Genomic DNA, 43,086 nt, shown 5'->3' with positions numbered 1-43,086 from the left:
TCCGATATCCGATACTGGTTTGGAACAAGCAGTTGCGGCACCTAAAGTTGTCGCTAAATCTTCAAGAATGTGCCAATTTTCGGGGCCTTTCAATCCGCGACCCCCTGAAATCACAATATCAGCATCAGCTATAGATACTTGACCACTGGCCTTTTCAACGGCGGCCACTTTGGTAGCAAAATCGCCATCGTTTAACTGCGGCGTAAAGGCTTCGGCGGAAACATTCGTTGCATTTTCAGATATTCCAAATGAGTTTTTGGAGATGCTCAACACCTTCACAGATGTATTGATTGTTGTATAATTAAAGGCTTTTTGGGAAAAAGCACTGCGTTTCACTTGGAAAGGAGCGGTACTTAAAGGAGCTGATACTACATTGGACGCCATTCCCGCTTCTAAAGCTACAGCCACCAATGGTGCCACATACAAGCTATCGGTTGAAGAAGAGAACACCACTACTTGCGCGCCTTCTTGTCGAGCGGCTTGTTGTATCACATCGGCGTAGGCTTTGGCATTGAATGCTTTTAGCGCGTCGTTCTGTACTTGAAGGACTTTAGTTACCCCATATTTCCCCAATTCGCTAGCGTCACTAGCGTTAATCGTTACCGCGGTAACCTGTGTACCTAGTGCGTCGGCTACTGCTTTGGCGTAGGAAGCCAATTCCAACGCTACTTTTTTGAATTTGCCGTCAGATGATTCGGCATAGAGTACTACTGACATAGTGATATTTTTTAGGAAGCTTAAATTACTTTCGCTTCGTTGTGTAATAAGTTAATGAGTTCGTCAAGATTGTCGGGAGAAACCATTTTTACCGCTGATTTAGGGGCTGGTTTTTCAAATTTAATGGCCTTCGTTTTATCCTCACCGCCTACAGGTTCAACAACAGAAAGCGGTTTTGTTCGCGCCGTCATGATCCCACGCATGTTAGGAATACGCAAGTCTTTTTCTTCTACAATTCCTTTTTGGCCACCTACAACTAGAGGTAAAGCAGTAGTAATTACTTCTTTTCCTCCGTCGATTTCGCGGGCTGCTTTCGCTTGAGTACCTTCCACGGTAAGTTCGGTACATGCATTGACAAAGTTATAGCCTAATAAACCAGCCATCATTCCAGGAACCATACCTCCATTGTAGTCCAAAGACTCTTTTCCACAAATGATCAAATCATAGCCGCCATTTTTAGCGACTTCCACCAATTGTTGCGCTACAAAAAATCCATCCATCGGTACGGCATTGACCCGAATTGCGTCATCAGCACCAATAGCAAGCGCTTTTCGTAAGGTTGCCTCTGTATCAGGGCCTCCCACATTTACAACCGTCACTTTAGCACCTTGTTGTTCTTGGAACCAAATGGCACGGGTTAATCCAAATTCGTCATTAGGGTTGATCACATATTGAACACCATTGGTGTCAAACTCCGTGTCCCCGTTGACGAAGTTAATTTTTGAAGTAGTATCAGGCACATGGCTGATGCAAACTAATATTTTCATACCGTATAGAGGGGTTTAAATTTTTCCGATGTAAAAGTAAAAAATATATTTCTAATTTTTGTATGCACGCATAATATTTTTTCATATTTCAATCGATTTCGCCAAAGATTCTTGAAGATGTTGGGGGAAAAGTTGGTTTTTATAAAAAATTTAACGCATATTTTCTTTTGGAGTGAAACATTATTCAAAAAAGACACCCTATTCTTTCGTTGTTTTAGGCTTTTTTTTTTCACATATAACGATTTCGTAAAAAAAGCTCACACAAAATAGGAAAGGGCAATATTTAAATCCTACAGATTTGTTATTTTTGCCTTTCCAAAAATGGATTAACGATTTATTCGATATGAGAACGATACAATTTAGAGAAGCGATTGCCGAAGCGATGAGTGAAGAAATGCGTCGCGACGAGTCAGTATATTTGATGGGTGAAGAGGTGGCCGAATACAACGGTGCTTACAAAGCCTCCAAAGGAATGCTCGATGAATTTGGTCCTAAGCGTGTTATCGATACCCCTATTGCCGAATTAGGATTTGCGGGTATTGCGGTGGGTTCTGCGATGAACGGATGCCGTCCGATTGTTGAATTCATGACCTTCAATTTCTCCTTGGTTGGGATTGATCAAATCATTAACAATGCTGCCAAAATGCGTCAAATGTCAGCGGGACAATTCCCAATGCCCATGGTGTTCCGTGGACCGACCGCTTCTGCAGGTCAGTTGGCGGCTACGCACTCGCAAGCTTTTGAGAATTGGTTTGCCAATTGCCCAGGATTAAAAGTAATTGTTCCTTCTAATCCTTACGATGCTAAAGGGCTTTTGAAAGCTGCCATTCGCGATAACGATCCTGTGATTTTCATGGAATCCGAACAAATGTATGGCGACAAAGGAGAAGTGCCGGAGGGCGAATACATCATTCCTATTGGAGTAGCCGACATCAAGCGAGAAGGTTCTGATCTGACGATTGTTTCCTTTGGAAAAATTATCAAGGAAGCGATCATTGCTGCCGACGAGTTAGCCAAAGAAGGTATTTCTTGTGAAATTATTGACTTGCGTACCGTTCGTCCCATGGATTATGATGCGATCATTAATTCAGTGAAAAAAACCAACCGATTAGTGGTTTTGGAAGAAGCTTGGCCTTTTGCAAGTGTTGCCTCTGAAATTACCTATATGGTGCAAGAGCGTGCTTTCGATTATTTGGATGCGCCTGTACAACGAATCACCACCGCTGATGCTCCAGCACCCTATTCACCCACCTTATTAAAAGAGTGGTTACCCAATGCCGGTGATGTAGTAAAAGCTGTAAAAAAAGTAATGTATCGATAAGGATATTCTCTTATATTTGAAGCCATTTCGGGAAGTCTCGAGATGGCTTTTTTTTTTAATTTTTTATTCATGTTTAAAAAAATTCTTTTCTTGTTGTTATGCGCCGTTTCCAGTCTGTCGTTGGCACAGACTAAAGTGAGTGGTACGGTAATCGACAAAAAGAACCAACCCATTCCTTTTGCCAATGTGGTCTTTAAAGGTTCCAACGAAGGAGTCGTTAGTGATGAAAACGGAAAGTTTTACATCGAATCATCTAAAACCTACAGTGTATTGGTCGTGGCTTTCATGGGGTATACAACGCGTGATGTCGAGTTGGAAAAGCCCGTGAATTACAACATGAAAATTGTACTCACCGAAGAGCAAGTCTTGGATGAAGTTGTCATTTTTACGGGAAAAACCTCTAAGAAAAACAATCCCGCCTTACGTATCCTCCGAAAGATTTGGGAGCGCAAACGAAAGAACGGACTGCGGATGTTTGAGCAATACGCTTATGACAAATATGAAAAAGTAGAATTTGACCTGAATACCATTGACAGTAATTTTATGAAGAGTAAAATCTTCAAAGGACTCGAATTTGTTTTCAAAAAAGTAGATACTTCCAAAATAACAGGAAAAACATACTTGCCTATTTTTATTAACGAGTCGGTGTATCAAGTGTATGGCGATAACAAAATGGGTAAGGAGAAACAAATTCTTTCCGGAAATAAAAATTCAGGATTAAGCAATGGTGATGGGGTCAATACCTTTATCAAAGATTTGTACAATGACTACAACATCTACAACAACCACTTGACCTTTTTCGACAAGAGTTTTACAAGTCCGATTTCTACCACAGGAATCGATGTCTACAATTATGTGTTGCGTGATAGTGCCTACATTGATAATAAATGGTGTTATAACATTGTGTTTTATCCCCGTCGTAAAAACGAACTCACTTTTAAAGGTGATTTTTGGGTCAATGATTCCACCTTTGCCATCAAAACCATTAACATGGCGGTGTCTAAAAGTGCCAACATCAACTGGGTGAAGGATATTTATATTGAACAAGAGTTTGATGTTGTGAACGATTCGATTTTTCTGCTTACCCGAGATTATATGATGTCCGATTTCTCGTTGTCCAAAAAAGATGAAGCAAAAGGGGTCTATGGAAAACGAACGTCATTGTACCGTAATCATAAGTTCAACCAACCCAAACCAGAGAAGTTTTATAAGGAGGAAGTTAATTTCATTGACAATACCGTATACACCCGACCCGAATCGTTTTGGGAGCAAAATCGGTTTGAAAAACTCAATAAAGATGAAATTGGGGTGTATAAAATGTTGGACACCCTCAAAACAGTCAAGAAGTTTAAACAAATGTACAATCTGGTCACCATTTTGGCGAGCGGTTATATTCAAAAAGGAAATTTTGATTACGGTCCCATTTTCTCCACCTTCGGATACAATGTGGTGGAAGGGATTCGTCTCCGAGCGGGGGGGCGAACCTATTTTGGACCCAACGACAAATGGCGTTTGCAAGGGTATACGGCCTATGGATTTGACGACAATAAATTCAAATACGGCATCTCGGCCAAATGGATGCTCAATACCAAAAATCGCTTGATTATCTCTGCTGGAAACCGACGGGATATCGAGCAAATTGGAGCGAGTTTGACTACGACCAATGATGTCTTGGGACGCAGTTTCGCATCCTCTGGGGTCTTCATGTCGGGCACCAATGGTAAACTGTCCAATATCAATCTTACCACCACGGCACTTGAAATCGAACCCATTAAAAATTTAGTGTTTGAAACAGGGCTTTCGTATCGCACCTTAGCATCAGCTTCTCGTGAGTTTTTCACCATGGATTATTTTACCGACGATGCTCGAACGCAAACAAGAGGCGACTTGCGTCAAGCAGAAGCCCATTTTCAAGTGGAATACACCCCAGGACGAAAAACAGTTGGGTATGGAGTTGAGCGCCTTTCCGTCGACAACCCCTACAGTCGCGTTTTTGCCAAGTTTAGTCAAGGGATTAAAGGATTATTAAACAGTGATTTTGATTATACCAAAGTCCAGCTGTATTACAAACAACCGATTATCATTGGCCCCTTAGGGCGCACTAATTTAACCCTTGAAATGGGGAAAACGTTTGGGAAAGTGCCGTTGGGATTGATGAGTATCATACCTGGGAACCAAACCTATTTTATCATCGGAAATACGTTTAGTAACCTTAATTTTTACGAATTTGTTTCCGACCGTTACCTTACTTTACAATGGGATCATAATTTTCAAGGGCGCTTGTTCTCACGTATTCCTATGTTGCGCAAGTTGAATTGGCGGGAAATTATCGGAATTCGAGGGGCTTATGGCGATTTTTCGGAAGAAAATAGACTCTTAAATGCCTCGGGATTGGTATATAAAGCACCCACCACTCCGTATTGGGAATACAGTGTGGGTATTGGGAATATCTTTAAAGTGTTTCGTATTGATGCCTGTTGGCGAGGCAATTACCGCGATGTGCCTGGAACAAGCAATTTTACCATCAAAGGAGAATTTGGATTTTATTTTTAAAGATGCATAATTTTCAATGAAAAAACCGAGATCATTTGTCCTGATTTCAGTTTTTTTTATTGCCATTCATGCTGTTAATTTGGTAATAAATACGCTGGAAAAAAACACATCATTTATTTTTTAGGTTAAATAAATTTCGGATTCATAAATACATACGTAGCCCTTTATTTTTGGGAAAAAGTGTTTGTTGAAAACGTGTTTGTAACTGTAAATTTACCCCTTCTAAATAGCTAAAGAAATGACTGCAGATCATAAAAATACCTTTGATGTATTGATTGAAATTCCCAAAGGAAGTCGCAACAAATACGAGTATGATTTTGAGTTAAAGAAAATTCGTTACGACCGTATGTTGTTCTCCTCCATGATGTATCCTGCCGATTACGGATTTATTCCAGAAACCTTGGCCATGGATGGCGATCCGTTGGATGTGTTGGTGTTGGTTACCGAGCCTACATTCCCCATGTGTGTAATGGAAGTAAAACCCATCGGTGTTTTCCACATGGCCGACGATAAAGGGCCCGATGAAAAGGTAATCTGTGTGCCAGTTTCCGATCCTGTTTGGAATAAGTTGAATGACTTAAGCGATGTTAATCCTCACATGCTTAATGAAATTGAACATTTTTTTGAAGTCTATAAAGATTTGGAAAACAAAAAAGTGGATGTACATGGATGGGGGAATGTAACCGAAGCCAGAGAAATTATCCAACAATGTGTCGATCGGTTTGCAACCATTGAAAATCGTCCCGAAGGATTGTTTACTATCAAATAAAAATAGAATTAAGAAAGAGTTGTCATGAAGGCAACTCTTTTTTTGACATTAAAAAAGCATAAAATTGATGAGGAATTAATGATTTGATTATTTGTCTCCCGAAAAATTGAGACTCCTAAAAAAGAATATGTCGCTTTTCTTGAAATTAAATAACAAAAAGGCAAAATTCATAATCTCAGAATTTATTTTTCTTTATTTTTGCTCGATTTCAATTTTAAAATTAACTAACTAACCAATTTTATGGAGAAAATGTATATCTATCTGCCTATTGCAATGGCAGTGTTAGGATTGCTGTTCATGGGGATCAAAGCCGCATGGATTAATAAGCAGGATGCGGGTGACGAACGAATGCAAGGAATTGCCAAAAGTATTCAAGAAGGTGCAATGGCCTTCCTAAAAGCGGAATACCGAATTTTGGCCATTTTTGTGGTTATCGCTTCGGGAGCTTTGTTTGCTGTATCTCAAATTTCAGGAGTTTCGCATTGGATGATTGTGGTAGCGTTCATTTTTGGAGCTATCTTTTCGGCACTAGCTGGAAACATAGGGATGCGAATCGCTACAAAATCCAACGTACGCACAACACAAGCCGCCAAAACAAGTTTGCCTCAAGCGTTGAAGGTTTCTTTTTCAGGAGGAACTGTAATGGGATTGGGAGTTGCTGGTTTAGCGGTTCTTGGATTGAGCATTTTCTTTTTACTTTTCTTAAACCAATTCATGGGTACCGAAGGGAAATCGTTCTACGAAAACATGTCTATGGTGTTAGAAACGCTTGCTGGTTTCTCTCTAGGGGCTGAGTCTATTGCACTTTTTGCCCGTGTGGGTGGAGGAATTTATACCAAAGCGGCCGACGTGGGAGCGGACTTAGTAGGAAAAGTTGAAGCTGGAATTCCAGAAGACGATCCGCGTAACCCAGCCACTATCGCGGATAACGTAGGAGATAACGTAGGAGACGTAGCGGGTATGGGAGCCGATTTATTTGGTTCGTATGTAGCTACCGTTTTGGCTTCAATGGTGTTAGGAAACTATATCATTAAAGATATGACAGAGGCCAACGGGACTCAATTTACCGATGCTTTCGGGAATATGGGGCCTATCTTGTTGCCTTTAGCGATTGCAGGTATTGGTATTTTAGCCTCTATCATCGGAACCTTCTTTGTGAAAATTAAAAATAACGAAGCTAAAGAAGCTGAAGTTCAAGGCGCTTTGAACTTAGGAAACTACATTTCTCTTGCTTTAACCGTTGTGGCTTGTTGGTTTTTAATCGGTGAAATGTTGCCCGAAAAAATTAGCATGAATTTCTTCGGTGAAGGAACCAAGGAAGTTGCTCGTATCAATGTCTTTTATGCGACATTAGTAGGTTTAGCAGTGGGATTGTTAATCTCCGCAATTACCGAATATTTCACTGCCTTAGGTAAAAAACCCGTTCTAAATATTGTACAAAACTCGTCAACGGGTGCGGCGACCAACATTATTGCGGGTCTAGCCACAGGAATGAAATCAACATTCGGCTCTGTAATTTTATTTGCCGCAGCGATTTGGGGAGCGTATTTCTTAGCTGGTTTCTATGGTGTTGCAATTGCGGCTTCTGCCATGATGGCCACTACAGCCATGCAGTTGGCCATTGATGCTTTCGGACCCATTGCAGACAATGCAGGAGGGGTGGCTGAGATGAGTGAATTACCCAAAGAAGTGCGTCAACGTACCGACGTTTTAGACTCAGTAGGAAATACGACGGCAGCGGTAGGAAAAGGTTTTGCGATTGCTTCTGCGGCATTAACCGCACTAGCGTTGTTTGCAGCATATGTAACCTTTACAGGTATCAACGGGATTAACATTTTCAAAGCGGATGTTTTAGCAGCCTTATTTATTGGAGGAATGATTCCTGTAGTTTTCTCGGCATTAGCGATGCAATCGGTAGGGAAAGCGGCTATGGATATGGTACAAGAAGTTCGTCGTCAATTCCGTGAAATTCCAGGCATTATGGAAGGAACTGGAAAGCCAGAGTACGGCAAATGTGTGGATATTTCTACGAAAGCAGCCTTACGCGAAATGATGTTGCCCGGAGCAATCACCATCATTACTCCCATTGTTTTGGGATTATTGATGGGGCCTGAAGCTTTAGGAGGGTATATGGCTGGTGTTTGTGTTTCTGGGGTGCTTTGGGCTATTTTCCAAAACAATGCCGGTGGTGCGTGGGACAATGCTAAAAAGTCTTTTGAAGCGGGAGTGGTTATCAATGGAGAAATGACTTACAAAGGTTCAGATGCGCACAAAGCTGCGGTAACTGGAGATACTGTGGGTGATCCATTCAAAGATACTTCGGGTCCATCGATGAACATTTTGATCAAATTAACGTGTTTAGTTGGTTTGGTTATCGCGCCAATTTTAAGTGATGGTCATGCCACAACCGACAAAAAAGCGTGTGCTACCAAAGAAATGTGTGCCGACAAGTCATCATGTGCCACCGCTTGCAAAGAGCAAAATGCGGCTATGGATGGAAAATGCGATATGAGCAAATGTGCCACCATGACTAAAGACGAGTGCGCCAAAATGTGTGATTCTTTAGGGTGCTCTCCCGAAGAAAAAGAAAAATGTTTATCGCATTACGATAAAGACGGAAAATTTATAGCTTCCAAAGACGCGGCTGGATGTTGCGCAGAGGGAGATAAAAAATAATCCGCACTACAAATCATAAGCCTCACTTCGGTGGGGCTTTTTTTTTATATTTACCTCAAACAAGTAAAGGAATGTATCGTAAGCTCTCTCTTTTTTTTCTAATTTGCTCTACATGGATGTGGGCGCAACAAGAGTATCCTCTGATTCCCCAACCGCAATTTGCCACTTTTCAAGAGGGGTTTTTTACCATTGAAGAAACAATCATTCTCACTGCTCCATTGGAAATGGATACCGAAGCTGAAGTTTTTATCAACGAAGTTCGCGCTCGAAAAAAAGCCCTTTATATTTCCAACAAAGGGGGTATCATTGAAAATGCAATTGTGGTTCAAATAGAGGCAAATCTCGACCCTGAAGCCTATGTGTTGGAAATTAATCCAAAAGTAGTTTTCTTAAAGGCAGGCGATTATACAGGAGTACAATACGGCTTTCAAACGTTAACGCAATTACTCCTAGGTGTTCCCAAAGATCAATTGAAACTTCCTTGTGGTATAATCAAAGATGCTCCTCAATTCAAATGGCGTGGCATGCACCTCGATGTAAGTCGGCACTTTTTCCCAAAAGAAGCTATTTTTAAATACATCGATTACCTCGCGGCATACAAATACAACACGTTTCATTGGCACCTTACCGACGATCAAGGATGGCGCATTGAAATCAAAAAATATCCCAAACTCACCGAAGTCGGAGCTTGGCGTAACGGATCTATGGTGGGACATTATAATGAACAAAAATTTGATTCCGAGCGATACGGCGGTTTTTACACCCAAGACGAAATTCGTGACGTGGTCAACTATGCCCGTATGCGTCATATTACCGTTGTTCCCGAAATCGAAATGCCGGGACACGCAAGGGCTGCATTAGCCGCTTATCCCCAATATTCGTGTACGGGAGGGCCGTTTGAAGTGGCTAAAGAATGGGGCGTTTTGGAAGATGTGTTTTGTCCCAAAGAGGAAACCTTCACTTTTTTACAAGAGGTGCTTACCGAAGTTATGGCTTTATTTCCGGGGCAATACATCCACATTGGGGGCGATGAATGTCCCAAAACCCGTTGGAAAGCGTGTCCCCATTGTCAAAAACGCATGAAGGAAAACAACTTGAAAGACGAACATGAATTACAAAGCTATTTTATCCAACGTATAGAAAAATTTGTCAATAGTAAAGGCAAAAAAATCATCGGTTGGGATGAAATTCTCGAAGGAGGATTGGCGCCCAATGCAGCGGTTATGAGCTGGCGCGGTACGGAAGGCGGAATCGCAGCGGCCCAACAAAAACATCAAGTGGTGATGACGCCCGGCTCACATTGTTATTTTGATCATTATCAAGGCGAACCCAAAAACGAACCCCTAGCGATTGGCGGGTATACGCCTTTAGAAAAAGTATATAGCTACCAACCCATTCCTAGCGAACTCACAGCAGAAGAAGCCACTTATATTCTCGGCGCACAAGCCAATGTTTGGACCGAATATATTCCAACCTTTGAACAGGTCGAATACATGATTTTTCCACGAATGACAGCACTTTCCGAAGTGTTATGGGGTACTGCCAATCCAAAAGAATACTCCAATTATTTTAATCGACTCACGCCACATTTTAAAGAATGGGAAGCCAAAAAAATCAATTTTAGTAAAGCCGTGTTTGAAATTACGGCCGAAGTCATGCCCAATCCGGGGGGTGAGAATGGCGTGTTGTACGTGTTGAAATCCAATCAAAATCCAGCTAACATCCATTATACTTTAGATGGAAGTTTGCCCACAATACAATCACCCACATTTTTCTCTGCTTTAACAATTCAACAGTCGCAAACGGTAAAAGCAGCTTATTTTGAAAATGAAACTCAAAAAAGTGCGCTCTCAGAGCAGGCGTTCACTATTCATAAAGCCACCAGTTGTTTAGTTAACCTTCAAGACCAACCCGATAAACGCTATAATGCTGGCGGTGCATTTGCTTTAGTCAATGGGGTAAAAGGGGATACTCAAAAATTCGGTCGTGATTGGTTGGGATTCTGGGGTAACGATTTGGTTGCTATCATCGATTTGGGGAAAAAGCAATCCATTTCGCATCTCAATTTGGGGACACTCGAAAGTCCGTCTAGTTGGATTTATTTCCCGAAAGAAGTCCTATTTGAAGTCTCAACCGATGGAATACGTTTCGAAAAAGTAGCCTCTTTCACCCCATCCGAAATCCAAAATACTAGAGGGAATGTCGATTGGAAAGGTAAAAAAGTAAAAGCCCAATTTATCAAGGTAACCGCTGTCAATAATGGTAAAATTCAAGAAGGTATGCCCGGCGCAGGAAACGAATCGTGGCTTTTTGTCGATGAACTAATCGTAAAATAATATGGAAAATACACGTCGAAAATTTTTAAAATCAGCGGCCATCGGAACCGTAGGGCTGTCTCTCACTTCTTGGACCTCAAAAGCCGTCGAATTGGGAGATGTTTCTTCACGCGTAGGGACAAAACCAATCGTCTTGTCTACCTGGAATTTCGGGCTGCAAGCCAATGAAGCGGCTTGGTCAATTTTATCCAAAAAGGGCCGTGCTCTCGATGCGGTCGAAGCTGGCGTGCGTATTCCCGAAGGCGATCCCAACGAGCGCAGTGTGGGCTACGGTGGACGGCCTGATCGCGATGGCAAAGTCACCCTCGACGCTTGTATCATGGATGAATTATCCAATATTGGTTCGGTCGCGTGTCTTGAACATATCAAACACCCCATTTCCGTGGCACGTGCGGTCATGGAAATAACACCTCACGTGATGTTGGTTGGGCAAGGGGCCTTGGATTTTGCACTGTCCCAAGGATTTAAAAAGGAAAATTTATTGGTCGAAGCTTCCGAAAAAGAATGGAAAGAATGGCTGAAAACCAGTCAGTACCAACCCAAAGTCAATATCGAAAATCACGATACCATTGGGATGATTGCTCTGGATGCAGCTGGTAATCTTTCGGGAGCGTGTACCACCAGTGGTATGGCGTATAAAATGCACGGAAGAGTAGGCGATTCACCCATTATTGGAGCCGGACTCTATGTCGATAATGAAGTGGGAGCGGCTACGGCCACCGGTCATGGGGAAGAAGTGATTCGTATTGCCGGGTGTCATTTGGTGGTCGAACTCATGCGTCAAGGGAAGTCGCCGCAACTAGCCTGTGAAGAAGCTGTGATGCGCATCGTGAAACTGACCCAAAACCGTAAAAAGAATTTGAAGGATATTCAAGTAGGATTCATTGCTTTGGATAAGCAGGGAAATTATGGTTCCTATTGTGTGCAAGGGGGTTTTAATTATGCTGTTCATGATACTACTGGAAACCGTTTAATTGATGCACCGTTTTATTTAAAATGAGGGTCCAACTCGAAATCGCTTGTTTTAATCCCGAGTCGGCTAATATCGCCGCCCAAGCCGGAGCCGATCGTATTGAATTGTGTGACGGAATTGAGGTAGGAGGAACCACTCCGGATTTGGATACCACACAAAAAGTCTTAACCCAAGTACCCATTCCTGTCTTTGTAATGGTGCGTCCACGGGGAGGTGATTTTGTCTATACGGATGAAGAATTTCTAACCATGAAAGCTACAGTGGCCGAATTCAAAAAACTGCAAGTTCACGGTATGGTTTTCGGAATTTTAAAAGAAGACGACACGCTGGATGAAGAGCGTAACCGACTATTAGTTGCACTAGCTCATCCCATACCTTGTACGTTTCACCGGGCTTTTGATCGTGTTAAGCATTGGGAAATCGCCTTGGAACACATCATCGATTGTGGGTTTTCGACAATTTTAACTTCAGGAACAAAGGCCAATGTTGTGGAAGGTATAAACATACTGCAAGCGATACAACAACAAGCAGGTGACCGAATTACGATTATGCCAGGCGGCGGATTACGTGCTTCCAATGTTCGTCAAATTGTAGACACTACGGGGGTGCATTTTGTGCATTCCTCTGCAATTACTGAGGGAGGAACTTTAGCCAATCCTGAAGAAATTAAAGCCTTAAAAAGGGAATCAAATGCATAAAAGACTTTTGTTTTTTCTTCTTTGTTCGTTCGGACTCACAGCTCAAGTGCTTGAAAAAGATTTGAGTGATTTGTCATGGACCGTACATCAGATGGGGAAAAATGATAAAATGAAAGCCACAGTTCCTGGTACGATTCACACCGACTTGCTGGCCAACCGCCGTATTCCGGATCCCTTTTTACAATCCAATGAAAATGAGGTGCAGTGGATTGAAAACGAAGATTGGGTCTATGAATCGACCTTTTCGCTGACCCCAAGAGCACTTCAAAATGCGCATATCGAACTTGTATTTGAGGGCTTAGATACGTTTGCGAGTGTGTTTTTAAATGGGCAGTTAATACTCCAAGCCGATAATATGTTTCGTACATGGCGTCTCGATATCAAACCTTTCGCGAAAGCGCAAAATCAATTGAAAATTCAGTTTAAGTCCGCAATAGCGCAAACTAATAGGTTAGCCCAAAAGTTACCGTACCCATTGCCCGATGACAACCGGGTTTTTGTCCGCAAAGCACCGTATCAATTTGGTTGGGACTGGGGACCGCGTTTAGTAACTTGTGGCATTTGGAAACCCGTAAAACTTCTGTTTTGGAATGATGTACGTATCCAGCATGTGTTTCATGAACAAAAATTAGTTTCAACGGAAAACGCTGAAATCGTTGTGAAAGTGGCTTTAGAGAGTGCTGCTGCGATGACGCTCGATCTTTTAATCAATAATCAAAAGCGCAGTGTCGCGGTGAAAAAAGGAACTTCAATAATCGATTTTCCTTTGACGATTGCACAACCCAAATTATGGTGGTGTAACGGGTTGGGGGCGCCGCATTTGTATACTTTTCCAGTGATACTTCAACAGAATGGAAAGGTAATAGAGCAGCGGGAACTAAAATTGGGCATTCGAACGCTTGAACTGGTGCAAGAAGTAGATGCCCAAGGGAAAAGTTTTTACTTCAAACTAAATGGAAAACCAGTATTTATGAAGGGGTCTAACATCATTCCACCCGATAGTTTTGTGCCTCGGGTAACGAAAGCCCAATGGATTAATTTGGTTGAAAATGCGCGTCTTTCCCATCAAAATATGCTGCGGGTTTGGGGCGGAGGTGTGTATGCCGATGACGCTTTTTATAACGCTTGTGATGAAAAAGGAATACTTGTGTGGCAGGATTTTATGTTTGCTTGCGCGATGTACCCTGGCGACGAAACCTTTTTAAAATCGGTAGAACATGAAGTTGAAGATCAGGTCAAACGCCTGCAAAATCATCCGTCGATAGCAATCTGGTGTGGTAATAACGAAAGCGATGAAGGTTGGCACAATTGGGGTTGGCAAAAAAAATACAAGTATACGACTCAAGATTCAACCCGCATTTGGAACGACTATAAGGAGTTGTTTCATCAACGAATTCCCCAAACGTTAAAAAAACTGTTACCTCAAAATGAAAACCGCTATTGGCCGTCTTCTCCCTCTATCGGTTGGGGACGAAAAGAAAGTCTAAGTCAAGGCGATTCCCATTATTGGGGCGTGTGGTGGGGCAGAGAACCTTTTGAAAAATATTCGGAAAAAGTGGGTCGATTCATGAGCGAATACGGGTTTCAAGCCCTGCCATCGATACACACATTGCGCTATTTATCCGATGGCGAATCTTTATCATTAACGTCAAAAGCCCTACGACATCATCAAAAACACCCTACGGGTTTTGCGACCATCGATGAATACATGCAACGCGACTTTTGGGTACCCGCCGATATTGAAAAGTATCAGTATGTTTCTCAACTATTGCAAGCCCGAGGAATGAAAATCGCTATCGAAGCCCATCGCTTGGCCAAACCCTATTGTATGGGAACCCTATATTGGCAATTAAACGATTGTTGGCCAGTAACTTCTTGGAGTTCGTTGGATTATCTTGGCCATTGGAAAGCATCCCAGTATCAAATAAAAGAAAGTTTTGCCCCTGTATTTTTGGCGGTAACACAAAATGAAACGGGTATTTCAATTCAAGGAAGTACGGACACTTTGGAGGAAAAAGTAGGTAAACTAACAGTACGATTGATGGATTTTTCGGGGGTAGAACTTTGGAGTGCCTCTAAAGATTGTGTGTTGGAGGTTGAAAAAAGCACTGCGTTAATGCCGATTCCGTTTATGGCTTTCCCTGAATTTGTAAAAGAAAAATCGGTTTTATACATAGAGTTTACCAGCAATCATAAAAAAACTGTGGCCTACCATTATTTTGTAAAACCAAAAGAATTGCAACTTGAAAAACCGACAATCAATGTAAAAATTATTGGGGAAACCTTGCTAGAAATCAGCTCAAATACCCTCGCCAAAAATGTATTTCTACAAGCAGAGGGCCATTTTTTTAACGACAATTTTTTTGATGTAATCCCCGGAATTCCGAGAATTATCAAAACCGATCGACCAACCGATGCTATAAAAATAATGTCTTTATTTGATGCTATGCACTAAAGAGCTACCTGAGGTATAGCTTAAAATAATCCGTTGATTTCAGCATCAATACGGTTGATAATTGTTCCTAAATCTTCTGGATTATTCACAAAGTCAATATGGTCTACATCAATCACGAGTAATTTGCCTTTATCATAGGTATGAATCCACGCTTCATAACGCTCGTTGAGACGACTCAAATAATCAATGGAAATGGTGTTTTCATAATCCCGACCCCGCATATGAATTTGCTTCACCAAATTGGGTATAGAACTACGTAGGTAAATCAATAAATCAGGTGCTTTAACTAAAGCTTCCATCAGTTCAAATAAGGAACTGTAGTTTTCAAAATCACGGTTCGTCATCAATCCCATCGCATGAAGGTTGGGGGCGAAAATGTGGGCATCCTCGTAAATCGTACGATCCTGAATAATCTTTTTCCCGCTTTCGCGAATCTGTAAAATTTGACGAAAACGACTATTTAAAAAGTAAATCTGAAGATTAAACGACCAGCGTTCCATTTGATGGTAAAAATCATCCAAATAGGGATTGTCAACAACGTCTTCATAATGGGGTTCCCACTTATAATGTTTTGCCAAAAACCGAGTTAAAGTGGTTTTACCGGCGCCAATATTTCCTGCGACTGCGATGTGCATTAGGGTACGGTGATTTTATAATTTGTAATTCCTTCTGCGGTAAAAATAGATAAAATTTGGTCGTTACACGAAAAATTTTTGACCGATTTCTCAACAATTTCAAAGCTGGATTTTTTCCCTGAAAGGCGATTCAATAGCGTCCATGTCGCGTTGTTGTAAATTAACACGACGGCCTCATTGACAAAATAATACATGCCTTCAGGGAGTTGGCCGTAATCGCTTATGTGGCCATAAATGGTTATTGATTTCCAATGGTTTTGTGCGTCAACCCAAGTCAAGCTATTGAAGGCACATTGGTAATATTTCCAACTGCCTTGTACAGGGTTTCCAATCGGACTAAAAGACCCTGTGGTCAGGTGATACATCCCAATTTGTTGCATTACAGCATCGTACCCCCATAACCGATTTTGGTTGGCCATCCCCACGGCAGTAATCATGATGGGTGTTGGAATATTTGAAAATTCGACGACTTGAATTTCATTTAAAAAATTGTCTAAAACCACTACAGCATTGAAGTTTTCGTAAAATAAAATGGGGCGAAGCGGTTGTGTGATATCCACATTTTTTAATTTGCCAAAAGGAAGATTTTGGTATTGCAAAATTCCCGATTCATGGTATTTAAACAAGACATTGTTTTTACTGTAAAAATAGTTGCCCAAACCATCAAATCCCCAAAAAGCATCGGCCTGAATAGAAAAATGTGAGCGCCTTTCGGGCTGTTGCGTTTCTTGTTGTGCATCGCACCAAAAGGGGAGTCCAAGACAGAGTAAGAGGAGCCAGCGTAACTTCATAAAGCTAAGATACTTTAAACCTTTGGATTATTTGAAATGTCTAAAATGGAATTTAACATAATATTGGTAACTTTTTGACCCAAGCGTCGTCATATTTGTTGACCAAAAAACAATTTTATCGAATATGAAAACAACAATCTTCCTAAGATTAGCTTTGTGCTTCTCTACTTTGGCATTTGCCCAAAAGGATTTTCAAGGCATGGCTGTGTACGAATCCAAAACGAGTACCGCCGATTTTAAGTCCCGTTTTGAAGGCAACAAAGACATGACGCCTGAAATGCAAAAAATGATTGAAGACCGCATGAAAAAAATGTTTGAGAAAACGTTTGTACTTCAATTTGATAAACAAACCTCCATTTACAAAGAAGAAGAAAAATTAGACGCTCCTGGACAGAATGGTGGCGGTTTTCGGGTTATGAGTTCGTTTATGGGCGGCGGCGGAACCTATTACAAAAATGTGAAAGACCAAATGTATGTTGTCGATAAAGAGTTTATGGGCAAGGAGTTTTTGGTAAAAGATACGTTGACGCATTACAAATGGCAAATGACAGGTGAGACCAAGCAAATTGGGGGCTACAACTGTTTTAAAGCGACTTGTGTCATTCCTGCAAGTAAAACCGATTTCCGTAATTTCCGTCCCAAAAAGAAAGAAGAAATGGCTGCTGAACCTAAAAAAGAGGAAGGAACGAAGGAAGTAAAAGCGGAAGCTACTGAGGAGAAAAAACAAACCCGTACCAATTTTATGGAGGATTTTGATCTTCCCAAAGACATTACAATTACCGCCTGGTATACGCCCGAAATTCCGATTAATCAAGGACCCGAGGGATATTGGGGACTTCCCGGGTTGATTTTGGAAGTCAACGATGGAAAGACGATTATTTTATGTTCCAAAATTGTATTGAATCCGAAAGAGAAAGCCGAAATCAAAGCGCCCACCAACGGAAAAGAAGTCAAGCAAAAAGAGTACGACGATATCGTACTGAAAAAAATGGAGGAGTTTCGTGAAATGAATGGCGGTCCCGGCGGAGGTCGTCGAATGGAAATGCGTTTTTCTCGTTAATTCCTTTTTTTCATGAAAAAAATTAGTTTTTTTTTGGCGCTGTTGAGTTCGTTATTCACAGTCGCTCAAAGTGTTCGTGTAGAAGGAACAGTGACCGAATCGGGAAAGACACCCTTGGAAATGGCCAACATTATGGCAGTAAATCAAGAGACCAAAGGGGTAGATTCGTATGCCATAACCAATGATAAGGGGAAGTATGCGCTCACCCTCAAAGCCAATGCAACCTACGTATTGAAGTTGAGTTACATTGGAATGCAAAACAAGGAAATTACGTTGCAAACCAAATCGGACAACATGACGCAAAACATCGCCATGGAACCCGGAGGAATCCAGTTGGATGGCGTTGAAATTATCAAAGAAATGCCTGTTTCGATTAAAGGGGATACCATTATGTACAATGCCGATTCCTTTAAAAATGGGACCGAACGTAAGTTGGAAGATGTATTAAAAAAACTCCCTGGCGTCGAGGTCAATGCCGATGGAGAAGTAGAGGTGGAAGGGAAGAAGGTCACCAAGTTAATGGTGGAAGGAAAAGATTTCTTTGACGGCGATACCAAATTGGGCGTCAAAAACATTCCCGCCGATGCGATTGATAAAATTCAAGTCCTTCGTAACTATAATGAAAATTCGATCCTTAAAGGCGTTGAAAACAACCAGGATAATATTGCGATGAATATCAAACTCAAGGAAGGGAAAAAGAACTTCTGGTTTGGGGATGTGACCGCAGCGGGTGGTTTTCAACCAGAAGCCAAGTTTGACCGCTACAATGTCAATCCGAAGCTTTTTTATTATAATCCGAAGTACAGTATTAACGTCATTACCAACATTAATAATATCGGGGAATTACCGCTGACAATTCAAGATTATTTTAAAATTACAGGGGGTTTTCGCAATATGATGTCCAAAGGAGGAAGCAGTTTTAATGTTAGCTCCAACGATTTGGGACTTTCCTTATTGCGAAACAACCGTGCGAAGAATATCGATACGCAATTTGGTGCGGTTAATTTTTCATACAATCCCTCTAAATCCTGGACGTTGAGTGGGTTTGGAATTTATTCCGGCTCCAAAACCGAATTGGAAACACAAACTGTAACCACCAACTTTGCCAACAATACCATTGCTAATACCGTTGATCGAACACGTCAAAGTAATCGTTTTGGGTTGATGAAAGGAAGTGCCAGCTATAAACCGAGCACCTCCTTACAGTTGGATTATGAAAAAAAAAAAAAAAAATCGGACCAGTTGGAAAACGGAAATTTGTTCCGAAATATAATCGCAGGAAGTACTGTTTTTGACGAAACGATTTTGACCAATAAGGATCAACAGCCGATTTCGGTCAATCAAAATTTAGCACTCTACCATACGCCTTCAGAGAAGCATGTGATTGCCTTTGAAGCCCAACATTTGTACCAAAACGAAGATCCTTTTTACAATGCCAATCTAGCGCTACAACCGTTTCAGTTAAATGGATACATTACGCAAAATCGCAACGATTACAACCAATCGCGCTTGATTAAAACGCACAAAGTCGATGCGAAATTGGATTATTATTACATGGTGACACCAAAGGCGAATTTGAATCTAACTCTTGGAAATACGTATTCAAAACAGCGATTTAATTCATCGATTTTTCAACTTTTGGATAACGGCACTCAAAACAACTTGACGGCTCCTGAAAATAACAACGATGTTTCGTATGATTTTAATGATGTGTTTTTAGGGGTACATTACAAAATTTTATACAAAAAGTTTACCTTCAATCCCGGCGTCAGTGTGCATTATTATCATTTGAATAACGTGCAATTAGGGTCAAGTTTTAAGCAAAGTTTTGCGCGTGTCTTGCCTGATTTTTATGCGATGTATCAAATCAAAAAATCGGAGACCTTGACCTATAATTTTGCAATGACCAATGATTTTGCCGATGTAACGCGATTGGCCCAAGGGTTTATCATTAACAATTATGCTAGTTTGTCGAGTGGAAATCGACGGTTGGAAAATGCGATCGCACAAACGCACTCCCTTCGTTACTTCAAGTACAACATGTTTAATTTTGAAAATATCAACGCGTCAGTTTCCTACACCCGACGCATGGATGCAATCAAATCACAAACCGAGTTCGTTGGGGTAAACCAAATTTCTTCGCCCTTCAACAATACCAATTTTGTGGATGAAACCCTCAACGGTTTTGGACAATACGGGCGTTCCTTTTTGAAATATTACAAAGCTTCCTTATCTACCAATATCAACTGGTCTAAATTCTACAACTTCTTAGGAGGTGAGAGCGCTTTGTCGCGAAGTATTAATCAGAACCATACCGTTCGTTTATCTACCAATTTCAAAAATATACCGAATTTAGAATTGGGATATACCTACTCAATTAGTGAGTTTGAGAACCCAAGAGGAATTACCAAATTCTTTACCGACAAACCCTTTGCACGCTTAGAATATTTCTTTTTGGAAGGGTTTTCTTTTGTGTCTGAATATGAGTTTTACCATTATTACAATAGCGACAAAAGTGTCGATAACGAATACGATTTTCTTTCGGCAAGTTTCAGCTATCAGAAAAAAGGAAGCCAATGGGAATACCGTATTTCAGGAACCAACTTGCTGAATACAAAGGCCTTGAACGACAACTCGTTTGACCAATTCCGAATCACAGACTCCCAGTTTTTTGTGCAACCCCGATACGTTATGTTGACGTTGCGTTATAACTTATAAACAAAAAAACCTGACTTTTCGTGAGTCAGGTTTTTTTTATTCAATAAAGTAAAATTACTATAAGTTAAAAGCCGCTTTTACATTTTCTACGTGGTCTAATATTTCCCAAGTAAACAATTCAACTTCTACGGTTTTGGTTTGCCCATCCGGCGATTTGAAGGTTTTGGTTACTACTTCAGGTGTACGTCCCATATGGCCATAAGCTGCCGTCTCACTATAAATAGGATTACGTAATTTCAAACGTTGCTCGATGTAGTAAGGACGCATGTCAAAAATCGTTTCCACAATTTTGCTGATATCGCCGTCTTTCATGTCGACTTTAGCAGTACCGTAAGTGTTTACGTTAATTGAAGTAGGTTTCGCTACCCCAATCGCATAAGATACTTGTACCAAAACTTCGTCACACAAACCAGCAGCTACTAAGTTTTTCGCAATGTGACGGGTGGCATAGGCTGCCGAACGGTCTACTTTACTTGGGTCTTTTCCAGAGAAAGCACCACCACCGTGAGCGCCTTTTCCACCGTACGTATCCACGATGATTTTACGACCCGTTAATCCGGTATCTCCGTGTGGTCCACCGATTACGAATTTCCCGGTTGGGTTGATGTGGTACGTGATATCGTCGTTAAATAAATGGGCGTATTGTGGGTATTTCGCTTTAACGCGTGGAATCAAGATTTCGATCATGTCTTTCTTGATTTTGGCCAACATCGCCTCTTCTTGGTCGAAGTCGTCGTGTTGAGTCGAAATCACAATCGCGTCAATACGTTGCGGTTTGTTATCGTCTGAGTACTCTAAAGTTACCTGCGACTTCGCATCCGGACGTAAATAGGTAATTTCATTGTTTTCACGACGTAAGTTCGCCAATTCGATTAATAACGCATGTGATAAATCCAACGCCAACGGCATGTAATTGTTGGTTTCATTGGTGGCATATCCAAACATCATTCCTTGGTCACCCGCACCTTGCTCTTCTTTGGTAGCACGATCTACCCCCTGGTTAATGTCTGCCGATTGCTCGTGAATCGCTGAAAGCACACCACATGAATTGGCTTCAAACATGTATTCGCTTTTGGTGTACCCAATTTTCTTGATGACATCGCGTGCGATTTGCTGCACATCCAAATAGGTGTTAGATTTTACCTCACCCGCCAAAATTACTTGTCCCGTAGTCACCAATGTTTCACAAGCTACTTTGGAATCAGCATCAAATGCTAAAAAGTTGTCAATTAACGCGTCAGAAATCTGATCCGCCACTTTGTCTGGGTGTCCTTCACTTACCGACTCAGAAGTAAATAAATAAGCCATAATTATACCTTTAAAATTTTTGTTTTAAATGATAAGAGGGAAAAAAGGGTGGTGCAACAACTAAAGAAGAATTACTGCTTTAGCATTTTTTTACGAGGTTGCAATCAGAACAAATTTCTCCTCTTCTATTTTTCGGTTGCAAATTTATGAAAATCAATTCCAATAAATCCAAATATATCTTTAAATTTTTTGCAAACGTTTGCGCTTTTTTTCAAATAATTATTTTGAAATGAGGTTTTTCTTGTCTTACCTTTGCATTGTTCTTAAAAATAATGGCGTTATCACGAAAGCGGGAGGGAATAGACCCTACGAACGCTTAGCAACCCCTCAACCTTGAGGAAGGTGCTACATTCTATTCTGATTTTTTCAGAAAAAGATAACTTAGGAGAATCCTCTCTTTCCTGATAACGCCCCAACCGAACTGTTATCAGTATGCGAACTAACATCAATGAAATTCTAAAACAACGCATCCTTGTGCTCGACGGCGCTATGGGTACTATGTTGCAACGCAATGCCTTTGAAGAAGCCGATTTTCGAGGCGAACGCTTTAAGGATTTTCCGCATCCTTTAAAAGGAAATAACGACTTGCTTTCGATTACCCAACCCGAAGCCGTAAAAGCGGTACACCGTGCCTATTTTGAAGCCGGTGCCGATATTGTGGAAACCAATACGTTTTCGGGAACTACCATCGGAATGGCCGATTACCACATGGAGGATTTGGTGTACGAACTCAATTATCAATCGGCTAAAATTGCCCGTGAAGTCACCGACGAATTTACTGACAAACCGCGTTTTGTAGCCGGTTCCATTGGCCCTACTAACCGAACTGCGAGTATGAGTCCCAATGTCAATGATCCCGGGTATCGCGCCGTAACCTTTGACGATTTGCGTATCGCTTACCGACAACAAGTGGAAGCCCTTATCGATGGAGGTGCTGATTTACTTTTGGTCGAAACGATTTTTGATACGCTCAACGCGAAAGCCGCCTTGTTTGCGATTGAAGAAGTGAAAGAAGAACGCCAATCCGATATTCCCGTGATGGTTTCAGGAACGATTACTGATGCTTCGGGTCGAACCTTATCCGGGCAAACGGTAGAAGCCTTTTTGATTTCGATTGCACACATTCCGTTGTTGAGTGTAGGCTTCAATTGTGCGCTCGGTGCCGATCAGTTGAAACCTTATTTAAAACGCTTGGGGCAACATACCCAACTCAATATTTCGGCACATCCGAATGCCGGGTTACCCAATGCCTTCGGACAATACGACCAAACACCAGAAGAAATGCAAGCGTTAATCCGCGAGTATTTAAACGAAAACTTAGTGAATATCATTGGGGGGTGTTGCGGCACTACGCCCGAGCATATTCGTGCGATTGCACAAGTGGCTGCTGAATATCAGCCGAGAACCGAAAGCAGTTTACAGTCATCAGTAGCCCGATTATAAGCGTATTATGAGTAAGGATATACCAACAACCGACAACCGACAACCGACAACCCAATACTTACGGTTATCTGGTCTCGAACCTTTAATCATAACCCCAGAAACCAACTTTGTAAACGTAGGGGAACGGACTAATGTTACGGGTTCGCGCAAGTTTTTACGCTTGATTAAAGAAGGAAATTACGAAGCAGCAGTAGATATCGCCCGCGCCCAAGTAGAAGGCGGTGCGCAAATCATCGACGTCAATATGGACGAAGGGATGCTCGATGGCGTAGAAGCCATGACCAAATTCCTGAATTTGATTGCCGCCGAACCCGATATTGCCCGTGTTCCCGTGATGATCGACAGTTCGAAGTGGGAAATCATTGAAGCTGGACTCAAAGTTATTCAAGGAAAAGGGGTAGTGAACTCGATTTCGTTGAAAGAAGGTGAAGCCGCTTTTATCCACCATGCCAAATTGATTAAACGCTACGGCGCTGCGGTGATTGTCATGGCTTTTGATGAAGTCGGTCAGGCGGATACTTATGAACGCCGTATTGAAATCTGTAAACGCAGTTATGATATCTTGGTGAACCAAGTCGGTTTTCCGCCTACCGATATCATTTTTGATCCCAATATTTTCCCAGTCGCGACAGGTATGGAGGAACACCGCCGCAATGCAGTGGACTTCTTTTTGGCGACGAAATGGATCCGTGAAAATTTACCCCATGCACACATATCGGGCGGCGTAAGTAATGTGTCGTTCTCATTTCGTGGCAATGATAAAGTACGCGAAGCCATGCACTCGGCCTTCCTTTACCATGCCATCCAACACGGTATGACGATGGGCATTGTGAATCCGGAGATGTTGGAAATTTATGACGAAATCGAACCCGAATTGCTCACCTATGTGGAAGATGTGTTGCTCGACCGTCGTGATGATGCGACCGAACGCTTGCTGGATTATGCCGAAAACTTAAAAGCAGATACCAAAACAACCGATAAAGTCGTGCAAGAATGGCGCAACGGTACGATACAAGAGCGCCTTACGCATTCCTTAGTAAAAGGATTGGACGAGTTTATCGAACAGGATGTCGAAGAAGCACGTCAACTGGTAGACCGCCCCATACAGGTTATCGAACAGCATTTGATGAACGGAATGAATGTCGTGGGCGATTTATTTGGCTCAGGGAAAATGTTTTTACCTCAAGTGGTGAAATCGGCTCGGGTCATGAAAAAAGCAGTGGCCTATTTGTTGCCATTTATTGAAGCCAGCAAAGATGGTCAGTCGGCGGGGGCTGGAAAGGTGCTCATGGCTACTGTAAAAGGCGACGTACACGATATTGGAAAAAACATTGTATCTGTGGTCTTGGCCTGTAATAACTTTGAAATTATTGACTTGGGGGTCATGGTACCGCCAGAGAAAATTATACAAACGGCTGTTACCGAAAATGTAGATATTATCGGATTGAGCGGTTTGATTACGCCGTCCTTGGACGAAATGGTGTACCTCGCCAAAGAAATGGAACGCTTGAACATTTCGATCCCGATTATGATTGGTGGCGCAACGACTTCGCGGGCACATACTGCCGTGAAGATTGCCCCCGAATATACCGGGAGTGTAGTCCATGTGAACGATGCTTCGCGTGCCGTAACGGTGGCGAGTAATTTGTTGCAACCTGAAAACAAAGCAACGTATGCCGAACAGATTCGCGAGGAATACGATCAATTGCGCGAAGGGTATTTGAACCGCAGTCGAGAGAAAGAATACTTGCGAATCGCGGAGGCGCGCGCCAATAAATTGCAATTGGATTGGTCCCGTTACCAACCGGCAAAACCGAATTTCATTGGAGTGCAAGAGGTGCAGGTGACCTTAGCGGATTTGGTGCCGTTTATCGACTGGACACCCTTCTTTCATTCGTGGCAGTTGTTTGGGAAATACCCCGCGATATTGAAGGATGAGGTTGTGGGCGAACAAGCCCAGCAGTTGTTTGACGATGCCCAAAAAATGTTGGCGCAAATCGTTGACGAAAACTGGTTTACCGCCAAAGGATTGGTGGGTATTTTCCCAGCGAATACGGTCAACGACGATGATATCGAAGTACTGCCAGCTACCTACAACCCACAACCAACAACTTTTCTAACCCTGCGTCAGCAGTTGAAGAAAAATGTTGGCGCTCCCAATATCGCCTTGGCCGACTTTATCGCACCGAAGGGAACAGGAATTCAAGATTATATCGGCTGTTTTTGTGTGACTACCGGATTTGGAGTCGATGAAAGGGCTGCCGCTTTTGAAAAAGAGTTAGACGATTACCACGCAATTATGGTGAAAGCCTTGGGCGATCGCTTGGCCGAAGCTTTTGCGGAATATTTGCATTTGAAAGTGCGGAAAGAAATTTGGGGCTACGCCAGCGACGAACAGTTGGACAACCAAGCTTTGATTTCGGAAGATTATAAAGGAATCCGTCCCGCGCCAGGCTATCCCGCTTGTCCCGACCATTTAGAGAAACCGACGATGTGGAACCTTTTGCAAGTCGAAGAACGCATTGGGGTTACCTTGACGGAAAGCATGGCGATGTGGCCGGCCGCTTCGGTGTCGGGGTATTATTTTGCGCATCCGGAAAGTAAGTACTTCGGACTCGGGAAAATCAAAGCGGATCAAGTGGAGGATTATGCCCAACGTCGTGGCGTTTCGGTGGAGGTGGCGCATAAGTGGTTGGCGCCGAATGTGGCGGATTAGCCCCCCAGCCCCCCAGCCCCCAAAGGTGGAGTTTAGTGACTAGTAATTAGTGACTAGTCGTTAGACTTTAGACTTTGGACTTTAGTCTGTAGTGACTGGTGTTTAGTGCAGGGAGTGCGCGAGGGGTAGAAGCAAGGTGCTGTGCACCGCGGATAACCCGACCCCGTTGCTCCTAAGTAAATAAAAGCAGGGTGTTCCTCAACGGGGACGCGCCCAAAAAATAAAACTTGAAATAGTAAACTTACCTCCGGCAGGCAGGCTTTAAAATGGAGACAAAATTTTAAATAACGACTCATTTAAAATTCAAAATATATAATTTAAAATAGATGAAAGTAACCCAACATATCGAAAATGCTCAAGGAAAGCCGTTGTTTTCTTTTGAGATTTTACCGCCGTTGAAAGGCCAAAATATTCAGTCGATTTTTGACGGGATTGATCCGCTGATGGAGTTTCAACCCCCCTTTATTGACGTGACCTACCACCGTGAAGAATACGAATTCAAAGAATTGGGGAACGGCTTACTGCAAAAGAAAATCGTGAAAAAACGGCCGGGAACGGTAGGAATTTGTGCTGCGATTCAAGGGAAATACGATGTGGATGCGATTCCGCACGTGTTGTGTGGCGGTTTCACCAAAGAAGATACCGAAAACTTGTTGATTGACTTGGATTTCCTCGGCATTGACAATGTGGTGGCGCTTCGTGGGGATGCATTGAAAACAGAAACCTATTTCAAACCCGAGAAAGACGGGAACAATTATGCCTCAGAATTGGTGGAGCAAATTAGCAACCTGAACCAAGGGATTTACTTGGATGAGGATTTGAAAAATACGGCCAAAACCAATTTCTGTATCGGAGTTGCCGGTTATCCTGAAAAGCATATGGAAGCGCCTAGTTTGGATTCAGATATTCATTTTTTGAAACAAAAGATCAAGAACGGCGCCGATTATATCATCACGCAGATGTTTTTTGACAACCAAAAGTTTTTTGACTTTGTAGACAAATGTCGGAAAGCCGGAATTGAAGTGCCCATCATTCCCGGACTCAAACCGATTGCGACCAAAAAGCAATTGAACTTGATTCCCCACCGTTTTAGTCTGGAATTGCCCGACAGTTTGATTATGGAAGTGGTGCGCGCGAAAGACAACGATGCCGTGAAGCAAATTGGTATTGAATGGTGCATCGCACAGAGTAAAGAACTCTTGGCGGCAGGTGTACCCGTATTGCATTACTATTCGATGGGAAAAGCCGACAACATCAAGGCGATTGCGCAAGAGGTGTTTTAATCGTTACGAACTAACCTTTATATTCGAAAACCTGGTTCACTTCGGTGGGGCAGGTTTTTTTAGACTTTAGTCGTTGGATATTAGACATTAGAGGGTTGGGGGGTTTAACACTTTGATTGTGTGTCGTTTCTTTTATATTTGTAAAAAAAACGCTATGCGAAAGATCTATGCTCTTTTTTTGTTTTGCTTTTCATCGTTAGCTGTGGCCCAATTGGTATTGGATCCAACCTATGGGAATGGAGGAGTCAATGATACAGGGTTGCCCTCGGGGAATATTTACAGCAGCGGAATTAATGGGGTATCGAATGCCCATTATTTTTTTGCAGACAACAAAGTATTGATACCGTATTCTTTGAATCCCAATTTCAGTCCACAGTTTCCCAATTTAGCACCAACGATTGGTGTTCGAAAATATTTACAAAATGGCAGTTTAGATACCACATTTGGGACCAATGGAATTGCTTTATTTACCTCAAACAATCATGCTGAACGATTTGATGTTTCAGGAATTACCGTGCAAAGTGACGGAAAAATTCTCTTAGTGGGTCGCAGTCACAACTTAGGCGGATTTTCAACGGATTACCGTGTTTTTATTTGTCGATTGAATGCCAACGGAACGAAAGATACCGGTTTTGGTACAAACGGAGTGCGAATTTTGAATACTTATGTCGAAAATAGCGCCGATCCCAACGATGAGCGATTAACCGATGTATATGTTGATAGTCAGGGGCGCATTATTGCTGTGGGGTATAATTATTGGTTTTTAGGGGGAACCAATTACGACGGCAGCGGATTAGCCATTCGCTTTACAGAAGCAGGCGCTGTGGATACTACTTTTGGTGTCAATGGTATTTTTGAATCTCCGCTCACTGGCACCGATAGTTTCTCGGAAATCTACGAAGCTGAAAATGGAAATATACTCGTTTTAGGTAATGTTATCCCTTCCAATTCAAGTTCCAATTTGACCGTTATGAAAATTACTCCCAATGGCACACTCAATACCACTTTTGGAACCAGTGGAATTGCCCAATTGGCTTTTGGAGGAAAAACATATCCAGCAAGAATTTTCCCGCAGTCAAACGGTAGTTTAATGGTAAGTGGGTTGAATATAACGGGCGGTTTGGCTTTTGGAAAATTGGATGCTAATGGAATTTTGGACCCCTCTTTTAGTGGTGATGGTGTAAATCTTACGAATATTGCTGTACCGAATCACAATACCATTGGTGCCGAAAATTACCCTGGGATTATCGCTGATCATTTGTTACAAATGCCCAACGGAAAGTATATTGTATGCATGACGGTGCGCCAAAATAATTCGTACAATTACATCATTGCACAATTGAATGAAAATACAACACTTGATACTGCGTTTATGTCGAATGGGTATTATTTGAACGATGTGACCGCTTGGGATTGGGCGCGATTTGCGCACCTGCAAGGCGATAATAAATTGGTCGTAATGGTAAGTGCTGTGTTATACCGCTATCAAGATTATATTGCGCTTAATACACCTGAGGTGCAAACGGTTCTTCCTGTTATGCATCCCAATCCGACCAAAGCAAGTTTAGACTTGGGTCAAACCTATGATGAGGTTGTTGTTTTTGATGCTTTAGGAAAACAAATCTACAAGCAAAATCAAGTAGCAACACTCGACTTGTCCACGCTTGAAGCAGGCGTGTATTACGTACAAGTTAAATTAACTTCTGGTGAGCGTGTAACCCGAAAAGTGGTCAAAGAGTAGCCATTTTTAGTGGCAAAAGCACCGAAGGATTAACACATCCGCACATTTTTTAACGTGAAATATAAAAATCCAAGACATAGTAACGGAATTCCTATCATAGCAAGAGACAGCGTTCGACATCGTTTTGGGTGCTGTAACGACCATTGTGGAATTTTGTAAAGGATGTAGCTGTTTAAAAGGAAATACATGCCTAGCCAACAAAGAAAAACGACCTCATTTTTCATTAGAATTACTACATAAAAGCTGACCAATAGGAATAGGTAGATTTTTTGAGGAGGTGTAAAGTTGTTTTGCATACAGTAAATTTATGAAAATGAGTAGGGTTGATTGGATTCCCTCATTCAAAATTCAAAATTCCTATTTTCTACTATATTTGCAACACTTAACCTCTTGCCATGCGCAGTATTTTTTTCTTTTTATGCGGAATACAACTTCTATGGGCGCAGGCGCCAGGGGTTACACCGCAATGGGAATTAAGTCTGTTTCGCGGGAATGTTATGCCGCATACACCCGACTTGTATCATTTGCAAGGGCATCCCGAAGGGGTTTTGCTGGCCTACAATTGGCAAACCCACGGAAGCAAAGAGTGGCACCGTACCTACGACAATCCCAATTACGGAATATATCTTTTGTATCAGGATTTTAATAATCGGTTTCTCGGACAGAGTTGGGCCGTCGGTGGACAGTTTCAATTCTTTTTTCTAAACCGTCATGTGCGACTCACCACGGCCGCTGGGGTGGCCTACATGAATCAGCCGTATGATAAGGTCACTAATAGTAAAAATAAAGCGTTTGGGAGTCCCTTGTTGGCCAACATCAATTTGGGATTGCATTACCAAATTCCCTTATTTCGTTCGAATTGGGCCATGCAAGCCGGATTTCTATTTACCCATTACTCCAACGGACGGACTAAGTCGCCCAATAGCGGCATCAATTCGTATGGACTCAACCTCGGACTCACCTACAGTTCCCCGAAATCCAACGATAAAGCCATCGATACTTTGGCAAAAGACACAATCAATTACCGACAGCAATTGCATTACAATATCGTTGTTCGCACCGGTGTCAATGAAAGTTCGGTCATCAATAGTGGTCAATATCCTTTTTTACATTTGGGCGCCTATGTCGATAAACGCTTGAATCGTAAGTCGGGTCTTCAATTGGGTGTCGATGTGTTTCTGACCCAAAGTCTCAAAGATTTTATACGCTACAAGTCAGCAGCCTTCCCCGAAGATCAAATCGATCCCGATACTGATTACCGAAGAGTGGGATTGTTTGCGGGTTACGAATGGTACATCAACCGCCTTTCGTTTGAAGCACAAGTAGGCTATTATGTCTACGACCGTTTGCAAAATGACATTCCCGTTTATGACCGTATCGGACTCAAATACTATTGGACTCCGAAGGTCTATTCTTCTTTAAGTTTAAAAACCCATCTGTTCCTCGCCGAAGCTATCGAGTGGGGTATAGGCATTCGATTGTAAGTATGAAGCCGTTATTTTATAGCTGTCTGTTGTTTTTGTTTTTGGGGTGTGAGCGTCCCATGGATTGTATCGAATCAGAAGGCCCGCGCATACTGCGTGAAGTTCCCGTGAGTCCGTTTACACGACTCGAAGTGTACCCGGGCATCGGGGTCGAAATAACCCAAGGGTCCGAGTACAAGGTTTTTATTGAAGCCGGAGAAAATCTCATCAACAACGTACAAGTCACCCAAGACGGCAATCGCCTGATGTTGCGCGATGCTTCGCAATGCAATTGGACCCGTGAATATGGTACCGCTATCCTTAAAATCACTGCGCCCAATATTGAAGAAATTTTCTCCAAAACCGAACAAGATATTCGCTCAATTGGCGTTTTGACCTATCCTATTTTACGATTATTTGCGCTAGATGAAAATGGTGATGGCGTTAATGGAGCGGGTACAGGCGATTTTTTTATGGAAGTTCATAACAATCAGGTCGTTGTACAAACAAATAATGTGGCGCGCTTTTATCTCAGCGGTCAAACACAGCATGCACATTACCTAATTTGGGCAGGCGATAGTCGCGTCGAATCGCCCCAACTAGTTGCAGGCGAAGTAGCCATTTTCCACCGTGGGTCCAATGACCTTTTCGTGCATCCTCTTCAAAAAATTTCGGGTAAGATTGTAAGCACAGGTAATGTGCGCTTGGCCTATGTGCCACCCCTAGTGTCGGTAGAAACCACCTACCAAGGGCAACTGTTGTATCCTTAACGTTTAGTAGTCGTTTTTTCGCGGAAAATTTGCTCCAGATTTTTACTTTTCGTCACAATTTGTAGGGCACGAACGCCCTGGGCCGTTGCAAAATCAAATAATTGTACGCGCGGATCTTCATCGGTTTTAAAGGTGAGTTCCCAAACGCGATCTTTGGTTTTCCGCACTTGGGTAAGTCCGGGTAGTGATTCCAAAACGGTCGCCTCCAGTTCTTGATCAAACTCCACTTCCAGCACTTGAACGGTGACTTCGTCGACCAGTTTATCCAACTTTTTGTCGGTTACAATTTTTCCTTGATTGATGATGATAACCCGATCACACAAGGCTTCCACCTCCTGCATGATGTGGGTAGATAAGAAAACGGTTTTATTTTTTCCCACCTGACGAATCACATTGCGAATCTCTACCAATTGGTTCGGGTCAAGTCCAGTCGTGGGTTCGTCCAAAATCAAAACTTCCGGGTCATGCAACAAAGCTGTGGCCAATCCCACGCGTTGGCGATAGCCTTTAGAAAGTTGACCGATTTTTTTGTGCGCTTCAGGCGTCAATCCCGTCAAGGTGATCACTTCCTCGATACGGACTTTCGGTATGCGATACACATCCGCATTAAACGCCAAATATTCACGAACGAAAAGGTCCAAATACAGCGGATTATGTTCGGGCAAATACCCTACGACTCGTTGCACGGCCTTCGCTTGCTCCACCACATCATGTCCGTTGATGGCGGTCGAACCTTCGTCGGCGTTTAAGTAGGTGGTTAGGATTTTCATTAAGGTCGATTTTCCGGCGCCGTTCGGACCCAAGAATCCCACAATTTCTCCTTTTTGGACAGAAAACGATACAGCATCTAAGGCCTTTTGTGCCCCGTAATATTTCGAAACCGCTTGAACTTCTATAGACATGATGGTAATGTATTTGACACAAAGGTACAGATTCTCATTCAATTTTTTTGGGCGTTCCCTCGTAGGGTGAAAAACGGCACTAAGTCGCTTGTTTTTCACCCTACGAGGTCAGGCTCTCGGCCGTCGCTGCCCTCGTCACCTCGGGCGAGCTTCGCAAGGCCTCCATCCTTAACGCAAGGTGCTAACAGAAAGTATATGGGATTATAGTATTTTTAATTTAACGAATCTATTTTTAAAAATATAGGGCACTTTCATTTCTATCATTCTCGTAGTTTTTTCTATGCTAAGTTGGGGTGTCAACTATTATTTTTACATTATCAAAATATAATCATTTATGTCAAGCACATTCCATACCTATTTTAATTATTTCTTTTATTTGTTTTTCATGAAGGAATAGGGAGCAGTATGGTGTTACATCAAAAAATAAAAAGTAAACTGAAATAAACCAATCCCGATTTCCATCGGGATTTTTTTTGCCCATGAGCCAACAAATAGCCATCCAAGGAATTCAAGGTTCGTTCCACCATCAAAGCGGAAGTCTGGTCGCAGTACTCAACGTGATGATCGATTGCCGTTTGAAGCTTGCCAAGATGCCATCGCTACTTAAAATCGAGTCGCCGTATGCTTACGCCTTTTTTGTCGACACCCATTTTTTAACCAAAACAAAGCAAATGTTTTAGCCACTTTAGAAGAATATATCCGAAATTTGTCCCGATTTCGTGAATTATTGAAAACCGATCAGTATGAAGCCTCGTACTAAGAAATGCAACATACGAATCGCATCAAAGAAATTTTAAACGGCATCAAAAAATAAGCCCTATGAAAAATAGAATAGAAATGCGCACATGGTTAGATGATTTTCATTTGCCCCATCCGTTGGTAATTGCGGGTCCGTGTAGTGCCGAAACCGAAAATCAGGTCATGCAAACTGCCCGTGAATTGCAAGATTCAAAGGTGTCGATTTACCGCGCTGGGATTTGGAAACCGCGTACACGTCCCGGTGGATTTGAAGGCGTGGGGAAAATTGGTTTAAAGTGGTTGCAAAAAGCCAAAGCCGAAACCGGTTTGTTAATGGCGGTGGAAGTGGCTACAGCGGCGCATGTGAAGTTGGCCTTGGAACATGATATGGATGTATTGTGGATTGGTGCTCGTACTACGGTCAATCCCTTTGCCGTGCAAGAAATCGCCGATGCCTTACAAAATACAGACAAAATAGTTTTGGTGAAAAACCCTGTAAACCCTGATTTGGCCTTGTGGATTGGAGGCGTAGAGCGGTTGTATAATGCGGGAGTCAAGAAATTGGGTGTGATTCACCGCGGATTTTCAACCTATGAAAAAACCAAATACCGCAACAATCCTGAGTGGCAAATTGCGATTGATTTTCAGAGTAAATTTCCCGATATCCCTTTGATTATTGATCCGTCGCACATTACGGGCCAGCGCGATATGATTTTTCAAGTAACACAGCAGGCCTTGGATTTCAATTATGATGGGATGATTATCGAAACCCATTGCGATCCCGATAATGCGTGGAGTGATGTGGCACAGCAAGTGACCCCCGAGCGGTTGAAGCAGATTATTTTTGATTTGGTCATTCGTAAAGAGGATGATGCGGATAGCGACTATTTACAGCAACTATCGAAGCTTCGGGTCAAAATCGACGATTACGACGCTAAGTTGTTGGACGTCATTGGGCAACGAATGAAAGTGGCCGAAGATATTGGGGCGTTGAAAAAGGCGAAGAATGTAGCCGTTTTACAGAATAAACGTTGGAATGAAATCCTAGAACGCATGGTTAATGAGGGTTCGCAAAGAGGTTTGAGTGAAGAGTTTATCGTTCAGTTCTTTAAAGCCATTCACCAAGAAAGTATCGCGCATCAAGAAAAAGTGTTTAAGTCAGAATAATTTAGTAATATTGCGTTCGATAACCTATAAATTATTTATCATGAAAAAATTAGTTTTACTATTTGCCTTGATCACTTCTATTGTATCAGCACAGGCAGACAAAATTTACAAGCATAACGGTGAAGTGATTACCGGAAAAGTAGTTAAATTAGAAGAGTTCACCATCGTATTCAAATATGATGGCGAGGATGCAGAAAATACAGTAAGTAAGTATGCCATCGAAAAAATCGTTTACGGAAAATCCGGACGTGTAGAAGAAGTTACAGAGAAAATTGTTGTAAACGGAGAAGACGATTGGGAAAAAGTGGTCATCTTGGAAGATAAAGCTTACATTTCTGGTTTGAAAAAAGGAGAAGAAGTACGTGGAAAAACAGGATTAATCAACTTCCAAACTGGAAATACTGGAGACAAAAAAGCGGAGAAAAAATTAAAAATGGAAGCCGCTAAGTTAGGATGTCCTTTCATTTTGTTGACAGCTGATAAAGCAACTGTAGGAGCTAATTCCAACCAATTGGGAGGCTCACAGGTCATCAAAAAAGGAGTAGCTTACAAATACTAATTCCGTATTATTTCAAAATACTAAAGGCACTTCGGTGCCTTTTTTCTTTTATTTTTGTAGCATGACAGGATGGGTTTACAAATCGACGGGAAGTTACTACACAGTAAAAACGGATACGGGAGCGCTGTACGATTGTCGGATTAAAGGAAAATTCCGCATCCAAGGTATCAAAAGTACCAATCCGATTGCTGTGGGCGACCGCGTTGATTTTGACTTAGATCAGTCCACCGATGAAACCATTGGACAGATTCACACCATTCACGACCGAAAAAATTATATTATCCGCAAATCGGTCAACTTGTCCAAACAAGTGCACATCATCGCGGCCAATGTAGATGTTGTTTTTTTACTGATAACCATCAATAATCCTACTACAACGACGAGTTTTATCGATCGGTTTTTGGTTACTGCTGAGGCTTATGGTATCGAAGCGGTTCTCGTATTTAATAAAATAGACACCTATGACGAAGCGGCTTTGGAGGAGCAATTGTTTTTGCAATATGTTTACAGTCAGATTGGCTATCGTTGCTTGCGCGTTTCGGCCTTAGAAGTCAAAGGTCTTGAGGAACTGAAAGCGTTAATGCGCGATAAAGTATGTATGTTTTCGGGCCATTCAGGGGTAGGGAAATCTACTTTAGTCAATGCGTTGGAACCGGGGTTGGACTTACGTACCGCTTCGATTTCGGATTCCCATCAGCAAGGGCAACATACGACAACATTTGCCGAAATGTTTGATTTGTCATTCGGGACAAAAATTATTGATACTCCTGGCATTCGTGGTTTTGGCGTAGTAGACATGGCACCTGAAGAGGTAGGCGATTACTTTCCGGAGTTTTTTGCCTTAAAAGAATCGTGCAAGTTCAACAATTGCTTACACAAAGAAGAGCCCCATTGTGCGGTAAAAAAAGCGCTAGATGCTGATGCAATTGCTTGGTCGCGTTACCGTAGTTATTTGCAAATTTTAGCGGGTGATGACGAGCAGTACCGTGGAGACCAGTATGCTGAAGAACGAAAGAGTTTGTAGTGATTAGTTTGTAGTAAACAGTTTTAATTATCAAAAAATTCAAAATTTATCATTTAAAATTTAAAATAGCTCATCATGCGTGCAGTTCTCCAAAGAGTCACTCAAGCTTCAGTAACTGTTGATGGAAAAGTAGTTTCTGAAATTCAATCGGGTTTATTGATTCTATTGGGTGTAGAAGAAGCCGATGGGATAGAGGATGTGCAGTGGTTAGCGTCCAAAATTGCGAACCTCCGCATCTTTGGCGATGCCCAGGGGGTTATGAATCTATCTGTCAAAGATTGCCAAGGGGATTGTATTGTGGTGAGTCAGTTTACGTTACATGCCATGACCAAAAAAGGCAATCGCCCCTCGTATATTAGAGCAGCGCGTCCCGAACAAGCGATTCCGTTATATGAAGCCTTTGTGTTGGCTATGGAACGTGAATTGGGGAAAAAAGTTGGTACAGGTATTTTTGGCGCCGACATGAAAGTCGCCTTGCTCAATGATGGTCCAGTCACTATTTTTATTGATACTCGTATTAAAGAGTAGTTTTAATATTAATGAATTTACAAACTTTATAGGTTTGCTAGCATAAAAAAATTATTAAATTACGTATTTAGTAACTGTTAAATTTCAATGATAATCATGAACCTAAAAAACGCCCAACTCGACGTCGATCATTGGATTAAAAATCATGGTGTTCGCTATTTTAACGAACTCACCAATATGGCGCAACTCACCGAAGAAGTGGGAGAAGTAGCCCGTATCATTGCACGCCGCTATGGCGAACAATCGGAAAAAGAAAGTGATAAAAACAAAGATCTCGGCGAAGAACTGGCCGACGTCGTATTTGTCGTACTTTGTTTGGCCAATCAAACAGGGGTCGATTTGCAAGCCGCATTTGATAAAAAAATGGACTTGAAAACGAAACGCGACCACGACCGCCATCATACTAATGAGAAGCTGAAGTAGGGATTGGTTCCGAAACTTCGGGGGTGACTAGTGACTAGTAACTTTCTAACTCATAATTCATAACTCGTAATTCATATCTCCTTAGCATTGGACTCAAATTAATCGCGTTACATGACCCATCACCTTCTGCATTCTAAGTTACTTACAGGAAAAGAAATAGCCATTACGGGGTCAAAGTCAGAAACCAATCGGCTTCTTTTGCTCCAAGCGTTATATCCGCATATACACTTGGAAAACACTTCCAATTCCGATGATTCGGAAGTAATCATGCAGGCCCTTCGAAAATTAATGCTTGAAAATCAAGGCCAACTTTTCATTGACGTGCATCATGCCGGAACAGCCATGCGTTTTCTTACCGCTTTTTTTGCCATTCAAGAAGGAAAAGAAGTCCTGATTACGGGTTCGTCGCGCATGCAGGAACGCCCGATTCGAATTCTAGTGGAAGCCCTTCGACAATTGGGCGCCGACATAACCTATGCGGATCAAGACGGTTTTCCGCCCTTGAGAATAAAAGGGAAAAAGCTATTACAATACAAAGTTAGTTTGCCCGCTCATATCAGCAGTCAATATATTTCCGCATTATTATTAATTGCTCCGAGTTTGGAAAACGGACTCCAATTAACTTTGGAAGGGGAAATTACTTCTGTTCCCTACATACAAATGACTCTTGCCTTATTGAATCAAATTGGCGTAACCACCTCCTTTGAAGGGAACCACATTGCGGTGGCGCCGTTTGAAGTGCAATCTGCCATGGCAACTAGTCAATCCATCACGGTTGAAAGTGATTGGTCTTCGGCCTCGTATTGGTATAGTATAATCGCTTTATCGGAAGTAGGTTCTCAAGTTACGTTAACAAGTTACCAGGCTGAAAGTTTACAAGGGGATCAAATCTTGGTTTCTTTGTATGAACATTTAGGCGTAACCACCACATTTTTACCCGATTTTCGCCTTCAACTTACCAAAGTATCACTACCCACAACGTCACATTTTGAAGCCCATTTAATGGGAGCTCCCGATATCGCACAAACCCTTGCAGTGTCTTGTTTCGGACTCGGAATTTCGTGTACTTTGACCGGGTTACATACGTTAAAAATCAAAGAAACCGATCGGTTGGCAGCCTTACAACAAGAAATTTCAAAACTAGGAGGACAAATCCAAACCACTGAGGACGCTCTTTTTTTAGTAGCTTCGTCCCATATTCACCCCAATGTTGCCCTTGCAACCTATCAAGATCATCGCATGGCCATGGCTTTTGCTCCTTTAGCCCTTCGCGTGCCTCTAATTATTGAAGACGCCGAAGTGGTGTCAAAATCGTATCCCACTTTTTGGAGTGATCTCGCGCAGGCAGGGATTTCAGGGGAAATGTCGGAAAATAAATCCTAATTTACTTGACAACCCCCTTTTGCGGATAGTATATTTGCACTTGTTTGTCGTGAGGCAAAACAATGTAATTTAAAGGCTATAAAAAGATGAAACTATCCCATTTTAATTTCCATTTACCTCCAGAGTTACTGGCCGAATTTCCCGCTGAAAACCGAGACGAGTCGCGTTTAATGGTTATACACCGCAGCACAGGGCAAATCGAACATAAATTGTTTAAAGACATTATCGACTATTTTGACGATGGCGATGTGATGATTTTAAACAATACCAAAGTGTTTCCAGCGCGTATGTATGGAAACAAAGAGAAAACTGGCGCTCGTATCGAAGTTTTCTTGTTACGCGAATTAAATGCAGAACAACGCCTATGGGATGTTTTGGTCGATCCTGCCCGTAAAATTCGTATCGGAAATAAATTGTATTTCGGCGATGACGATTCCTTAGTTGCTGAGGTTATTGATAACACAACGTCTCGTGGACGTACCTTACGTTTCTTATACGACGGATCGTATGAAGAATTCCGTTATAAATTAAAAGAATTGGGCGAAACGCCGATTCCAAAATACATCAACCGCGAAGTAACCGAAGATGACGCCGAACGTTACCAAACGATTTATGCCAAAGAAGAAGGCGCCGTGGCTGCACCCACTGCTGGGTTACACTTTTCAAAGCATTTGTTGAAACGTCTAGAAATCAAAGGCATCAACTTCGCTGAAGTCACCCTTCACGTGGGATTAGGAACCTTCAATCCTGTTGAAGTAGAGGATTTGTCCAAACACAAAATGGACTCCGAAGAATTACGTATTTCACAAGAAGCCTGTGATACGGTGAATAAGGCTATTGAAAACAAACGCCGCGTGTGTTGTATCGGTACGACTTCGATGCGCGCCATTGAAAGTTCGGTTTCTTCCAACCGCACCTTAAATCCGTATGATGGTTGGACCAATAAATTCATCTTTCCACCCTATGATTTTAGTATCGCTAATTGTATGGTGACCAATTTCCACACGCCCAAATCAACCTTGTTGATGATGATTTCGGCTTTCTGTGGACACGATTTGATGAAAAAAGCCTACGAAGAAGCGGTAAAAGAAAAATACCGTTTTTACTCGTATGGCGATGCAATGTTGATATTATAATTAGTCAACCTGCCTGCAGAAGATAGATTTGAAAATTTGAGGATTTGAAAATTTGTCTGCTTTAAGAAGGTTTGAAAATGGATTACTTTTAACAACAATAGAAACTTCAAATAAAAAAGCGTGGTACTTCTCGAAAAGACCACGCTTTTTTTAGGAAATAAGTTACGGTTATTGCAAAATAATCTTCTTAATATCGACTATTTGCCCTTGTGGGTTGATAATTTGTACAAAATACATCCCGGTGCCGCCCCAAGTAGCTAAGCTTAGGGTAGTGTTGGTGCCCGATGCTGTAATAGGGGTTGTAGCCACCGATTGCCCCAAAGCGTTGATAATGTTGATGGAACCGCCAGACAAGTTGGTTATGTTGTTGAAGTTGATGTTTACTTCAGTGCTGGCTGGGTTGGGCGCGATGGTGATATTGTTGGCCCAGGTTACCGGGTTGGTAAACGATAACTGCCCCACGTTAATAATCAAGGTATCAGTAACGGTAATGTTCGTTATACATTGGTTGGTGTTATACAAGTTTGTTATTTCTTCTTGGGTTAAGGCACGGTTCCAAATACCAATGTCGTCGAGTTTCCCATTCATCCACTCTGCTCCGACCTCTCTATTTACAGTTCCAATCAATAAATCTGAAGTATTTGGTGCTCTTAACGAGGAAGAAATACTTTGATTAAAAATTAATTGACCATTGATGTAAAATTTTAATAAATCAGAGGAGTTAGTTATAATAAGATTTTGCCATTGGTCTAAAGAAATTGGACTCGTATTTGGCGGTGCAGAAAAGCTATAACTTCCATTTGCGTATGCCATAGCTGGTACAGCAAAATTAGTACTATTGAAAGGAATAAAAACACCATATGGAACATTAGGAGAGCAACAAGTACCATTATCATCTCTTTTAGAAATAAAGACCCAATTGTTATTAAATATATTTTGATAATTTCCTTTGTACCATACAGAAATTGAATAGTCTCCAATTAAGTTCAGTTCGTTTTGATGAGGTATTCTAATTAAATCATTCACGCCATCAAAATTATACGCACTATTCGCATTTCCAAAACGGTCGGTAGTGAGTGTAGCGCCATTTACCGTTCCGTTGTTTGCATTGCCACTTTCATCATTGGCGTTGCCACAAAACGGCCAATAGCCTACTAAGCCACTCGTGGGTACATTGGCAGGTAAGCAAGCGGTTTGGGGCAAAGAGGCGTTGTATAAATTAGTGATTTCTTGTGGGGTGAGAGCACGGTTCCAAATGCCGATGTCGTCTAATTTGATATTATGATATTCAGGAATTGAAAATATATCTACTCCAAAATATAAATTAGCCTTTGAAGAACAAGAATTTGGTGGCGTGTGATTTATTTGTCCTATATATATTCCGTTAATATAAATATTACTTGTTGTTTCGTTTATATTACAGAATGTTACATAATACCATTGTCCAATTTGATATTGTGGTGTTAGAGCTGTACCACTTTCAAAACAACCTCTCCCAAAATTAATCCTTGTTTCAGTATTTGCACTAATACAACCCCAATATGTGCTTGCAGGGCTTCCAAGACAAATAAGTTCACCATATAAATTTTGGTCAGCCACAATCCAATAAGAAACAGTGCGACTAGTTGTTGCAAATTGGTTTCCACCATTTGCAATTATATAATCATCCACCCCATCAAAACTATACGCACTATTCGCATTTCCATTTCGATCGGTGGTTAACGTTGCTCCATTCACGGTTCCATTGTTTCCATTGCCACTGGCATCATTGGCATTCCCATTAAACGGCCAATACCCTACCAATCCATTTGTAGGGACATAAGAAGGCACTTGCGCCACAAGGGTTTGAGCCACCAAAATCAAGCTCGTTACAATAAGTAATAATTTAGATTTCATATGTGTTTGTGTTAAATTTCACACAAATGTAACTAAAAATGCACAACTATGAGAAATTACTGTTCAAATCAACTGACTTGTGCTCTCAACTCTTAAACAGAAAACGATTCTAATTAAGGTGAAGGAGTCAACCTGCCTGCCAGTTCATAACTCATAATTCATAACTCATAATTTCTATTTCAAATCTCCCTCAAGATTACTACATTTACCCTTCAAACCAACGCAACAATGATATTTCAAAATACGCGAGAATTCGCACAACAACTCGACGCACAAGACAAATTACGTTCCTATCGCGATCAATTTATTTTTCCGCAACACAACGGTAAAAATGTAATTTACTTTACGGGGAATTCGTTGGGGTTGCAACCCAAATCGGCTTCCCAATTTGTTCAGGATGTAATGAATGACTGGGCGAATCTTGCCGTAGAAGGCCATTTTTATGCCGAGAAACCCTGGTGGGATTACCACGAACGTTTTGCTGAGCCTCTCGGTAAAATTGTAGGTGCCTTGCCCTCTGAAGTAACCGTAATGAATACCCTAACGGTAAATCTTCACCTTCTGATGGTATCGTTTTACCGCCCTGAAGGCAAACGCTACAAAATCATTTGCGAAGAAAAAGCCTTTCCCTCCGATCAATATATGTTCCAATCTCAAGTGCGCGTACACGGTTTCGATCCCAAAGACGCTATTGTTGAGGTCAAACGACGTGAAGGCGAACACAACATTCGTCTCGAAGATATTCTGGCCAAAATTAACGAAGTAGGCGAGGAGTTGGCACTCGTCTTATGGGGTGGCGTTAATTATTATACGGGTCAAGTGTTTGATATGAAAACGATCACCGAAGCAGGTCACGCTGTGGGTGCTTATGTGGGATTCGATTTGGCTCACGCTGCGGGGAATATTAAATTGAACTTACACGATTGGAATGTCGATTTTGCAGCATGGTGTAGTTATAAATACATGAACTCCGGCCCCGGGAATGCCTCGGGTTGTTTTGTACACGAAAAACACCACCACAGCAATCTCCCTCGTTTCGCGGGTTGGTGGGGACATAATAAAGAACGTCGTTTCAAAATGGAACCCGATTTTGACCCAGTCCACGGGGCCAACGGTTGGCAAGTGAGTAATTTGCCCATATTGTCATTGGCTCCCTATTTGGCCTCGGTCGAACTCTTTGATGAAGTGGGTATGGACCGTTTAATTGAAAAGCGAAACCAACTAACAGCTTACCTCGAATTTGTGTTACACGACATCGACCAACAGCTGGAAGGCGCCGATTTTGAAGTCATCACGCCCAAAAATCCCGAAGAACGCGCCTGCCAATTGTCCGTATATTTACATGGACAAGGACGAAGTTTGTTCGATTATTTAATGAACAATGGCGTCATTACCGATTGGCGCGAACCCAATGTAATTCGGTTGGCTCCCGCTCCTTTCTATTGTTCCTATGAAGATATGTATGCATTTGGACAGATTTTGAAAACGGGAATTTTAGCCTTACAAAAACAATAAATTCGAAAGCCTTACTGCAAGGCTTTTTTTATGTTGAAACAAATCATCATACCCGACGACTAAAGTTTATCTTACTTTTTTATCATGAAAATAGTCAAAAAAATTGTACTGGTTGCATTGTCCATTGTCTTGGCTATTAGCCTTGGAATTTATATTTATTTCCAAACTAAAGCACCCCAATACGAAGGCGAACAAACACTGGCCGGGTTGTCAACCGAAACCAAAGTCTATTTTGATGACTACGGTGTGCCTCATATTTATGCCCAAAATCAGAAAGATGCATTACGGGCGCTCGGTTACGTGCATGCCCAAGATCGCTTGTGGCAAATGGAGTTGATGCGTCGTATTGCTCCCGGTCGCCTGTCGGAGTTGTTTGGGGCGAAAGCCTTAGAAAACGACAAGTTCTTTGCAGGGATTGGAATCGATGAAAATTCAGCCCAAGCCGTAGCTGCTTTAGATAAAAATTCAGAAGCCTACCTGTTGGCCCAAGCCTATATCGATGGTGTCAATCACTATATGGAGGAAGGGAAAACACCTGTTGAATTTGATTTAATCGGCGTGGAAAAGACACCGTTTACCCTCAAAGACATGTACAACATTTTTGGCTTCATGTCCTTCAGTT

General features: G+C 41.9%; 33 protein-coding genes and 1 riboswitch (1 of these 34 cut by a window edge). Of the genes, 26 read left to right on the top strand and 7 right to left on the bottom strand.

Features of this window, described 5'->3' with window-relative positions; all coding sequences use genetic code 11:
- Positions 1 to 717, bottom strand: a 717-nt coding sequence (locus Q0037_RS05760; RefSeq protein ID WP_297516551.1) for an FAD-binding protein, incomplete at its 3' end; no start/stop codon positions are given.
- A gap of 20 nt (positions 718 to 737) precedes the next feature.
- Positions 738 to 1,484, bottom strand: a complete 747-nt coding sequence (locus Q0037_RS05755; protein ID WP_297516549.1) for an electron transfer flavoprotein subunit beta/FixA family protein — start codon at positions 1,482 to 1,484, stop codon at positions 738 to 740.
- A gap of 325 nt (positions 1,485 to 1,809) precedes the next feature.
- Between Q0037_RS05755 and Q0037_RS05750 the strand changes: the two genes are divergently transcribed.
- From Q0037_RS05750 to Q0037_RS05715, 8 genes are all read left to right on the top strand, one after another.
- On the top strand, positions 1,810 to 2,805 hold the full coding sequence (locus Q0037_RS05750; protein WP_297516562.1) for a pyruvate dehydrogenase complex E1 component subunit beta: 996 nt from the start codon (positions 1,810 to 1,812) through the stop codon (positions 2,803 to 2,805).
- Positions 2,806 to 2,874: 69 nt separating this feature from the next.
- Positions 2,875 to 5,358: a DUF5686 and carboxypeptidase-like regulatory domain-containing protein gene (locus Q0037_RS05745; protein WP_297516547.1), complete on the top strand. Its 2,484-nt coding sequence runs from the start codon at positions 2,875 to 2,877 to the stop codon at positions 5,356 to 5,358.
- Positions 5,359 to 5,596: 238 nt separating this feature from the next.
- On the top strand, positions 5,597 to 6,127 hold the full coding sequence (locus Q0037_RS05740) for an inorganic diphosphatase (protein WP_297516545.1): 531 nt from the start codon (positions 5,597 to 5,599) through the stop codon (positions 6,125 to 6,127).
- Positions 6,128 to 6,367: 240 nt separating this feature from the next.
- A complete protein-coding gene (locus Q0037_RS05735; protein WP_297516544.1) occupies positions 6,368 to 8,803 on the top strand; it encodes a sodium-translocating pyrophosphatase in 2,436 nt (811 codons plus the stop codon).
- 71 nt (positions 8,804 to 8,874) lie between these two features.
- Entirely contained in the window at positions 8,875 to 11,139 is a 2,265-nt protein-coding gene (locus Q0037_RS05730; RefSeq protein WP_297516542.1) for a family 20 glycosylhydrolase, read from the top strand.
- A gap of 1 nt (position 11,140) precedes the next feature.
- On the top strand, positions 11,141 to 12,139 hold the full coding sequence (locus Q0037_RS05725; protein WP_297516540.1) for an isoaspartyl peptidase/L-asparaginase family protein: 999 nt from the start codon (positions 11,141 to 11,143) through the stop codon (positions 12,137 to 12,139).
- Positions 12,136 to 12,810, top strand: coding sequence for a copper homeostasis protein CutC (locus tag Q0037_RS05720; protein WP_297516538.1), 675 nt, complete (start codon positions 12,136 to 12,138; stop codon positions 12,808 to 12,810). Before Q0037_RS05725 ends, Q0037_RS05720 begins: the two co-directional genes overlap by 4 nt.
- A complete protein-coding gene (locus tag Q0037_RS05715; RefSeq protein ID WP_297516536.1) occupies positions 12,803 to 15,265 on the top strand; it encodes a glycoside hydrolase family 2 protein in 2,463 nt (820 codons plus the stop codon). Before Q0037_RS05720 ends, Q0037_RS05715 begins: the two co-directional genes overlap by 8 nt.
- Positions 15,266 to 15,285: 20 nt before the next feature.
- Here Q0037_RS05715 and Q0037_RS05710 read toward each other — a convergent pair whose 3' ends face one another.
- The gene (locus Q0037_RS05710) at positions 15,286 to 15,900 is read right to left on the bottom strand and encodes a deoxynucleoside kinase (protein WP_073361517.1); all 615 of its coding nucleotides are present in this window, start codon (positions 15,898 to 15,900) and stop codon (positions 15,286 to 15,288) included.
- A complete protein-coding gene (locus Q0037_RS05705; protein WP_297516533.1) occupies positions 15,900 to 16,691 on the bottom strand; it encodes a hypothetical protein in 792 nt (263 codons plus the stop codon). The genes Q0037_RS05710 and Q0037_RS05705 overlap by 1 nt, the downstream gene beginning before the upstream one ends.
- Positions 16,692 to 16,815: 124 nt before the next feature.
- Here Q0037_RS05705 and Q0037_RS05700 point away from each other — a divergent pair, with 124 nt between their 5' ends.
- Both Q0037_RS05700 and Q0037_RS05695 read left to right on the top strand, forming a co-directional pair.
- Positions 16,816 to 17,751, top strand: a complete 936-nt coding sequence (locus Q0037_RS05700) for a GLPGLI family protein (protein ID WP_297516531.1) — start codon at positions 16,816 to 16,818, stop codon at positions 17,749 to 17,751.
- 12 nt (positions 17,752 to 17,763) lie between these two features.
- Positions 17,764 to 20,469: a carboxypeptidase-like regulatory domain-containing protein gene (locus Q0037_RS05695; protein ID WP_297516529.1), complete on the top strand. Its 2,706-nt coding sequence runs from the start codon at positions 17,764 to 17,766 to the stop codon at positions 20,467 to 20,469.
- A 57-nt stretch (positions 20,470 to 20,526) separates the two neighbouring features.
- On the opposite strand, the gene metK is transcribed toward Q0037_RS05695, so the two are convergent.
- Positions 20,527 to 21,777 carry a methionine adenosyltransferase gene (gene metK, locus Q0037_RS05690; protein ID WP_297516527.1) on the bottom strand — a complete coding sequence of 417 codons (1,251 nt, stop codon included), beginning with the start codon at positions 21,775 to 21,777 and terminating at the stop codon, positions 20,527 to 20,529.
- A gap of 275 nt (positions 21,778 to 22,052) precedes the next feature.
- Positions 22,053 to 22,160: riboswitch (SAM riboswitch) on the top strand.
- Positions 22,161 to 22,209: 49 nt separating this feature from the next.
- On the opposite strand from metK, the gene Q0037_RS05685 reads away from it, so the two are divergent.
- The 6 genes from Q0037_RS05685 to Q0037_RS05660 all read left to right on the top strand — a co-directional run bounded on the left by Q0037_RS05685 (position 22,210) and on the right by Q0037_RS05660 (position 31,193).
- Entirely contained in the window at positions 22,210 to 23,220 is a 1,011-nt protein-coding gene (locus tag Q0037_RS05685) for a homocysteine S-methyltransferase family protein (protein WP_297516525.1), read from the top strand.
- A 7-nt stretch (positions 23,221 to 23,227) separates the two neighbouring features.
- Positions 23,228 to 25,936, top strand: a complete 2,709-nt coding sequence (gene metH, locus Q0037_RS05680) for a methionine synthase (protein ID WP_297516523.1) — start codon at positions 23,228 to 23,230, stop codon at positions 25,934 to 25,936.
- Positions 25,937 to 26,262: 326 nt separating this feature from the next.
- Positions 26,263 to 27,219, top strand: a complete 957-nt coding sequence (gene metF, locus Q0037_RS05675; protein ID WP_297516521.1) for a methylenetetrahydrofolate reductase [NAD(P)H] — start codon at positions 26,263 to 26,265, stop codon at positions 27,217 to 27,219.
- A gap of 154 nt (positions 27,220 to 27,373) precedes the next feature.
- Complete coding sequence (locus Q0037_RS05670; protein WP_297516520.1) at positions 27,374 to 28,960, top strand: T9SS type A sorting domain-containing protein; 1,587 nt, start codon at positions 27,374 to 27,376, stop codon at positions 28,958 to 28,960.
- A gap of 395 nt (positions 28,961 to 29,355) precedes the next feature.
- Positions 29,356 to 30,444: an acyloxyacyl hydrolase gene (locus Q0037_RS05665; protein WP_297516518.1), complete on the top strand. Its 1,089-nt coding sequence runs from the start codon at positions 29,356 to 29,358 to the stop codon at positions 30,442 to 30,444.
- 2 nt (positions 30,445 to 30,446) lie between these two features.
- Entirely contained in the window at positions 30,447 to 31,193 is a 747-nt protein-coding gene (locus Q0037_RS05660; protein WP_297516516.1) for a head GIN domain-containing protein, read from the top strand.
- Here the strand turns inward: Q0037_RS05660 and gldA are convergent.
- Entirely contained in the window at positions 31,190 to 32,095 is a 906-nt protein-coding gene (gene gldA, locus Q0037_RS05655) for a gliding motility-associated ABC transporter ATP-binding subunit GldA (protein WP_297516514.1), read from the bottom strand. The two genes, Q0037_RS05660 and gldA, sit on opposite strands and share 4 nt — an antisense overlap.
- Before the next feature lie 479 nt (positions 32,096 to 32,574).
- Here gldA and Q0037_RS11885 point away from each other — a divergent pair, with 479 nt between their 5' ends.
- From Q0037_RS11885 to queA, 8 genes are all read left to right on the top strand, one after another.
- Positions 32,575 to 32,775 (top strand): hypothetical protein, encoded by a 201-nt coding sequence (locus Q0037_RS11885; RefSeq protein ID WP_367274081.1) that lies wholly within the window; start codon positions 32,575 to 32,577, stop codon positions 32,773 to 32,775.
- 139 nt (positions 32,776 to 32,914) lie between these two features.
- On the top strand, positions 32,915 to 34,000 hold the full coding sequence (locus tag Q0037_RS05640) for a bifunctional 3-deoxy-7-phosphoheptulonate synthase/chorismate mutase type II (protein WP_297516512.1): 1,086 nt from the start codon (positions 32,915 to 32,917) through the stop codon (positions 33,998 to 34,000).
- A 40-nt stretch (positions 34,001 to 34,040) separates the two neighbouring features.
- Entirely contained in the window at positions 34,041 to 34,559 is a 519-nt protein-coding gene (locus Q0037_RS05635) for a hypothetical protein (RefSeq protein ID WP_297516510.1), read from the top strand.
- Between the two features lie 61 nt (positions 34,560 to 34,620).
- A complete protein-coding gene (rsgA, locus tag Q0037_RS05630; RefSeq protein WP_297516508.1) occupies positions 34,621 to 35,583 on the top strand; it encodes a ribosome small subunit-dependent GTPase A in 963 nt (320 codons plus the stop codon).
- 75 nt (positions 35,584 to 35,658) lie between these two features.
- Positions 35,659 to 36,111: a D-aminoacyl-tRNA deacylase gene (gene dtd / locus Q0037_RS05625; protein ID WP_297516506.1), complete on the top strand. Its 453-nt coding sequence runs from the start codon at positions 35,659 to 35,661 to the stop codon at positions 36,109 to 36,111.
- A gap of 96 nt (positions 36,112 to 36,207) precedes the next feature.
- Positions 36,208 to 36,534, top strand: coding sequence for a nucleotide pyrophosphohydrolase (locus Q0037_RS05620; RefSeq protein WP_297516504.1), 327 nt, complete (start codon positions 36,208 to 36,210; stop codon positions 36,532 to 36,534).
- A gap of 111 nt (positions 36,535 to 36,645) precedes the next feature.
- On the top strand, positions 36,646 to 37,917 hold the full coding sequence (locus Q0037_RS05615) for a 3-phosphoshikimate 1-carboxyvinyltransferase (RefSeq protein ID WP_297516502.1): 1,272 nt from the start codon (positions 36,646 to 36,648) through the stop codon (positions 37,915 to 37,917).
- An 86-nt stretch (positions 37,918 to 38,003) separates the two neighbouring features.
- A complete protein-coding gene (queA, locus tag Q0037_RS05610; RefSeq protein ID WP_297516500.1) occupies positions 38,004 to 39,053 on the top strand; it encodes a tRNA preQ1(34) S-adenosylmethionine ribosyltransferase-isomerase QueA in 1,050 nt (349 codons plus the stop codon).
- A 168-nt stretch (positions 39,054 to 39,221) separates the two neighbouring features.
- Here queA and Q0037_RS05605 read toward each other — a convergent pair whose 3' ends face one another.
- Entirely contained in the window at positions 39,222 to 40,949 is a 1,728-nt protein-coding gene (locus Q0037_RS05605; protein ID WP_297516498.1) for a LamG-like jellyroll fold domain-containing protein, read from the bottom strand.
- Between the two features lie 228 nt (positions 40,950 to 41,177).
- Here Q0037_RS05605 and kynU point away from each other — a divergent pair, with 228 nt between their 5' ends.
- Together kynU and Q0037_RS05595 are read left to right on the top strand one after the other, a co-directional pair.
- Positions 41,178 to 42,464 carry a kynureninase gene (kynU, locus tag Q0037_RS05600; RefSeq protein WP_297516497.1) on the top strand — a complete coding sequence of 429 codons (1,287 nt, stop codon included), beginning with the start codon at positions 41,178 to 41,180 and terminating at the stop codon, positions 42,462 to 42,464.
- An 84-nt stretch (positions 42,465 to 42,548) separates the two neighbouring features.
- Positions 42,549 to 43,086 carry the beginning of a penicillin acylase family protein gene (locus tag Q0037_RS05595; RefSeq protein ID WP_297516496.1) on the top strand. Its footprint extends 1,853 nt past the window's final position, so the window shows 538 of its 2,391 coding nt (coding positions 1-538); the start codon lies at positions 42,549 to 42,551; its stop codon lies off the right edge, out of view.

The sequence above is a fragment of the Flavobacterium sp. genome (assembly GCF_027482425.1).
Taxonomy (GTDB): domain Bacteria; phylum Bacteroidota; class Bacteroidia; order Flavobacteriales; family Flavobacteriaceae; genus Flavobacterium.
Note: the sequence above shows the minus strand (reverse complement) of the source record. Positions and strands in the feature narration are given on the sequence as shown.

Excerpts from the sequence above, each read along its gene's own strand:
- Q0037_RS05665 (WP_297516518.1), top strand. The coding sequence starts at position 29,356 with ATGCGCAGTATTTTTTTCTTTTTATGCGGAATACAACTTCTATGGGCG.
- Q0037_RS05695 (WP_297516529.1), top strand. The coding sequence starts at position 17,764 with ATGAAAAAAATTAGTTTTTTTTTGGCGCTGTTGAGTTCGTTATTCACA.
- Q0037_RS05745 (WP_297516547.1), top strand. The coding sequence starts at position 2,875 with ATGTTTAAAAAAATTCTTTTCTTGTTGTTATGCGCCGTTTCCAGTCTG.
- Q0037_RS05635 (WP_297516510.1), top strand. The coding sequence starts at position 34,041 with ATGAAAAAATTAGTTTTACTATTTGCCTTGATCACTTCTATTGTATCA.
- Q0037_RS05735 (WP_297516544.1), top strand. The coding sequence starts at position 6,368 with ATGGAGAAAATGTATATCTATCTGCCTATTGCAATGGCAGTGTTAGGA.
- Q0037_RS05725 (WP_297516540.1), top strand. The coding sequence starts at position 11,141 with ATGGAAAATACACGTCGAAAATTTTTAAAATCAGCGGCCATCGGAACC.
- Q0037_RS05740 (WP_297516545.1), top strand. The coding sequence starts at position 5,597 with ATGACTGCAGATCATAAAAATACCTTTGATGTATTGATTGAAATTCCC.
- rsgA (WP_297516508.1), top strand. The coding sequence starts at position 34,621 with ATGACAGGATGGGTTTACAAATCGACGGGAAGTTACTACACAGTAAAA.
- Q0037_RS05670 (WP_297516520.1), top strand. The coding sequence starts at position 27,374 with ATGCGAAAGATCTATGCTCTTTTTTTGTTTTGCTTTTCATCGTTAGCT.
- Q0037_RS11885 (WP_367274081.1), top strand. The coding sequence starts at position 32,575 with ATGAGCCAACAAATAGCCATCCAAGGAATTCAAGGTTCGTTCCACCAT.
- Q0037_RS05710 (WP_073361517.1), bottom strand. The coding sequence starts at position 15,900 with ATGCACATCGCAGTCGCAGGAAATATTGGCGCCGGTAAAACCACTTTA.
- Q0037_RS05620 (WP_297516504.1), top strand. The coding sequence starts at position 36,208 with ATGAACCTAAAAAACGCCCAACTCGACGTCGATCATTGGATTAAAAAT.
- dtd (WP_297516506.1), top strand. The coding sequence starts at position 35,659 with ATGCGTGCAGTTCTCCAAAGAGTCACTCAAGCTTCAGTAACTGTTGAT.
- metF (WP_297516521.1), top strand. The coding sequence starts at position 26,263 with ATGAAAGTAACCCAACATATCGAAAATGCTCAAGGAAAGCCGTTGTTT.
- Q0037_RS05715 (WP_297516536.1), top strand. The coding sequence starts at position 12,803 with ATGCATAAAAGACTTTTGTTTTTTCTTCTTTGTTCGTTCGGACTCACA.
- Q0037_RS05755 (WP_297516549.1), bottom strand. The coding sequence starts at position 1,484 with ATGAAAATATTAGTTTGCATCAGCCATGTGCCTGATACTACTTCAAAA.
- kynU (WP_297516497.1), top strand. The coding sequence starts at position 41,178 with ATGATATTTCAAAATACGCGAGAATTCGCACAACAACTCGACGCACAA.
- Q0037_RS05700 (WP_297516531.1), top strand. The coding sequence starts at position 16,816 with ATGAAAACAACAATCTTCCTAAGATTAGCTTTGTGCTTCTCTACTTTG.
- Q0037_RS05685 (WP_297516525.1), top strand. The coding sequence starts at position 22,210 with ATGCGAACTAACATCAATGAAATTCTAAAACAACGCATCCTTGTGCTC.
- metH (WP_297516523.1), top strand. The coding sequence starts at position 23,228 with ATGAGTAAGGATATACCAACAACCGACAACCGACAACCGACAACCCAA.
- queA (WP_297516500.1), top strand. The coding sequence starts at position 38,004 with ATGAAACTATCCCATTTTAATTTCCATTTACCTCCAGAGTTACTGGCC.
- Q0037_RS05730 (WP_297516542.1), top strand. The coding sequence starts at position 8,875 with ATGTATCGTAAGCTCTCTCTTTTTTTTCTAATTTGCTCTACATGGATG.
- Q0037_RS05660 (WP_297516516.1), top strand. The coding sequence starts at position 30,447 with ATGAAGCCGTTATTTTATAGCTGTCTGTTGTTTTTGTTTTTGGGGTGT.
- metK (WP_297516527.1), bottom strand. The coding sequence starts at position 21,777 with ATGGCTTATTTATTTACTTCTGAGTCGGTAAGTGAAGGACACCCAGAC.
- Q0037_RS05615 (WP_297516502.1), top strand. The coding sequence starts at position 36,646 with ATGACCCATCACCTTCTGCATTCTAAGTTACTTACAGGAAAAGAAATA.
- Q0037_RS05705 (WP_297516533.1), bottom strand. The coding sequence starts at position 16,691 with ATGAAGTTACGCTGGCTCCTCTTACTCTGTCTTGGACTCCCCTTTTGG.
- Q0037_RS05640 (WP_297516512.1), top strand. The coding sequence starts at position 32,915 with ATGAAAAATAGAATAGAAATGCGCACATGGTTAGATGATTTTCATTTG.
- gldA (WP_297516514.1), bottom strand. The coding sequence starts at position 32,095 with ATGTCTATAGAAGTTCAAGCGGTTTCGAAATATTACGGGGCACAAAAG.
- Q0037_RS05720 (WP_297516538.1), top strand. The coding sequence starts at position 12,136 with ATGAGGGTCCAACTCGAAATCGCTTGTTTTAATCCCGAGTCGGCTAAT.
- Q0037_RS05605 (WP_297516498.1), bottom strand. The coding sequence starts at position 40,949 with ATGAAATCTAAATTATTACTTATTGTAACGAGCTTGATTTTGGTGGCT.